This window comes from Citrobacter sp. Igbk 14 (genome assembly GCF_028069825.1).
Lineage (GTDB): Bacteria > Pseudomonadota > Gammaproteobacteria > Enterobacterales > Enterobacteriaceae > Citrobacter.
In genome coordinates, this window is the sequence record NZ_JANEWM010000030.1 from 1 (window position 1) to 54387 (window position 54387).

A 54387-nucleotide genomic window follows, 5' to 3' on the forward strand; every position below is an offset into this window, starting at 1 on the left:
GAATGATTGAGCAGATATTTTTTATTACCAAGGGATAAAACTAACTTTATGAAATCTGCGAACATGATCTTTAAAATTAATCATAACCTACTATTTTAAAAAGAAAAATAACCAATCCTCGATTATAAAAACACGATATCCACTCCAAAACGCATACCAGAAAAAATATAACATCCGCATTTAAAACAGCGTTATTACCGGATTTATCTTCTTCTCTGGCATGGAGTGAAAAAATGTTCGGCATTATTATCTCTGTCATCGTTTTATTAACGATGGGTTACCTGATCCTCAAAAACTACAAACCACAGGTAGTACTGGCTGCAGCCGGGATCTTCCTGATGATCTGCGGCGTCTGGTTGGGGTACGGCGCACTGGTCGCCAGCGGCAAAAGCAGCGGTTATCTGCTGGTCGATATTTATAATGAAATTCTGCGCATGCTTTCCAACCGGGCGGCAGGTCTTGGGCTGTCCATCATGGCAGTAGGCGGTTATGCCCGCTATATGGATAGAATGGGAGCCAGCCGGGCAATGGTCAGCCTGTTGAGCCGCCCACTCAAGCACATCCGTTCACCCTATATTGTGCTTGCCGCGACGTATGTCATTGGTCAAATCATGGCACAATTCATCACCAGTGCTTCCGGATTGGGCATGCTGCTGATGGTTACACTCTTCCCAACGCTGGTCAGCCTGGGCGTGAGCCGTTTATCCGCGGTTGCGGTCATTGCCACCTCGATGTCGATTGAATGGGGCATTCTGGAAACCAATTCAATTTTTGCCGCACAGGTTGCGGGGATGAAGATAGCCACTTATTTCTTCCACTACCAACTTCCTGTCGCGTCCTGCGTCATCATCGCCGTCGCCATCGCACACTTTTTCGTTCAACGCCGGTTTGATCAAAAAACACAACCAGACAGCACAGGCTTCAATGAACAAAAAACACTGGAAAATGTGCCGCCACTCTATTACGCCATTTTACCAGTGATGCCGCTGCTCCTGATGTTGGGCTCGCTGTTGCTGGCGCATATGGGGTTAATGCAGACAGAATTGAATCTGGTTGTGGTGATGCTAATGAGCTTGACGCTGACCATGTTTGTGGAGTTTCTTCATAAACACAATCTGCGTGAGACTATGGATGATGTGCAGGCGTTTTTTGACGGCATGGGAACGCAGTTTGCCAACGTCGTCACACTGGTGGTGGCCGGTGAGATTTTTGCCAAGGGCTTAACCACTATTGGCACCGTCGATGCGGTGATTAAAGGTGCGGAACACTCCGGGCTTGGCGGTATCGGTGTGATGATCATTATGGCCGTGGTCATCGCCGCCTGCGCAATTGTAATGGGATCCGGAAATGCACCGTTTATGTCATTCGCCAGTCTGATCCCGGACATTGCTGCGGGGCTGCATATTCCTGCGGTCGTAATGATTATGCCGATGCACTTCGCCACCACGCTGGCTCGTGCGGTTTCACCGATTACTGCAGTGATTGTCGTGACATCCGGTATTGCTGGCGTGTCGCCTTTTGAGGTCGTAAAACGGACAGCCATCCCAATGGCGATAGGATTTGTGGTCAATATGATTGCCACTATCGCGCTGTTTTATTGATATCAGACGCAGAATGCAAAACAGGCCCGCAAGGGCCTGTTTGATTATTTCACTACGCGTAGCGCCGGACGCCCACCGCGAGGAGGCGGTGGAGTGTCATCCGGGTCGTTGTCGTCGGCATTGTCTGGCTTATCGCCATCAATGACGGACATGACCGTTTCATTCTCAAAACCCGACGCGTCGTTATCGTCATCGTTCAAGCTGGCGACATCTTCGTCGTAAGCGGCTTCCGGTTCGAACATCGTACCCGCGCCATTTTCGCGCGCATAAATAGCCAGAACAGCAGCCAGCGGCACAGAAACCTGACGCGGCACACCACCAAAGCGCGCGTTGAAACGCACTTCATCGTTAGCCAGTTCCAGGTTCCCAACTGCACGCGGTGCAATATTCAAAACAATTTGCCCATCACGTGCATATTCCATCGGAACCTGCACGTCCTGGAGCGTCACATCCACCACCAGGTGCGGCGTGAGCTGGTTGTCTAGCAACCACTCATAGAACGCGCGCAGCAGATACGGACGGCGTGGCGTTAGCTGTGGCAAATCCATACAGGTTAACCCCGGCCCAGACGCATTTCACGTTCAGGCTCAGTCAGAGAAGCCAGGAAAGAGTCACGTTCAAAGACGCGAGTCATATACCCTTTCAGTTCTTTCGAACCTGCACCGTTGAATTCAATACCCAGCTGCGGTAAACGCCACAGCAGCGGTGCCAGGTAGCAATCTACCAGGCTGAACTCATCGCTCAGGAAATAGGGTTTTTGACCAAAGACAGGGGCAATTGCCAGCAGCTCTTCACGCAGACGCTTACGTGCAACATCGGCTTCAGATGCGGAACCGTTCACGATGACATTCATCAGCGTGTACCAGTCTTTTTCAATACGCTGCATGTACAGGCGGCTCTCACCACGCGCAACCGGGTAAACCGGCATCAGCGGAGGATGCGGGAAACGCTCATCCAGGTATTCCATAATGATGCGAGATTCCCACAGGGTCAGCTCACGATCCACCAGTGTCGGGACGCTCTGATTCGGGTTGAGGTCGATCAGATCCTGCGGTGGATTGTCCTTTTCCACGTGCTCAATCTCGAAACTAACACCTTTTTCAGCCAGCACGATGCGGACCTGATGGCTATAGATGTCAGTAGGACCAGAAAACAGCGTCATTACCGAACGTTTGTTGGCAGCGACAGCCATGAAAACCTCCAGGTATATTCAGAATTTTTACTGCTACCAGCCACTTTGTGGCCAGCCAGAAGTGATGTCACCCAGATTCGGGAAAGTCATTACTGTTCAAAATACAAACAAAAAATGAACAATACCGGATATTTGGGCAGAAAATTGGATGATAGTTTACCAGATTTTGTGACCTTTGTGGTGAGTCGATTCTGGAAATGGGGAAAAAGAGGTGGCAATCAGCGTATTACCGTGATTTTGGGCGGATGAAAATCATAAAAAAACCCGCCGAGGCGGGTTTTTTCGCAAATTGTAATCTGCCGAAGCAGAAAGCAATTAACGTTTGGAGAACTGCGGACGACGACGTGCTTTACGCAGACCGACTTTCTTACGTTCAACCTGACGAGCATCACGAGTAACGAAGCCAGCTTTACGCAGTTCGCCACGCAGGGATTCGTCGTACTCCATCAGAGCGCGGGTGATACCGTGACGGATCGCACCAGCCTGACCAGAGATACCACCACCTTTAACAGTGATGTACAGATCCAGTTTCTCAACCATGTCGACCAGTTCCAGCGGCTGACGAACTACCATGCGGGCAGTTTCACGACCGAAGTACTGTTCCAGAGAACGTTGGTTGATTACGATTTTACCACTGCCCGGTTTGATGAAAACGCGAGCTGCGGAACTTTTGCGGCGACCAGTGCCGTAGTATTGATTTTCAGCCATTGCCTATAATCCCGATTAGATGTCAAGAACTTGCGGTTGCTGTGCCGCGTGGTTGTGCTCGTTGCCAGCGTAAACTTTCAGTTTACGGAACATAGCACGACCCAGCGGGCCTTTTGGCAGCATGCCTTTAACCGCGATTTCAAGCACACGCTCAGGACGGCGAGCAATCATCTCTTCAAAGGTCGCTTGTTTGATACCACCGATGTGGCCGGTGTGGTGATAGTACACTTTGTCAGTACGCTTGTTGCCGGTTACAGCAACTTTGTCAGCGTTCAGAACGATGATGTAATCACCAGTATCTACGTGCGGAGTGTATTCCGCTTTGTGCTTACCGCGCAGGCGCAGAGCCAGTTCGGAAGCCAGACGGCCCAGAGTTTTACCGGTCGCGTCAACAACATACCAGTCGCGTTTTACGGTTTCTGGTTTAGCTGTAAAAGTTTTCATTAAAAGCTTACCCAAATAAATAAGTTACACGTTGGTGAACACCCAAACGTTTTGTCAGTTGAGGTTCACACGACATTGTCCAGCAAACCTACCCCTTCGAATAGCCTATGCCGGCGCATAGAAAGTTTTGGGAAAAAAACTCTCTCGTAACGTGGGGTCGCAAGATTATAGAGAAGTCAGGGTCAAAGATCGACCCCTTTATGTGATTTGCGGCAGGTTTAACCGGCTAAATGTTCCCGCTTCAGATACTCCTCGCTTTGCATCTCCTGCAAACGCGATAAACAACGCTGGAATTCAAACTTCAGGCGCTCGCCCTGGTAGATTTCATATAAAGGCGCTGCGGCGCTGACCACCAGCTTAACGTGGCGTTCGTAGAATTCATCAACCAGCGCGATAAAGCGCCGTGCTTCACTTTCCATCAGCGTCGTCATTACCGGTACATCAGACAGCAGCACCGTGTGAAACAGGCGCGATAACGCGATGTAATCGTGCTGGCTGCGGGCATCGACGCACAGCGTAGTGAATGATACCGCCAGCGTTTGGTTCTCAACGGCCAGCGTCTGCATCGGGCGATGGTTAATCTCCAGCGTCGGCGCATGATCGCCTTTCGCTCCCGCTAAGGCCAGCCAGAGCTTATCCATCTGCCGCTGCGTTTCATCATTAAGCGGGGACAGCCATAAGTGTGCCTGGGTTAACGTACGCAACCGGTAGTCAACGCCGGCATCCACGTTCATGATATCGCAATACTGTTTAATGGCTTCGATAGCGGGAAGGAAGCGCGCACGTTGCAAACCGTTACGATACAGTTCATCAGGCGGAATATTGGACGTTGCCACCAGCGTAATGCCGCGAGCAAATAGCGCCTTCATTAAGCCACCGAGCAGCATGGCGTCAGTAATATCCGATACGAAAAATTCATCAAAGCACAGCACATCGGTTTCGGCTTTGAAGCGGTCAGCAATCACTTCCAACGGGTCGCTCTGGCCTTGCAGAGCCGTCAGTTCTTCATGCACGCGCAGCATGAAGCGGTGAAAGTGCAAACGCTGTTTACGTGCGCCAGGCAGGCTATGGTAGAACAAATCCATCAGCCAGGTTTTTCCGCGCCCTACGCCCCCCCACATATACAGACCACGCACCGGCGTGTTTTCCTTCGGCTCACGTTTACCCAGCAATTTACCAAAGCGGGCCATCAGTCCACTCTCCTGCGCCGCTGGAGGTGCAATCGTCGTGAGCTCCTGGTAAATCGTTTCCAGTCGATTCACCGCTTCTTTTTGTACATTGTCGGGTTGATGACTGCCGTCGTTAAGGGCCTGCAGGTATCGCGATGTCGGGGAAAGGCTTTGCATGATGTTATTGTTATTCCTTGAGAATCGATGTGCCGTCGCTCACGGTTGACGAAAAAAAGGCCGTTCTACATTACGTGATATAAACACGGGATTCCACTTCTACGGGATTAGCGGTTATAGTGGCATAATCAGGCGCAGGCATGGAGCCTAAAGCCAACACCCTACGGAAACAAAAGACAACGGGAGATGTTCATGACCTGGGAATATGCGCTAATTGGGTTAGTCGTCGGTATCATTATTGGTGCTGTAGCCATGCGTTTTGGTAATCGTAAATTACGCCAACAGCAGGCATTACAGTACGAACTGGAAAAGAACAAAGCTGAACTGGAAGAGTACCGCGAAGAGCTGGTGAGTCATTTTGCCCGCAGCGCTGAGCTACTGGATAACATGGCTGACGATTATCGTCAGATCTATCAGCATATGGCGAAAAGCTCCAGCAGCCTGCTGCCGGGCATGTCAGCGGAAAACAACCCATTCCGCAATCGTCTGGCTGAGTCTGAAGCGGGTAACGATCAGGCACCGGTTCAGATGCCGCGTGACTATTCCGAAGGGGCTTCCGGCCTGCTGCGTAGTGGCGCAAAGCGCGACTAACTGCACATCGTTAAGAAATTTATGGGGCGCAGCAATTGCGCCCTCCGCTTCTCTTCCCGTCCCAGCTATTATTTAGTCGTTAGCCTCATTGTGACCAAACCGAAAATTCAATAACATCAAACTGTTTTGAATCATCTTCCGTTTACTCAAGGTACAAGAGCAGGATCCATGAAAAAACAAACCCAGCTGTTGAGTGCATTAGCGTTAAGTGTCGGGTTAACTCTCTCGGCGCCATTCCAGGCCATTGCGTCGATTCCCGGCCAGGTACCCGGTCAGGCAGCGCTCCCCAGCCTCGCCCCCATGCTGGAAAAAGTGTTACCTGCCGTGGTTAGCGTGAGAGTTGAGGGCACCGCCGTTCAAGGGCAAAAAGTCCCGGAAGAATTCAAAAAGTTTTTTGGCGATGAGCTGCCCGATCAGCCCTCGCAGCCATTCGAAGGACTGGGTTCAGGCGTCATCATTGACGCTGCCAAGGGCTATGTTCTGACCAACAACCACGTTATTAATCAGGCGCAGAAAATTAGCGTTCAGCTGAACGATGGGCGCGAGTTCGATGCCAAACTCATCGGTAGCGACGATCAGAGCGATATTGCCCTGCTGCAAATACAGCATCCCAGCAACCTGACACAAATCGCTATCGCCGACTCCGATAAACTGCGCGTGGGTGACTTTGCTGTCGCCGTCGGCAACCCGTTTGGGCTGGGACAAACGGCAACCTCAGGGATCGTCTCCGCATTGGGTCGTAGTGGTCTGAACCTGGAAGGTCTGGAAAACTTTATTCAGACCGATGCGTCAATTAACCGCGGCAACTCCGGCGGTGCGTTGCTCAACCTGAATGGTGAGCTGATTGGTATAAATACCGCCATTCTCGCGCCTGGCGGCGGCAGCATTGGGATAGGTTTTGCTATCCCCAGTAACATGGCGCGTACGCTGGCGCAGCAATTAATGCAGTTTGGCGAAATCAAACGGGGTCTGTTAGGTATTAAAGGTACTGAAATGACCGCTGATATCGCTAAAGCATTCAAACTGGATGTACAACGTGGCGCGTTTGTCAGCGAAGTTCTGCCTAACTCTGGTTCCGCTAAAGCGGGCGTAAAATCCGGTGACGTGATTACCAGTCTAAATGGCAAACCGCTCAGTAGTTTCGCCGAACTGCGTTCGCGTATTGCGACAACCGAACCGGGGACCAAAGTCAAACTGGGCCTGCTGCGTAACGGTAAACCACTGGAAGTTGAAGTGACGCTGGATACCAGTACATCATCTTCCGCCAGTGCGGAAATGATTGCACCGGCATTACAAGGGGCCACGCTCAGCGACGGGCAGCTAAAAGACGGTGCCAAAGGCATTAGAATTGATAACGTTGAGAAAAGTAGCCCAGCCGCACAGGCCGGCCTGCATAAAGATGACGTCATCATCGCCGTTAACCGCGATCGGGTGAACTCGATTGCCGAAATGCGCAAAGTGCTGGAAACGAAACCGTCAATCATTGCTCTGCAGGTCGTTCGTGGTAACGAGAGTATTTACCTGCTTTTGCGTTAACCAGGACAACCGGACATCAGCCCCCCGTGTGATGTCCGGTAAACTCGTGATATGCTGCTGCCGTTCCCTTTTTTAATGACGCCGCCATCATGTTTGTGAAGCTTTTACGTTCGGTCGCGATTGGTTTAATCGTCGGCGCCATTCTGCTGGCCGCGATGCCCTCTCTGCGAAAAATTAATACGCTTACCGCACCACAGTTCGACAGCACAGATGAAACTCCTGCCAGTTATAACCCGGCAGTTCGCCGTGCTGCGCCTGCCGTGGTCAACGTGTACAACCGCAGTATGAACAGCACGACGCATAACCAGCTTGAGATCCGCACGCTCGGTTCAGGCGTTATCATGGATCAGCGCGGCTATATCATCACCAACAAGCATGTCATTAATGACGCCGACCAAATTATCGTCGCGTTGCAGGATGGACGTGTCTTTGAAGCGCTGCTTGTTGGCTCTGATACCTTAACCGACCTTGCAGTGTTGAAAATCAACGCAGCAGGCGGGCTGCCGACGATCCCGATTAATAACAAACGTGTACCGCATATTGGTGATGTCGTGCTTGCCATCGGTAACCCGTACAACCTTGGGCAAACCATCACTCAGGGGATCATCAGCGCCACGGGGCGTATTGGCCTGAACCCAACGGGCCGGCAAAACTTCCTGCAAACAGATGCCTCCATTAACCACGGTAACTCCGGCGGTGCGCTGGTTAACTCGCTGGGCGAGTTAATGGGGATTAACACACTGTCGTTTGATAAGAGCAATGATGGTGAAACGCCGGAAGGGATTGGCTTTGCAATTCCGTTTCAACTGGCGACGAAAATCATGGATAAGCTGATTCGCGACGGGCGCGTTATTCGTGGCTACATCGGCATCAGCGGGCGTGAAATTGCACCGCTGCACGCACAAGGTAGCGGCATGGATCAAATTCAGGGGATTGTCGTAAACGAAGTGGCTCCGGATGGTCCGGCAGCCCAGGCCGGAATTCAGGTCAACGATCTCATCATTTCGGTAAATAATAAACCGGCAGTATCAGCGCTGGAGACCATGGATCAGGTCGCGGAGATTCGCCCCGGCTCGGTTATCTCAGTGGTTGTGATGCGTGATGATAAGCAATTGACGCTGCAGGTAACGATTCAGGAATACCCTGCCACCAATTAACGCTACGTCTACCTCTCACTTGCCATAAAAAAACCGGAGCACAATATATGCTCCGGTTTCTATTAGGCGATATCATAGGGAGTTAGCATGTAATGCCTGATGGCGCTACGCTTATCAGGCCTACAAATACACGCTGGCCTCTCCTGGCGTTACTTAACGAACTCTTCGCCCAGAGTGATATCTTTCTTCAGCGTGTCCAGCATGCCTTCCAGCGAGCTTTGTTCGAACGCGCTCAGTTTACCGATGGACTGACGTTCTTCTACGCCATTTTTGCCCAGCAGCAGCGGCTGAGAGAAGAAGCGAGCGTACTGACCATCGCCTTCAACGTAAGCGCATTCCACGACACCCTTTTCGCCGCTCAGCGCACGAACCAGTGACAGACCGAAACGTGCTGCAGCCTGACCCATAGACAGGGTTGCAGACCCGCCACCGGCTTTTGCTTCCACTACTTCAGTACCCGCGTTCTGGATACGTTTGGTCAGATCAGCCGCTTCTTGTTCAGTGAAGCTTACGCCAGGGATTTGTGACAGCAGCGGCAGAATGGTCACGCCAGAGTGGCCGCCAATAACCGGGACTTCAACATCGCCAGGCTGCTTGCCTTTCAGTTCCGCCACAAAGGTGTTGGAGCGGATGATGTCCAGCGTCGTTACGCCAAACAGTTTGTTCTTATCGTATACGCCTGCTTTTTTCAGCACTTCAGCAGCAATAGCAACGGTCGTGTTCACTGGGTTAGTGATGATACCGATACACGCTTTCGGACAGGTTGTAGCAACCTGCTGCACCAGATTCTTCACGATGCCAGCATTCACGTTAAACAGGTCAGAACGGTCCATACCTGGTTTACGCGCAACACCCGCAGAAATCAGCACCACGTCAGCACCTTCCAGTGCAGGGGTCGCATCTTCACCGCTGAAGCCTTTGATTTTCACAGCAGTAGGGATATGGCTCAAATCAACGGCCACACCAGGAGTTACTGGAGCGATGTCGTACAGGGAGAGTTCTGAACCTGAAGGCAGTTGGGTTTTTAACAGTAATGCTAGCGCCTGACCGATACCACCAGCAGCGCCGAGGACTGCAACTTTCATCCTAAACTCCTTATTATATTGATAAGCAAAATGTCTATTGCTCCGCGGCGGCGACCTTAATTCACAAATCCAATGAATTCAATAACCACGCTTCAAGAATGCGTAGTCACGCAAATTTGGCTTTTATGCATTTAACTTACGTAAAATAAAACCTAAGTTACGTAATTCAAAACCACTCGCACAGTAGAGCAACTTTCCAACAGGTGCTGACAATATACCCTACAGCCCTCTCAAAACAACATCAATTTGATAACATTTAATTTACTTTTAATCTTATTTGCGAGCCGTGACACAGGCATGTTTCTTGATAACGAAATTTGATAAAATCCCGCTCTTTCATAACATTATTTCAGCCTTGAACGAGGCAGACCGTTTGCATAAAAATTCATCTGTATGCACAATAATGTTGTTTCTACCGCCATATTACGGGTGACTTATGCGAAGCTCGGCTAAACAAGAAGAATTAGTTAAGGCGTTTAAAGCGCTACTTAAAGAAGAAAAATTCAGCTCTCAGGGCGAAATCGTCCTCGCGTTGCAGGATCAGGGCTTTGATAATATCAACCAGTCCAAGGTTTCACGCATGCTGACCAAGTTTGGTGCCGTGCGTACCCGCAATGCGAAAATGGAAATGGTGTACTGCCTGCCTGCAGAGCTGGGCGTCCCGACAACATCAAGCCCGTTGAAAAATCTGGTGCTGGATATCGACTACAACGATGCCGTTGTCGTTATTCATACCAGCCCAGGGGCTGCGCAGCTGATTGCTCGCCTGCTGGATTCACTGGGTAAAGCAGAAGGTATTCTTGGCACGATTGCGGGTGACGATACCATCTTCACCACACCGGCCAAAGGTTTTACGGTAAAAGACCTGTACGAAGCCATTCTGGAACTGTTTGAACAAGAACTGTAATTCCCTTCCCCGTCACGCCCTGTGGCGGGGGAAAAATCTCTCTTTTCTGTTCCCCTCCTCAGTTTTCCACTACCGAACATTTAACAAATAGTGCGTTTCACCGCCAAAACACATTCACGCGATGAATGATACTCATCAAAAACGCACAATTTGCAAAATATTGTATCAGTATGAATTTATTAATTTTATTTTCAAGAAGAAGCTCTAATCTGTATTTTTAATTCTATATAGTTATAAAAAATACTTTTCTTAACACCCAATTACCATGGAAACAATTAGCGTGGTATTAATTTATCGCGTGATTAGTGTATACTTGATTTTGTGATGAGGGTCACGAAACAAAGACCCCGAATAAAAGAATTCGACGAGGTAAATATCATGAAAATCAAAACCACTGTTGCAACTTTAAGTCTTCTCTCAGTTCTCTCTTTCGGTGCAAGCGCCGCTGTTAATCAGGTGAACTCGCAAGAAGCACAGAATCTGCAATCCATGGGTACTATCTCTGTGTCTCAGATCGGTAGCTCACCAATGGATATGCGTCAGGCAATCGCCGCTAAAGCAGAAAAAGCGGGCGCCAGCAGCTATCGTGTCACTGAACTCCGTGAAGGTGCTCACTGGCATGCAACCGCAGAATTGTACAAATAAACCCTCGTCGTCTAGTCCGACGACTTGCCCCCGCCTGCCGGGGGCTTTTTTATGCCTGTTTTGAGTGGCGAACGTTAAAGCGTAACTGCCCTTCGAGCTCTTCTTCTGCTTCATCGAACAGTAAAATCAGCGCGCCATATCGCCTGCGTAACTTATCCGGTAAATGGACAAATTCGATTTCCAGAGGTAACGGCAAGACTTCCCCAACCACAACCTCCCACAAAGAATCTAAATCAACCACCTTTTCCCGGGCCAGGCCAAATGTACGTGCAAACTCACGGTAGAAATCACTCTGATTTTCAATTTCGTCAAAATCAAACGTATAGATATTCATCTATAGCCACCATCCCGACGCCAGTTACTCTACAGACCACCGATATGCAGGGTCTTCCTCAACCTGTTTCCCGTGTATCCCGCCAGCAAAATTTTATGTTCCTGCGGTCCAGGCATCGTTTATCACCCCAGCTAAATGCTCGTCTTAAGTATAGCGCTGCCTCAGTGTGCGCAATACGCCAGGAATGAATTGTTCACTGTTTAGATAAAGAGAGGTACATCACATTTTTGTGCAAGACTATGACTGCGTTTCAGAAACAGTATGAAACACGTTGGCCATAACGTTCTGAAAAATAATAGGTCCGATATCGATATGATATTTTCAATATGAAAATCATATTAATAACCGCACTTATCATATTGGATTTGTAATTGAAGCCTCCACAAAATGCCTGCAACTGAATAGTCTCTGGAGTCGATATGTCCATGTCTGTTGTCAACGATACCCCGTATGAAGCGGCTGAAATTCTGCGTGCAGCAAAACCCAATTTTCATCCACGTATCGCTCTGATACTTGGGTCAGGTCTGGGGGCGCTTGCCGATCGCATGGAAAATAAAACCACGCTTTCATATCAACAATTACCTGGGTTTCCGGTCAGCACCGTAATCGGCCATGCCGGGGAAGTGGTGATGGGGACGCTTTATGGCATCGACCTCATCTGCATGAAGGGACGTGGGCATTTTTATGAAGGGCTGGGAATGGGCATCATGACCCATGCCGTGCGTACCTTTAAACTGTTGGGCTGCGAATTTTTATTCTGTACCAACGCCGCGGGTTCACTGAACGTAGATATTCCTGCAGGTAGTCTGGTTGCCCTCAACGATCACATCAACACCATGCCATCTACCCCACTTGTCGGGCCGAACGATGAACGCTTTGGTCCTCGCTTCTTTAGCCTCGCTAACGCATACGATCGCGAGCTGCGCCAGCAGCTTCACGGTGCCGCAGAGCAGTTGGGTATCACGCTTCATGAAGGGGTTTTCGTCTCTTATCCTGGCCCTAATTTTGAGACGGCTGCGGAGATTCGCATGATGCAACGTATGGGCGGCGATGTGGTCGGTATGTCGGTGGTACCGGAAGTGATAGCTGCACGCCATTGTGGCCTGAAAGTACTGGCCGTTTCAGCCATCACGAATATGGCTGAAGGCCTCAGTGATGTTGAGCTTTCCCATGAACAAACGCTGAAATGCGCAGCCATGGTGACCGAAGATTTTATTCGTTTGATCAGCCAGTTCCTCAAACAGTACGCCTGATCGTGGTTCCGTAGACGGACAGGTCGCCCTGCTCCGTCTGGAGAAAAGTTATGCCAGACAATCAGTTTTCTCGCGCAAATCTCAATGCCGTTTCGTACCTGAGCTATTACTTTGTTGGCGCACTGGTGTCGACACTGGGGATTGTGCTTGGGCCACTGTGTGCCGCTTTTCATAAAGACCCCAGCTTTATCGGGCAGGTCTTTACCTTGATGAACATCGGCATGTTTGTGCCTATTATGCTTGGCGGCATTCTGATGAAAAAATGGGGGCTGAAAAAACCATTAGTTATTGCTGCAACGCTCACCGTGATTATCAGCGCCGTGCTTTTTATCCAACCAACCTTAACACTGTTTAGCGTTGCAGTGGCCGGCATTGGTGCCTGCGGGGGCGTGTTTATGACCATCGGCAGTTATCTGGTGGTCCGTATTAATCCCGATGAAAAGAGCCGCTCTTCCAGCCTGATTTTTACCGATTTCTTTTTCAGCTTTGCCGGAGCAACCCTTTCTTTACTGTTAGCCTGGATGTTTAAACTGGGTGCCAGTTGGATTGCGATGTATGGGATTATGGGCGGTCTGGGCGCGCTGATGTTGGCACTTACCCTGCGTTGTCGCTTCCCATCGACAGAGGTTGCGCAGCCGCAGCGACACGAGAAAACGGAAGAGTCAGAACCCTGGGGGATCTCCGTCTATTTAATCTGTTTTACTCTCTTTGCTTTCCTGCTGGCTGAACCCATTTTTACCATGTGGACACCGGGCTACCTGCAATCGCGTTTTACACTTCAGGCGCAGGATGCCGCGCTGTTCACTACTGTGTATTGGGTGACGAAAGCCATTGGCCTGTTCCTGAATCAGTTCACCGTGAAGTGGATGAAGCTGCGCACTTTCCTGCTGATCTGCGCAAGCATTGGTCTGGTCTCCATTGCGCTGATTGCCAACAGCAACAATACCACGCTGATTCTGGTAGCGTGCGGCGTGTTTGGTTTCTTTAACTCCGGTTTATTCTCCGGCCTGATGAGCTATGGCTCACTGCAGGTGAGCCGCAGTTCACCAACCTTGATCTCCGCCTTGTTGACGTGCGGCACAGTGGGCACGCTACTGTTTGCCAGCGTATCGTCCATGGTAAACAGCCACCTTGGTCTGCAGGGGGCGGTGAATACGTCAACTGTCGCCTATTGTGTGTTACTGCTGACGCTGGTTATCGCTGTTGCCTGCAGCCAGGCCGAGCGTCTCGCCCGCTCGACATCCGCTGCGGTTTGACAAGCTTTGGGGAGGACGGCATGATGCCGTTTCTCTCCCTCTCTTACGCGTAACCAGCATGATTGATCTCCAGGCCAATAGCCGAATTCGTCTTCGAACATTGCGTTATTTTCAGGTTCTCGCTGACGAGCTGCACTTTGGCCGGGCCGCGGCCCGGTTAAACATCTCTCAACCACCGTTGAGTATGCAGATTAAAGAACTGGAAGAGATCCTTGAAACGACACTATTTGAACGTACCAGCCGTAAAGTGGTTCTCACGCGAGCCGGGCAGGTATTGAAAACGGAAGTCGATCGTATCCTGAGTACCACCGATCAATCCCTCAATTATGTGCGACAGATTGGCCGTAGCGAACATCAACATTTCAACATTGGGATAGTCGGTAGCGCACTGTGGGGGACGCTGCTTACGCGTCTAAAGGGCTTTAAAAAGCAACAGCCGTACGTAAACTGGAGCTTGCAGGAGCTTTCCCAACATCAGCAAATTGAAGCCTTGCATGCCCGGACGATTGATATCGCGATTAGCCGGAACGTACTGCCCCAATCCGAGACGAATATTCGTAGCCAATTGATTTCCCGCGAAGCGGTTGCTCTCGCCGTACCTGAACACGATCCTCTCTGCCAACACCAAAGCGTCTCACTGGCGATGCTCGCTGAACGCCCCATCATTTCGCTTTCATTTAATCAAAGCAATTTCGCCCGTCAGGTACATGACCGCTGTGTTGAGGTAGGATTTTATCCTCTGATTACCCACCAGGTTAACGAACCGCAAACCGCGCTGGCGCTGGTTAGCGCAGGAATGGGCCTCTCTTTGCTGCCAGAAACCTGCGGATTGATCCACTGGCCAGGCGTTCGTTTCTTACCGTTGAATGACCCTATTCCAGCCGATCTTTATGCCTACTGGTACGACGAACCGCTTTCCACATTAATGAACGCGTTTATCATGACATTACAGGGGCGGTAAAACTGAAACCGGAAGAAATATCCTCTTCCGGTTAGATGATTTATGAATTGCTGGTCAGTGCATGCTGGTATTTGTGCAACATTCCCGTGAGTCGTTTCACTGGTTCCGTCACCTGAGGCGGGGCTTCCCAGAGCGTTAATTTTTCCTGGTAGATATCAAGTTCCTCCAGCAACTGACTAAAGTAGCGTCGGCGTTTGTCATCATTGACTGCAGAAATAACATGATCGGCAGTACGGCGAAGCTGGCGATGAAACGTCGATAAATCGTCGTTTACCGGTACAGGCGCATCACGTAAACGCTGGTGAGCAATAATCATCGTCAGTGCCAGGCGGAACTTTGCCAGATCGCCGGGGAATTTGTTCATCAGTAAAAACAGCTGCTGATACAACGCCGGAAGGTGATTTTCTTTACGACGCACAACATTGGTGGTCATTGCGGAGACCGCTGCCGACACAAACTGGTTAAGCAACACACGACCTGTTCTGTCACGCGAGTTATCCCGCACCAGCAGAATAACGATAAACGCCAATACGCAGCCGACAATCTGCCCCAGTGCACTGTCGAGGAACTGGCTAAAGTGGAACGTCATCGGGTTATCCAGCACGATGATGTTAATGGTGCTCGCCAGCGCCCCCATTGAGCCCAGACGCCGCTTTTGCACCTCGATACCCAGAAAGAATCCCAGCACCGCCAGACTCAGACACAGCAATAACATGCTTTGCTGGGTATTGGGGATAATTACCAAAAAATAGAGCGCCCCCAACGGTAATGCTGCCAGCGTGCCATAGATAAAGTCGATGGCTACCATGCGGGGGTTAGGCAAACGCATGGCCAACGAGGTGACGACCGCTATCATTACCATCGCACCACTACCTGATGTCCAGCCGGTCCACAACCAGAATAAGGTTCCCAGCACACAGGACAGCGTAGTACGCCAGAAGTTGACCATTGCATGGTGACGTTCAGCGGATTCCACTTTCACCACCGGCTCGCCCTGCAGGATCTCTTCTTCTATTGCACTGATTTTGGTATTGCTGACCACGCCGCGTTTCAACAGCAGGTAGCGCGTCGCCGCGCCGGCCCAGCTGTATATCGTCACTGGCGTATCACGCTCACCGGTCCAGACAATCACACGGCGCATCCGCTTCAGTTGTTTATGTACGTCCTGCACCGTTTCAACCGGTGTATCAAACAACTCGCGGAAAGTATCTGTAATCAGTTCTGGTCGCGTATTCTGGATAAGATAGGTTTCGCAGGACTGAGTAATAAGCGTCAGTGACAGTGTGTTCAACGCTTTGAGCCTACGATTGGCGCGCACCCAGCGTGAGGATTCCATGTTCAGGTTGCTGCGCATACCTTCCAGCGCCGCCGTACGACGAACTAAAGTGCCCCAGGCCTTGTCCACCTCTTCGCTATCACCATGCTTTATACACAGCTGCATAAGCTGATATTGCGCCACCAGAAGGCTGTCCAACTCGACATCTATCTCCTGTTTCACTGAACGGGGCGAAAAGAGTAGGTCGGCGATGATAGCGCAGACAATCCCCATCACAATCTCGCTGCAGCGTTCGAGCGCAAATTGTGGCGTCAGCAGAGGCTCCGCCTGAATGGTAATGACGATAATCAGCGCCGTGTAACCCGAAAGCCCCCAGGCATAGGAGTTTTCGATCTTTACCAGTGAAGAGATCCAGGTACAAAAACCGGCCCAGATACAGCACACCAGGATCATCAATAGCGGCGCACGGATCATACTGATGATAATGATCAGCGCGGCAATACAGCCAATAAATGTCCCAACAATACGCAGCATACCGCGGTAGCGGATAGCGCCTGAATAAGGTTCTCCACCGGCGGCAAAGGCTGGGCCTGCCGCCACAATGGCTGCGGTCAGGACTGCCCAACGAGGAGTCTCAAGCTGGAAATGAAAGCCAACAAATAACGCCAGTACAATGGCACATGCCAGCTTTACCGCAAAGCGGATATGCTGATTGGCAATGGAGAAAATGCCCATCACAATTAACCAAACTCGCGCAGACGGTGCGCCATTTTACGGAAGAACGACTCCTGACTGGCATCGCGATCCTGCTTACCGGTAATAACGACGGTGGCCGTAGTACCGGCCGGCCACATCATTCCCTGTTGCTCATCAAGACGAATACGCACCGGCACACGCTGCGCCAGACGTACCCATTCAAGATTGGAATCGATGGTTGCCATACCTTTCGCATCCCGTGTGCTGCTGGCATTTGTCACGCCTGCCGCCACGCTATCGACGGTGCCTTTCAACACATTATTACTACCAAGCGGGGTGATCTCAGCGCGATACCCAGGGCGTACGCCTTCCAGCTTGGTCTCTTCCATATAGGCCAGTACATAGAATGAATGCTGCTTTACCAGTGCTACCGCTGTCGATCCGCGGGTAATAAATTCACCGGTATAGACGTTCAGGTTAGTCACCCAGCCATCTGCCGGCGCTCGAATAACGGTTCGTTCGAGATCTAGTGTTGCCAGATCGCGAGTCGCCTGAGCTTTCGCCAACTGGTGTAATACGGTTTGCAGTACGTTGTTTGATTGGTCAATCTCTTCACGAGACATTGCCTGCACGCCCAGTCGGTTACGACGACCGGCTTCCTGGCGTTTTTCCTGTGCCAGAACCTGATAATAAGCGACGTCCGCTTCCGCCTGTTCGAGGGCTTTTTTATAACGTGGCTGATCGATAGTGAACAGGACCTGATCCTTTTTCACCAGTTGGTTATCATGGACGTTAACATTGGTGATAAGACCCGCGACATCCGGTGCAATGGCGACGACATCAGCACTAAAACGTGCATCACGCGTCCACGGTGACTCGGTGTAATAGACCCATGCGCGGAAAATAGCGATAAAGGCCAGAATGACCAGTACGAGAGTTATAGCCGTACGGGAGAGTTTTTTTGTTAGTGTTTTCACTTCAACCTCAAACGAACAGGCGCGATATTAAATAGAACAGGCAGCAATACAGCGCGGTGTTAAACAGAGCCGGATGCCAGACAAAATCATAGATGCCAGTCGGAACTAACACCCGGCGCACCAGCCAGAAAATCGCCAGTGACAAAAGCAATTCGAAAAAAATCGGTGGGAAGGACAGACCAAACACCACGATAACGGGAAACAGACTCATGTTGACCTTGGTAGCTTAAGAGAGTGCAGGTGATAGATTTTCTAGCGTATGTCACCGCAGAGAAGGGCAAGGATGAGCCAGGCGAGAGCGACATAGCTGTTATTTGAATAATAATATATTAGCGTAACTGTTATGCTGTTATCTATATTATGTGATCTAAATCACTTTTAAGCCAGAGTGAACAATGGAACGATTAAAACGAATGTCGGTGTTCGCCAAAGTTGTCGAACTGGGCTCTTTCACCGCCGCCGCAAGACAGTTGCAAATGAGCGTTTCATCGATAAGCCAGACGGTATCCAAACTGGAAGATGAGTTGCAGGTTAAGCTGCTAAACCGCAGCACACGCAGCATTGGGCTTACCGAGGCGGGTAAAATTTATTATCAGGGTTGCCGTCGCATGCTGCACGAAGCGCAGGATGTTCACGAGCAACTGTATGCTTTTAACAACACGCCCATCGGCACGCTACGCATTGGTTGTTCTTCAACCATGGCACAAAATGTCCTCGCCGGATTGACCGCAAAAATGCTCAAAGAGTATCCTGGACTGACGGTAAATCTGGTGACGGGAATACCAGCACCCGACCTGATTGCCGACGGTCTGGACGTGGTTATCCGCGTGGGCGCCCTGCAGGACTCCAGCCTTTTTTCGCGTCGTCTGGGAGCTATGCCGATGGTGGTCTGCGCGGCAAAAAGTTATCTCGCCCAGTTTGGTGTTCCGGAGAAACCCGCCGATCTCAGCAATCATTCGTGGTTGGAATACAGTGTTCGCCCGGATAATGAGTTCGAATTAATTGCCCCGGAGGGGATTTCTACCCGTCTGATCCCAGAGGGACGTTTTGTGACCAACGATCCGATGACGCTGGTGCGCTGGCTGGCGGCAGGCGCGGGCATTGCTTATGTACCGCTGATGTGGGTGATCAACGAGATCAACCGCGGCGAAGTGGAGATCCTGCTCCCCCGCTACCAGTCAGATCCACGTCCGGTGTATGCGTTGTATACCGAAAAGGATAAGCTGCCGCTCAAGGTGCAGGTGGTGATTAACTATCTGACCGATTATTTTGTCGATGTGGCGCAACTGTTTCAGGGAATGTACGGTCGGGGAAAAGAGAAGTAAAAAAGTCCAGGCCGGATAAGGCGTTGACGCCGCATCCGGCAAGATGCCCGATAGCACGGGTGCTTATCGGGCTTACATCATGATGTTACGCGGTGCCACCTACGGTCAGGTTATCCACCTTCAGCGTCGGCTGGCCCACGCCAACCGGCAGACTCTGTCCTTCTTTACCGCAAACACCCACTCCGTTATCCAGTTTCAGGTCGTTGCCCACCATCGAAATCTGCTGCATCGCTTCAATACCGGAGCCAATCAGCGTCGCGCCTTTCACCGGTTTGGTCACTTTACCGTTTTCAATCAGATACGCTTCGGAGGTAGAGAACACGAATTTCCCGGAAGTGATATCCACCTGGCCGCCGCCAAAGTTAGGCGCATAAATACCGTATTCGACAGACTCGATGATCTCCTGCGGCGTGGATTTCCCCGGCAGCATATAGGTGTTGGTCATACGCGGCATCGGCAGGTGCGCATAAGATTCACGGCGACCGTTACCCGTTGGCGCCACGCCCATCAGGCGCGCATTCAGTTTGTCCTGCATATAGCCTTTCAGAATACCGTTTTCAATCAGCACGTTGTACTGACCCGGCGTTCCTTCGTCATCAATGGCTACTGAACCACGACGATCTGCCATCGTGCCATCATCAACGACGGTGCACAATTCTGACGCCACCAGCTCACCCATATGACCGCTGAATACCGAAGTGCCACGGCGATTAAAGTCACCTTCCAGACCATGACCGACCGCTTCATGCAGCAGAACGCCAGGCCAGCCAGCGCCGAGTACCACCGGCAACGTGCCCGCTGGCGCGGCTACCGCAGAGAGATTGACCAGCGCCATACGTACGGCTTCTTTCGCCCATGCGTCAGCACGAACTTCGCCATCAAGGGAGGCGAGGAAGTAGTCATAACCGAAGCGACCGCCGCCACCGCTGGCACCACGCTCGCGTTTGCCGTCTTCTTCTACCTGCACGCTGACGGACAGTCGTACCAGAGGACGAACATCTGCCGCCAGTGTTCCATCCGTCGCTGCAACCAGAATCAGCTCATACACACCGGTCAGGCTCGCCGTCACTTCCTGCACACGCTTGTCGGCGGCACGCGCAACGCTGTCCACACGACGCAGAATATCCAGTTTCTCTTCCCGGCTCATGCTCTGTAATGGATCAACCGAGGTGTAGAGTGCCTGATGCTCTACCGCACCCAGCGTTTTTACTTTGCCATCACCGCTGTCACGCACGATAGTACGCGCGGCATGAGCACTTTGCTCCAGCGCCAGCAGGCTTATTTGGTCCGCGTAGGCAAACCCTGTTTTTTCGCCGCTGATGGCACGCACGCCAACGCCCTGATCAATATTGTAAGAACCATCTTTAATGATGCGGTCTTCTAAAACCCAGGATTCGTGGTAGCTCGACTGAAAATACAGATCGCCGTAATCAAGACGGCGTTCGGCCAGTTGGCCCAGGATGGCGAACAGATCCTGATGTTTCAGGCCATTCGCCGCTAGCAATTGTTCACTTACCAGGTTCAGACTCATCGTTTTGCTACTCATTAGTTACTGTTGTAGGCCTGATAAGACGCGCCAGCGTCGCCATCAGGCGCTTCAATGCCCGGATGGCGGCGTAAACGCCTTATCCGGCCTACGGACTGCGGTAGAAGTTCTCTGTTGAGATTGGGGCAATTACTCGTCCCCGTCAAATCATTGCTGGCTTTCTTTGCGCGGCTGGCGCAGAACTTCGTTAATCTGTGGCTTATCGACCGGACCGGTAATGCGATAGCGCAGAATTGAAACTTTGCTCCACAGCGGCCCCAGAACTTTACTGGCGGCAAATACCGCCGCGCCGACAATCGGGTTGACGGCAAACGCCGCGGCCACCCCGACGGTGGCAGAAATTTCTGGTGCGACAACGGCTTCCATATCCAGTTCGCGACGCACCAGATTCACCGAACCTTTCATGGCGATATCAGCTTCCAGACCATCCACCAGCGTATCATCAGTGTGCATCACACCATCTTTGATCCACGCCGTACTGCGGATAGAGTCAAAATAAAAACCTTCACTGAACGTATCGCTAAAATCAAAACGCAGTTTACGCAAGAGCGCATCAAAGCTCAGCAGACGTAACAGTTGTCCCGCATGTCCGGTGCTAAGTTCAGTCAATTCACCTTTGCCTAAACGGGTGCGCAAAATACCATTCAGTGAAGCTTCATCTGGGTCCCAGGGCGGATTACGCCAGTGCAGATCGTACTCGACGTTAAAGGAAGAGTTACGAATCGGGGTAGATACGCCAAAGAAACCCGCGGCTGCATCAATCTTGTTGCCATTCAGCTTTCCTTTCAGTGATGTACGCTCCTTGCCCGGCACATTGACCCATTCGCCATCGGCGGTCAGTCGGGCAAACCCGGTATCCAGTAGACCGTTGCTCAACGTTAATGTGTCACCTTTTATCGCGACATCGGCATCAATGCGCCCATATTTTTGCCCCCACATCCAGCACTCTTCGCAACGTATCTGCGCATCCGGCCAGCCACGGAAGCTGATGTTATTGATGGCAGAGAACGGCGAGGCTGGCGTTGTATTGGGCGATGACGTTGCAGCGCTCGGGTTGAAATACAGGTACTTGATATTGGCAAGCCACGGAGCATTATTGCGCATAGCCAATGTGGCGTTAATTTCACGCCCCTGCGCCCGTACGCTGGTACCATTAAGCCCAGGTTCAGACACTATGCTCAGGTTATTCCACTGCTGGCCGCCCAATGATAAAGAAGGCGTGCGCACCGCAATACGCTGCGGGAAGTTCGCATTACTTCCGACGTTATCCGCCGCGCCTTTCTGGAACAATGCCAGCCATTGCGCACCGTCCATGGGCGGAAGATTAAGTTCAATACCCTGCTGGTCAGGAAGCGCTGGCACGGTACGGCTTTCCGAAGTCCAGATAGCGCGATCAAGCGTCAGTTTCTGATTCAGCAACCAGCGGCTGTTAAAGTGGTTCCTGCTTCCGGCGTTACCGGTCAGATCGAAGCTGCGCAGGTTGCCCTCAGCCTTAACATTAACCGGCAGCGACTCGCCGGCTACCTTGTTTAACGGAGCAGGTAAGTGACTACTTACATTTTTCAGGTCACCTTTCAGCTCAATGTTGTAGGTCGCTCCGGCATGATATGGCAGGTCAATGCCAACCTTACCGTTCCACGCCATACTGCCGCTTAAGGCATCATTCACCTGTGCGGGGAGTATCCCCATACGAGTTGGCTGCCAGTCGCCATTCAGATTCACAGCAACCTGGTAAGCTTTTGCACCCTCGGTAGTGGAAAAGTCGACATTCAGAGGCTGATTAAACCAGTTCGCCGTCATCGGCTCACTCTTGAGATCGCCGTTGATAAAGCTGAATTTACCGTTCAAATTCTTCAGCGTGCTGTCGAGCGGCTTGATAAACAGACTGTTATTTCGCAGATTCACATCGCCTTTGGCCGTAACCAGAGAACCATCTAACGGGATATCAAGATGTAAGCGAGCACTCACATCGCCGTCAATTTGCAGCTGTTCCAGTGTGGCACCAAGCGACTCTTTCAGCGGTGTTTCGTCGAAATAAGGCCCAACCGCTTTGCCCGGCCCGTTGATGTCGGCATCAATCAGCAGTTTTTCTTTTGCGTAGTCAGGGATATTTGCCGTCAGATTTGTGGCTTTTACCCCCCCCAGATTGACGCTATCCGTCTTCATCCACAGACCATCGTTAATGAAGTTCAGTTCAATATTGAGGTCAGTCAGTGCGGGCCAGTCCGGCTGGAAGGCAAATTTTGCATGACGCAGCGGCACCAGCACCTGGAACTGACCTTCGTTATGCAGATACGGGAACAGATGTGGGTTACCACCATAAACCAGCGTGGCGTTATCCGCCTCACCGCCCTGAATTGCCCCACTGAGGTAATCAACCAGCTCTTTCCCCATCAGGTTTTCCGGGAAATAGCGCCAGGCCTGGGAGCCATCGTGAGTACTAATCCCCGCCAGAATCCCCAGCCACGGCTCATCACCTGCTGGTTGCAGATAACGAAAACCGCCACGCGCATGTACCGCTTTCGCTTTAACGTCAATATTGCGCCCGTCTAGCTGAAAGCCATTTTCATTCTTCAGCCAACTGAGCGTTGCCACACCATCTTCTATCTCCAGCGGGGCACGAAAGACGGTTTCATACGGCATTTTTGCCTGCTTCATGGAGGCCGTTAATGCGCCATTTTCCACGCTGCCAGACAACGTACCGGAGAAATGCTCTGCTCCCGGCAACAGCTTCCACTGTTTCCACGCCAGATCGGTCCACGAGGACTGGAAACGGGTTTTTTCGGTCGCCTGTAACGGGATATCCAACGCCAGCACATTGATCTTGCCGCTCGGTTGCGTGGCCCGCCAGATATCTCCCAATGCCGGAGATAGCTTAGCGGCCATCGGGCGTAGCCCCTCTAACCCGGCTAACTCCAGGTTACTGGCGCGAATACGTAATTCGTCGCTGCGCTTGTTATTAGCGCCCCCCACTTCCTGCTCGGGGAACCAGGCCAGCGTTAATGCCCCGCTCGGCCAAGGTTTGTCATCCATCGTGATGCGCGTATCCGGGATAGCGAACAACCAACCGGAGTGCTCACGGCTGATATGCGCAGTCAGGTTATCGACGGACAACGTGTGGATGTTGCTCTCTCCCTTCCAGCTTGCGCCGCCCTTTTTCAACCAGACATCGCCGCCAGAGATTTCGCCTTTGTTGAGCGTCATCCAGCCTTCCAGGCTAAAGCGCGCGGTTTGCAGCGCAACATTGTCCTGCATCCATTTCCCCAACCACGGCTTAACGTCGATGTCGTCAGCCTGCAGCCAGACTCGACCATTATTCAGCAGGCCGTCATCATCACGCAGATCCATACGCACCTGCATAACACCGTGCTGGCCGGTCAGGCTGGAGAGGCTGACCTGGCCTTCAGCACGATGCCGGTTTTTACCGTTCAACCAGGTTAACTGAGGGATCGCCAGTTCTGCTCGCTGGCCTGACAGGGTCAAAAAACTGACCTGACTGTCGCGAAGATCAAAATGATCAAACTGGCGCAGGAACAGATCGCTGATATGGCTGGTTTCAATTCCATCGCCGCTATCGCCACGTTGGATCGGTGTATTGGTGCGCAACTGCAGTTGCCAGAAGGTGAGATCGCGAAACTGCCAGCGCATGTGCAGCAAACTTTGCCAGACATCCAGCGCCAGCGTGACACGCTTTACCGAGAATTCGCCACCGTCTTTCAGTTGGGCATGAATATCGCGCGCTTCGAGCGTAGGGCCAAAATTTTGCCAGTTAGCAGAAAGCTGGCTGGCGGAAACGGGCATACCGGTGGCAGATTCGATCTTATCCAGAATGGTCGGACGCCAGCTATCGAGATGCGGTAGAGCAAGGCGCAGCCCGCTGACCAGCAGCGCTGCGATGACAACGAATGCGGCTCCAGTGAGCAGTAGAATCCCCGGCAATCGCCTCACGCGCCTCTCCTTGTCTGCCAAAAAATGTGACTCACACCCCTTGAGTGAATATTGCCGGATGGCGGCGCTTGTGCCTTATCCGGCTTACATGCGCGGGTGCCACTACACGATTTACATCATTACCACGTCAAACTGCTCCTGGTTATAGAGCGGTTCAACTTGTACTTTGACCTGTTTGCCGACAAAGATTTCCACTTCCGCCAGCGCATGCGACTCTTCCCCTTTCAGGGTTTCAGCCACTGCCGGAGATGCGTACACCAGGAAACGATCGGAGTCGTAAGCATGGTGCACGCGGACGATTTCACGCATGATTTCATAGCATACGGTTTCGACCGTTTTCACCGTGCCACGTCCGTGGCAGGTTGGGCACTCGTTACACAGCACATGCTCCACGCTCTCACGCGTGCGCTTACGTGTCATCTCTACCAGGCCCAACTGTGAAAAACCGTTAATGCTGGTTTTTACGCGATCCTTGCTCAGCGCCTGTTCCAGAGAATGCAGCACCCGGCGGCGGTGATCTTCATTATTCATGTCGATAAAATCGATAATGATTATGCCGCCCAGATTACGCAGACGCAGCTGACGTGCGATGGCCTGCGTTGCTTCAATATTAGTATTAAAGATAGTGTCATCGAGATTACGATGCCCAACAAATGCACCCGTGTTGATATCTACGGTGGTCATGGCTTCAGTTTGATCGATAATCAAATAACCACCGGATTTCAGCTCAACCTTGCGCTCCAGCGCACGTTGGATTTCATTCTCAACGTCGAAGAGATCGAAAATCGGTTGGCGTCCACTATAGTGTTCCAGCTTGCTGGTCATCTCCGGGATATATTCCGCAGTAAATTCCAACAATGCTTCATAAGTCAGACGGGAATCGACGCGAATTCGGTCTAACTGAGCATCGGCAAAATCACGCAGAACGCGCTGTGCCAGCGCCAATTCACCATACATCTGGTAGCGCGTTTGAGGGCGCTTCTTACGCTCCATGACCTTCGTCCAGACGCGCTTAAGGTAAGCGGCATCAGAGGCCAGATCTTCTTCACATACGCCTTCAGCCGCCGTGCGAATGATGAATCCGCCCTGCTCATCGCAGTAATCCGCCACCACCTTTTTCAGGCGTTCGCGTTCGGTTTCGCTCTCGATTCGCTGAGAAACCCCCACGTGCGAGGCGCCAGGCATAAAGACAAGATAACGGGAAGGAAGCGTGATATCTGTCGTCAGACGTGCGCCCTTCGTGCCCAGAGGATCTTTCACCACCTGTACCATCAGGTCTTGCCCCTGACGCACCAGTTCGGAGATATCGCGCACAGTGAACTGTTTTTGTTCTTCACCCGCTACGCATTCGGTATGCGGCATGATGTCTGATGCGTGGAGAAATGCGGCTTTATCCAGCCCAATATCTACAAAAGCCGCCTGCATACCCGGAAGTACACGACTTACACGACCTTTGTAGATATTGCCTACGATTCCGCGTCGCGCCTCACGTTCAATATGAATTTCCTGCAGAATACCGCCATCAATGTACGCCACCCGCGTTTCCGATGGCGTTACGTTTACCAACAATTCAGCCGTCATGTTTATCCCTTTTCTCACGCAGTGCGTTAAAATTGCTCAGCAACTCATACGTTTCTACCAGCGGTAAGCCGACTACGGCGTGATAGCTGCCATTTATCTTCCTGACAAAACAGCCACCCAACCCTTGAATACCGTATGCACCTGCTTTATCCATAGGCTCACCGCTGGCAACATAACCGGCGATGTCCTCATCTGTTAGTGCTCTGAATGTCACTTCCGTCACCACCAGACAGTCCAGGCTGTGCTGGCGATCGGCTAATGCGACAGCCGTCATGACCTGATGCGTTTTGCCTGACAGTTTGTGCAGCATCGCTGCTGCATGGTCGGCATCATGTGGTTTTTCCAGCACTTCGCCATTAAGGATAACAATGGTATCCGCCCCCAGCACAGGTAAATCGCGCTCAGCCAGTGCTACGCCCGCTTGCGCTTTTTCACGCGCCAGGCGAACAACATACTGCTGGGCGCTTTCCTGCGGGTGCCGCTGCTCCTCAATTCCAGGAACCAATCGTTCGAATGTTACGCCAAGCTGAGCCAACAGTTCCTGACGACGTGGGGAACCTGAAGCAAGATACAGAGTATTCATATCAACCTTATTGCACCGCAAACTGCTGGCGAACTTTACGCATTAGTAAGAATAGCCATGGCCAAAGCACACCATTTACTACACTACTCCAGAACACTTCAGGTCTGAAAGAGACGTTGATCACTAAAAACTCGGCCCAGAAAACAATAATATCCACGACCAGTGATAACAACATGACCACCAGCGCCTGCTGCCAGAGCGCGAGGTTACGGAAGAGCTGGAATTTCAGTGCGACCAGATAAGCAATGATACTCATCGACAATGCCCGCACACCAAGCGTAGAGCCACTAATGAGATCCAGTATGGCACCCACGACAAATCCTGTTCCCACATTTACGCGATGCGGCAGCGCCAGGATCCAGTACAGCAGAATGAGCAGCACCCAGTTTGGCCGGAAAACGAGGATCTCGTCCGGCCAGGGCATGACTTGCAGCAGAAATGCAATTAGGAACGAGAGCCAAATGACCCAACGTCCCTGGTGACGGATACTTGCCACTTACTGCCCTCCCGGCTTACGCGGAGCAGGTTGTGACGGCGTGGTTGTTGCAGGAACCGGCGTTACGCCTGTCGCCGGAGCAGGAACTGGCGCAGGCGGCCCCATGGCATCCGGTGCTGGCAGGACTTGCGGCATCATTTGCATCAGACGTTCATTAGCAACACGATGCACTTCTTCTGGCGTCATCGGGTTAGCGCCATTGCGATCGGCTCCCCATAGCAGCAGAAGATAACGCAAACGCTGTAAACCCGCCGTCGGACGCGCCTGAATCACGGTGTATGCGCGCTGGGTATCCAACTTCACAGAGGAAACGACACCGACTGGATAGCCTTCAGGGAAACGCCCACCCAGACCGGAGGTAACCAGCACATCGCCAACGCGAATGTCAGTATTAGCCGGCAGGTGTTCGAGCTGAAGATCGTCCGTGCAGCCGTTACCGGCAGCAATCACACGGATATCGTTACGCAATACCTGGATTGGCAGTGCATGCGTCGCGTCACAAATCAGCAGTACGCGGCTGGTCAGTTTTGCCACCGCAACGACCTGGCCCACGACACCTTTATCGCTGATGACCGGCTGACCTTCATAAACGCCGTTAACACTCCCTTTGTCGATCACAACCTGATCGCTGTAAGGATCGTTAACCGTTGAGATGACCTGCGTCACCATTTTTTGTTCGTCCTGGCGCAGCGGCGATCCCAGCAGCTCACGCAAACGCGCGTTCTCCTGTTTATATTGCCCCAGCATCAGCAGTTCACTGTTTTTCAGCAGCAGTTCCTGACGCAACGCCCGGTTTTCAAGTTCGAGTTGGTCACGAGAAGCCAGCGTTTGCGACACGCCGTCGAGTAATTCACGGGGACCATTAGAGATAAAGTAGAAAGGACTGACGGCGGTATCCATGTACGTTCGGATTTGGCTAAACGTACCCAAGCGGCTGTCGGCAATAATAACGCCGAGCGCCACCAGCACCGCCAGAATAAGGCGAATCTGTAGCGACGGGCCACGGCTAAAAATTGGCTTCATAGTCTATGCGTATTCTCGCATCAGAGCGGAAGAGCAACCCATGGCTACCCTTCCTGCATCCGATTACTCTTCGCTGAACAAGTCGCCGCCGTGCATATCGATCATTTCCAGTGCTTTACCGCCACCGCGAGCCACACAGGTCAGCGGATCTTCGGCAACAACAACTGGAATACCGGTCTCTTCCATTAACAGACGGTCAAGGTTACGCAGCAGCGCACCGCCGCCGGTCAGGACCATACCGCGTTCTGAGATGTCAGATGCCAGTTCTGGCGGACACTGTTCCAGTGCAACCATCACCGCGCTTACGATACCGGTCAGGGGTTCCTGCAGCGCTTCCAGGATCTCGTTAGAGTTCAGGGTAAAGCCACGTGGAACACCTTCTGCCAGGTTACGACCGCGAACTTCGATCTCGCGTACTTCGTCGCCAGGATAAGCAGAACCGATTTCGTGCTTAATACGTTCCGCGGTAGCTTCACCGATCAGAGAGCCGTAGTTACGGCGAACATAATTAATGATGGCTTCGTCGAAGCGGTCACCACCAATACGCACAGAGGAGGAGTAAACTACGCCGTTCAGAGAGATAACGGCGACTTCAGTGGTACCACCACCGATATCGACAACCATTGAGCCGGTTGCTTCAGAAACTGGCAGGCCCGCACCGATCGCTGCCGCCATCGGCTCTTCGATCAGGAACACTTCGCGTGCACCTGCACCCTGAGCGGATTCACGGATGGCACGGCGTTCAACCTGAGTTGCTCCAACCGGTACACACACCAGTACGCGCGGGCTTGGGCGCATGAAGCTGTTGCTGTGCACTTGTTTGATAAAGTGCTGGAGCATTTTTTCAGTCACGAAGAAGTCAGCGATAACGCCATCTTTCATTGGGCGAATTGCAGCGATATTGCCCGGCGTACGACCCAGCATCTGCTTCGCATCATGACCTACTGCAGCCACGCTTTTCGGCGAACCGGCACGATCCTGACGAATGGCCACAACGGAAGGCTCATTCAATACGATGCCTTGTCCTTTTACATAAATAAGGGTATTCGCGGTACCCAGGTCAATGGACAGGTCATTGGAAAACATGCCACGAAATTTTTTCAACATACTAAGGGATAATCCTGAAAGCTGGGGCGGAAAACAAAATCCGCTTACTTTACCAACCACACGCAGCAGCGACAAGGCGCAAAAATCATCTGCTACGGTGAAAATTAGTGCAGTTCGTTTCCTTTGTTACAAAACCGGCCTGAGTCCATCAGGGCTGAAAAACTCAGCAGCAGTCCTCGCTTTTGTTTGCAACCTGTCAAAGGTCATTCACCTGCATGTTTGCTGTTACAACCTGGCGAGCAGACAAGCACACCCCCAGAAGGCACAGCGCGCGTTATTCTACGTGAAAACAAATTAAACGGCAGGTTAAACCGAGTATCTTTGCGAATATTTTTTCACGTTTGTGTCAAGTGGCTGTGATGCGGCAAAAAAATCACCCTGCCCACCCGCGACTCCACGTTCTGTCAGGGTATGCCACTCGCTGCGCGAACGAACTCCCGTGGCATAAACCTGTGTTGGCGTTCCGGTACACGTCTCTACCAGGCTCTGAACCAGCAACTGATTTTCCGTTCGCTTATCGATGTTTCTCACCAGACTGGGATGAAGCTTCAACAATTCGACATTTAGCTCTTTGATCCAGCTGGTACTCACCAACGTTAAACCGGCCTGCGTAACGGCGATACGTACGCCAAGCGCATCCATTAATCGGATAACCGGTTGTAACCGGCTGATGTGTTGACAAACATCCGCCTCAGCAAGTTCAATAATTATGCGTTTACGTAGCGATTTTTCGCACTGCATCAGCGTATCTCGCAGCCAACGCTGAAAACGTGGACGAATAAGCGATTCAACCGTCGTCTGCATCGCCAGATTTTCCTGCGGCCAGTAACCCAAAAGCAGGATGAGACGGCTTAACTGCAGACGGTCATACTCTTCCGCCAGACCAAATTGCAGCACCATCGGCATATATTCCGCCGAGATGACCTCTTCGCTGCCATCGAAAATACGGCACATAAGTTCGCGATGGTGCACCCGCCCTTCACGCGTTACGGCAGGTTTTTGATAAATTCGCGGCCCGCCCCGACTGAGCATCTGCTCAATCAGCGTTCGCCAGCGCACATTGCCCCGGCCTTTTTCCGGCAGAGAGTCGTCATACACCGACCAACTGTTCCCGCCTTGTAATACTGAATTCCGGGTGGCTGCTTCGGCATGATCCATAACTTGTTCAGTCGATTGACCGCTGCGACAGACACAAATGCCAATATGAACCATATCGGCACGATCGATCATTTTGTTAGCAGGAAGTGCATCCACCGCTTTCAAGAGTTGCCCGGCAATGCTTTCCGCTTCTTTTAACGTGCGGTGTGGCAGCAGGATGGCAAAATCGCTTCGGTGGTAACGCGCTAACAGTGCGCCCGGGTAGCGCATCATAAAGGTAGACAACAAATTGATAAGCGTTGAAATTTGTTCTTCCGCCTGGGTAATACCCCAGCTCTCGCGTAGCAGCGTAAAGTCCGGCAGACGAACCATCATCACCACACCATGCGAGCCGACTTTTTCCTGATCTTCCAGCAGCGTCGCCAGTTGGTTATCAAAGAACAAGCGGTTGCTCAGCCCCGTTTTTGTATCCTGGGCAACATAGGAGCGAATTAGCGTATCCAGCCTGCTGCGTTGCTCACGAGCATTTTGAATTTCGGTCAGTAGCATGTCGAGCGCACTACTGGTACGCGCTGGCCACTCATAGACCGTTCCCCGAACGTTTGGCCCGCGTTCACCGTTGAGGATCCGCGTTGAACGAATCTCCAGTAGTTCTTGCCCGGAAAGCTGACGTTGAAGCCAACGCACCGACAAAAACAGCATCAGGATGATAAAGCCTATCGATAGCGTGAGCGGTGCCGTGGTCATCAACGAATGGAAATAGTTGCCCATCGGATCCTGGTAAACCATGCGCAGCGACATCCCCGGATGCTTGATCAATGGCACGGTGAGATCGCGATAAAGGTTATTTGTCCCCGCCGGTCGGTAGCTGCTGGTTCGGGAATGGCTATAAACAACGCTGTCACCCTGAAGCAATTCAATACGGACGATATCAACCGAAATCATCAATTCATCAATTTGCGGCGTTAAGGACACGACATCCCGGGTGACCAGATGGGTATCGATCGCCGTCGCGACGGCATGGACGCGGGTGGTGAACTTATATTGAATAGCGTTATAGAAACTCAGCGAGCAACCTATCAGCGTCACGAAAATCGTTAACCCGGTAAGCAGCGTGACAAAGGCTGAAAATTTCGTCGTTAATCGCATCCTTGTGTTAACTCCGACAGTGATGAATCAGGTGTGAAAGTGAAAAAGCGACACGAAAATGCAAAACTGAACGCGAAATCCGTCAATTTACACAAACAATGTGGGCATACTACCAAATCAGGTATATCTGGCAATTTATTGCGCAGAATCGGCATCATGTTTTAATTAGCGAGTATAGTCTTCACAGATAATTTTCCAATCCACTATATGAATTGAGGACAGGTTATGCAGGCTTTGATCTTAGAACAGCAGGACGGAAAAACCCTCGCATCCGTTCAACCCCTCGACGAAAATCAGCTACCTGAAGGCGATGTGACGGTGGATGTTCACTGGTCGAGCCTGAACTATAAAGATGCCCTCGCCATCACCGGCAAGGGTAAAATTATCCGCAATTTTCCGATGATTCCTGGTATCGATTTCGCCGGTACCGTACGCGCAAGTGAAGATCCTCGTTTTCATGCAGGCCAGGAAGTCTTACTGACCGGATGGGGCGTGGGTGAGAATCATTGGGGTGGGCTGGCCGAACGCGCGCGTGTTAAAGGCGATTGGCTGGTTGCGCTGCCAAAAGGACTGGACGGTCGCAAAGCCATGGTCATTGGCACCGCCGGTTTTACCGCGATGCTGTGCGTCATGGCGCTTGAAGATGCCGGTATCCGCCCGGAAGACGGCGAAATCGTCGTCACCGGTGCCAGCGGTGGTGTAGGCAGTACTGCCGTTGCGCTGCTGCACAAACTGGGTTACCAGGTTGCGGCAGTATCAGGCCGCGAAAGCACTCACGACTACCTGAAAAGCCTGGGAGCCAACCGCATTCTGGGCCGTGATGAGTTTGCTGAATCTCGTCCGCTGGAAAAGCAACTGTGGGCGGGTGCCATTGATACCGTTGGCGACAAAGTGCTGGCAAAAGTACTGGCGCAGATGAACTATGGTGGTTGTGTTGCCGCCTGTGGTCTGGCTGGCGGTTTTGCGCTGCCCACCACGGTGATGCCGTTTATTCTGCGCAACGTGCGCTTACAGGGCGTCGACTCCGTGATGACGCCTCCGGCTCGTCGTGCACAGGCCTGGCAACGTCTGGTTAACGACCTGCCAGAGTCGTTCTATACCCAGGCAGCGACAGAAATCACGCTTGCCGATGCACCGAAGTTCGCCGATGCCATCATCAATAACCAGGTGCAAGGCCGTACGCTGGTGAAGGTGAAATAAAACAATTCGCAGATACAAATTTACATTTAATTAACTAAATTTATCTGCACATTGACGGACTCCCTGCCATAGTAACTACGCGCCAGTATGAGCCTTTGCGCGTATGTCGGGAGTCCGTTATGAAGAAAATACGTCCATTCACTGAAGCCGATGTAACAGCCGAGTCGGCTTTTTTTATGCAGCGCCGCCAGGTGTTGAAAGCGCTGGGTATCAGCGCCGCCGCGTTGTCTTTGCCCTTTTCTGCCGAGGCCGATCTTCTGAGCTGGTTTAAAGGCAATGACCGTCCGCCCGCGCCTGCCGGTAAACCCCTTGAATTCAGCAAGCCGGCAGTCTGGCAAAATACGCTTCCTTTAACACCAGAAGATAAGGTTTCTGGCTATAACAACTTCTACGAGTTCGGCCTCGACAAAGCCGATCCTGCAGCCAATGCCGGCAGTCTGAAAACCGATCCCTGGACGCTGAAAATCAGCGGTGAAGTCGCTAAACCGTTGACGCTCGATCATGATGACTTAACCACCCGCTTCCCACTGGAAGAACGTATATATCGAATGCGCTGCGTGGAAGCCTGGTCAATGGTGGTGCCGTGGATTGGTTTTCCTTTACATAAACTGCTAGCGCTGGTTGAACCCACCAGCAATGCAAAATATGTCGCGTTCGAAACACGCTACGCCCCTGAAGAGATGCCGGGGCAGAAAGATCGCTTTATTGGCGGTGGGTTAAAATATCCTTATGTTGAAGGGCTACGTCTGGATGAGGCCATGCATCCGCTCACGCTGCTTACCGTGGGCGTGTATGGCAAGGCACTTCCGCCACAAAATGGTGCCCCTATTCGCTTAACGGTGCCATGGAAATACGGGTTTAAAGGCATTAAGTCGATCGTCAGTATTAAACTGACGCGTGAACGCCCGCCAACCACCTGGAATATGGCTGCGTCCGATGAATACGGTTTTTATGCCAATGTGAATCCTCATGTCGATCATCCCCGCTGGTCACAAGCGACTGAACGCTTCATCGGCGCGGGCGGCATACTGGATGTACAGCGCCAGCCCACACTGCTGTTTAATGGCTATGCAAAGGACGTTGCTGCTCTGTACCGAGGTCTCGATCTGCGGGAGAATTTTTAAGTGCGCCTGACTGCAAAACAGATTACCTGGCTGAAAGTTTGCCTGCATCTTGCCGGACTTTTACCGTTTCTCTGGCTATTTTGGGCGGTAAATCATGGGGGACTGAGCGCCGATCCGGTCAAAGACATTCAGCACTTTACCGGTCGGACAGCTCTGAAATTCTTACTGGCTACCTTGCTGGTCGCGCCGTTGGCGCGCTACGCTAAACAGCCATTATTGATACGCACTCGCCGCCTGTTAGGGCTATGGTGTTTCGCCTGGGCGACGCTGCATTTAACCAGCTACGCACTCCTCGAGTTGGGTATTAATAATCTGGCGCTGTTAGGACGGGAATTAATCACGCGACCTTATTTGATGCTGGGCATTGTCAGCTGGGTCATATTATTCTCCCTCGCCTTAACCTCTACACAGGCAGCCCAGCGAAAACTGGGTAAATATTGGCAGTATCTGCACAACTTCGTCTATCTTGTGGCGATCCTGGCACCCATACATTATTTGTGGTCGGTAAAAATTATCTCCCCGCAACCGATTATTTATGCCGCACTTGCAGCGGCGCTGTTAGCCAGCCGCTACAAGAAGTTTCGCCAGTGGTGGCGGTAGTTTCACGTTATGTGCAGTACGTTGCAAAACACGGACGAACCCATGTTCTTTACATGCCAGCGGTTGATTATCTTCCCTGATAAGACCAGTATTTAGCTGCCAATTGCTACGAAATAGTTATAATGTGCGCCTTTGCTCTCCCCGGTAGCGTTTTTACAGCGCAGAAAGGGTGACAATCGCATATTGAAGGTATATTTTGTCTTTTACCCGAAAATGGCAGAAGATAGCCGCACAATGACTAACAAGTCTGGCAATCTCATATAATGGCCGCAGCACGCAGTGCAACGCCAGAGATGCGTGGCATCTTGTCACTCACTGTTATAAAAATGCTATACAGACGGCGGTAAAACGCCTGTCACAATCTCACTAAACAAAGAGTACGGAACCCACTCATGGATATTCGTAAGATTAAAAAACTGATCGAGCTGGTTGAAGAATCAGGCATCTCCGAACTGGAAATTTCTGAAGGCGAAGAGTCTGTACGCATCAGCCGTGCAGCGCCAGCTGCAAGTTTTCCAATGATGCAACAGGCTTATGCTGCACCAGTGATGCAGCAGCCAGCTCTGTCTAACGCTGTTGCACAGACTGCCACTCCAAGTATGGAAGCGCCGGCAGCAGCGGAAATCAGTGGTCACATCGTACGCTCCCCAATGGTTGGTACGTTCTACCGCACCCCGAGCCCAGACGCGAAAGCGTTCATCGAAATCGGCCAGAAAGTCAATGCGGGCGATACCCTGTGCATCGTTGAAGCCATGAAAATGATGAACCAGATCGAAGCCGACAAATCCGGCGTAGTGAAAGCGATTCTGGTAGAAAGTGGTCAACCGGTAGAATTTGACGAGCCGCTGGTCGTCATCGAATAACGAGGCGAACATGTTGGATAAAATTGTCATCGCTAACCGCGGCGAGATTGCCTTGCGTATTCTTCGTGCCTGTAAAGAACTGGGCATCAAGACTGTCGCTGTGCACTCAAGCGCGGATCGCGATTTAAAACACGTATTGCTGGCGGATGAGACGGTCTGTATTGGCCCGGCTCCGTCCGTTAAAAGCTATCTGAACATCCCGGCAATCATTAGTGCTGCTGAAATCACCGGCGCAGTGGCAATCCACCCGGGCTATGGCTTCCTCTCTGAGAACGCCAACTTCGCTGAACAGGTCGAACGTTCTGGTTTTATCTTCATCGGCCCGAAAGCTGACACCATCCGTCTGATGGGTGACAAAGTGTCCGCGATTACTGCGATGAAGAAAGCTGGCGTACCGACCGTTCCAGGTTCTGACGGCCCGTTGGGCGACGACATGGACGCTAACCGCGCTCATGCCAAACGCATCGGCTATCCGGTAATCATCAAAGCCTCCGGCGGCGGCGGCGGACGCGGTATGCGCGTCGTGCGCAGTGATGCCGAATTGGCGCAATCCATCTCCATGACCAAAGCGGAAGCGAAAGCAGCTTTCAACAACGACATGGTCTACATGGAGAAATACCTGGAAAACCCACGCCACATCGAAATTCAGGTGCTGGCTGACGGTCAGGGTAACGCGATTTATCTGGCTGAACGTGACTGCTCCATGCAGCGCCGTCACCAGAAAGTCGTCGAAGAAGCACCTGCGCCGGGTATCACCCCGGAACTGCGTCGCTACATCGGCGAGCGTTGTGCCAAAGCGTGTGTTGATATCGGCTATCGCGGGGCAGGTACTTTCGAGTTCCTGTTCGAAAACGGTGAGTTCTACTTCATTGAAATGAACACCCGTATTCAGGTTGAACACCCGGTCACTGAGATGATCACTGGCGTTGACCTGATCAAAGAACAGTTGCGTATTGCTGCTGGCCAACCGCTATCCATCAAGCAGGACGAGGTTGTGGTTAAAGGCCATGCGGTAGAATGCCGTATCAACGCCGAAGACCCGAACACCTTCCTGCCAAGCCCGGGCAAAATCACGCGTTTCCACGCGCCGGGTGGCTTTGGTGTACGCTGGGAATCTCATATTTACGCAGGCTACACTGTACCTCCGTACTATGACTCAATGATCGGTAAGCTGATTTGCTACGGTGAAAACCGCGACGTGGCAATTGCCCGTATGAAAAACGCATTGCAGGAACTGATCATCGACGGTATCAAAACCAACGTTGATCTGCAGATCCGCATCATGAATGACGAGCACTTCCAGCACGGTGGAACCAACATCCACTACCTGGAGAAAAAACTCGGACTTCAGGAAAAGTAAGCACGCGTTAACCGAAAAGGCCGGAAATTCCGGCCTTTTGTTTTTCTCCCCTCCCGTACGTGCCATAAGGTACAATCCTCGCTTTCTTTATCCACAAGGGACAAAAAATGGACGCTCGTTTTGTTCAGGCCCATAAAGAGGCGCGCTGGGCGCTGTGGCTGACCCTTTTATATCTTGCTACATGGTTAGTGGCCGCTTACTTACCAGATTCAACGCTGGGTTTTACCGGCTTACCGCACTGGTTCGAAATGGCCTGCCTGCTTACGCCGCTGGTTTTCATAGTACTGTGCTGGGCGATGGTGAAGTTTATCTATCGCGACATTCCGCTGGAGGATGACGATGCAGCTTGAAGTGATTTTGCCGCTGGTTGCCTATCTTCTGGTGGTGTTCGGTCTCTCTGTTTACGCCATGAGAAAACGTACGACCGGCACTTTCCTGAATGAATATTTCCTCGGCAGCCGCTCGATGGGCGGGGTCGTATTGGCCATGACGCTAACCGCAACCTACATTAGCGCAAGCTCCTTTATTGGTGGTCCCGGTGCGGCATATAAATACGGGCTGGGCTGGGTGTTGCTGGCGATGATCCAGCTACCTGCCGTTTGGCTTTCGCTGGGTATTCTCGGTAAGAAATTCGCTATTCTGGCGCGACGCTATAATGCCGTAACCCTCAACGATATGCTGTTTGCCCGCTATCAAAGCCGGTTACTGGTCTGGCTGGCGAGCCTTAGCCTGCTGGTCGCCTTCGTTGGCGCGATGACGGTACAGTTCATCGGCGGCGCACGTTTGCTGGAAACTGCCGCGGGCATTCCGTACGAAACTGGCCTGCTGATCTTTGGCGTCAGTATTGCGCTCTACACGGCGTTTGGCGGATTCCGCGCCAGCGTACTAAATGACACGATGCAGGGCATGGTGATGCTGATTGGCACGATAGTCCTGCTGGTAGGCGTCGTCCATGCTGCCGGTGGCCTTAGCCATGCGGTTGAAACCCTGCAAACCATCGATCCTAAACTGGTATCACCACAAGGCGCAGATGACATTTTGTCACCCACATTTATGACATCGTTCTGGGTGCTGGTGTGCTTTGGCGTGATTGGACTGCCACATACGGCGGTACGCTGCATCTCCTATAAAGACAGTAAAGCGGTACACCGTGGGATTATTATCGGCACTATCGTGGTGGCAATCCTGATGTTTGGCATGCATCTGGCGGGTGCGTTGGGACGTGCGGTGATCCCTGACCTGACGGTACCCGATCTGGTGATCCCGACACTGATGGTAAAAGTGTTACCACCGTTTGCCGCCGGGATCTTCCTGGCCGCGCCGATGGCTGCGATCATGTCAACGATCAATGCCCAATTGCTGCAAAGTTCCGCTACGATCATTAAAGATCTTTATCTGAACATTCGCCCGGAACAGCTGAAAAATGAAACGCGTCTGAAGCGCATGTCCGCTGTGATTACCTTGCTGCTGGGTGCATTACTGCTGCTGGCCGCCTGGAAACCACCAGAGATGATTATCTGGCTCAACCTGCTGGCGTTTGGCGGGTTAGAAGCGGTCTTCCTGTGGCCACTGGTGCTGGGCCTGTACTGGGAGCGGGCGAACGCCGCAGGCGCATTGAGCGCCATGATTGTCGGCGGCGTGTTGTATGCCGTACTCGCTACTTTTAACGTTCAGTACCTGGGCTTCCATCCGATTGTGCCCTCGTTGCTGATAAGTTTGCTGGCTTTCCTGGTCGGAAACCGTTTCGGTTCTACCGCCCCGCAAGCCGCCATATTGACTACTGATAAATAAAGAGTTTTGCCATGCCATGGATCCAACTGAAACTGAACACAACGGGTGCTAACGCAGAAGAGTTAAGCGATGCACTGATGGAAGCAGGCGCTGTTTCCATCACTTTCCAGGATACGCATGATACGCCTGTGTTCGAGCCCCTGCCGGGCGAAACTCGCCTGTGGGGCGATACCGATGTAATTGGTCTGTTCGATGCCGAAACCGACATGAAAGAAGTCGTTGCTATTCTGGAACAGCACCCGCTGCTGGGCGAAGGCTTCGTGCATAAAATCGAACAGCTTGAAGATAAAGACTGGGAACGCGAATGGATGGACAATTTCCACCCTATGCGCTTTGGTGAACGTCTGTGGATTTGCCCGAGCTGGCGCGATGTTCCGGATGAGAACGCCGTCAATGTGATGCTGGACCCTGGTCTGGCGTTTGGCACAGGCACTCATCCAACGACCTCTCTGTGCCTGCAGTGGCTCGATGGTCTCGACCTCAACGGTAAAACAGTGATCGACTTTGGCTGCGGCTCCGGCATCCTGGCAATTGCAGCACTGAAACTCGGAGCAGCAAAAGCGATTGGCGTCGATATCGATCCGCAGGCCATTCAGGCAAGCCGCGATAACGCCCAGCGTAATGGCGTATCTGACCGCCTGGAGTTATACCTGCCGAAAGACCAGCCAGAAGAGATGAAGGCCGACGTCGTGGTCGCCAACATCCTGGCAGGCCCATTGCGTGAACTGGCGCCGTTAATCAGCGTCCTGCCCGTTGAAGGCGGTTTGCTGGGGCTTTCCGGGATACTGGCCAGCCAGGCTGACAGTGTCTGCGAAGCCTATGCCGATCTCTTTACGCTCGATCCCGTCATCGAAAAAGAAGAGTGGTGTCGTATTACTGGCAAGAAAAAATAGTCCTTTCCCGTGGCCTCTCTGTAGGCCACGTTTTCCCTTTTTTTGTACCTCCCCCGCCACCGTCGCAATGCTAAAATACCCCACTTAACTCATTGAAGTTAAAGTATTAAATAACATTAATTATTCATTGGACGAATTGTATGAAAGCAATATTTGGTAAGGCGGTGCTGCTGGCGCTAAGCATCATACCCGTAACGGTTTTTGCATCTCACTGGGGTTACGAGGGAGAAGGTTCTCCAGAACACTGGGGCGCGCTCAGTGAAGAGTACAAAACTTGCCAGACCGGGAGGAATCAATCCCCGATCAACATCGACACCGCGCTTACAGCGCACCTCTCACCGCTTAGCGTTCACTATACCGATGGGCCGGTCACGCTCATCAACAATGGTCATACCATCCAGGCGGGTCTAAAGGCCTCGACCGATGATACTGTGGCCATTGATGGCACACCATTTACTCTCCAGCAGTTCCATTTTCACGCGCCGAGTGAAAACACCATTCATGGCAAACATTACGCTATGGAGGCACACCTGGTGCACAAAGATGCAAAAGGCGATATTGCTGTCGTCGCGGTAATGTTTGATGTCGGCACTGAAAACGCAGAATTAAATAAGCTGTGGACCGTGATGCCCGAAAAAGCTGAGCAGAATATCAACGTCACCACGCAGATGGATCTCAACGCGCTTCTGCCCGTCGATAAGACTTACTGGCGCTTCAGCGGTTCTCTGACGACACCGCCCTGCACCGAAGGTGTAACCTGGATTATCCTGAAGCACCCGATGACGCTTTCCGAAACACAGCTAAAAAAATTCACTCGGGCCATGCATCACGACAACAACCGCCCCGCACAACCGCTCAATGGCCGCGTGATTGTCGAGTAATCCGCAAAAAACCCTACGATCATGTTCTGAAATGAGAGCATAGTCACACTATGTCACAATAATCTGCTGATTAATTCAGCAGATTATCTTGCCAGACCGCCTGACCTCGAAGAAAAAATGAGAAGTTACGCAAAATTATATGCGTATATAAAATCGACACATTTTTATAATGCAATGATTTATATGATTAATTATTTTCACCCGCTCAGATTTACGGCAATTCATTGATCCACCTCAGTGGATTGGTCAAAGTTTGGCCTTTCATCTCATGCAAAAAATGCGTAATATACGCCGCCTTGCAGTCACAGTATGGTCATTTCTTAACTCATGCGCATCGGACAATACCAGCTCAGAAATCGCCTGATCGCAGCACCTATGGCTGGCATCACTGACAGACCATTCAGGACGCTGTGCTATGAGATGGGAGCAGGATTGACGGTATCCGAGATGATGTCTTCTAACCCGCAGGTTTGGGAAAGCGACAAATCTCGTTTACGTATGGTGCACGTTGATGAGCCAGGAATTCGCACGGTGCAAATTGCCGGTAGCGACCCTGTTGAGATGGCTGATGCCGCACGTATTAACGTGGAAAGCGGCGCCCAGATTATTGATATCAATATGGGGTGTCCGGCTAAAAAAGTGAATCGCAAGCTCGCAGGTTCAGCCCTCTTGCAGTACCCGGATTTAGTGGAATCGATACTAACCGAGGTCGTCAATGCAGTGGACGTTCCTGTCACACTCAAGATTCGCACCGGCTGGGCTCCGGAACACCGTAACTGCGTAGAGATTGCCCAACTGGCTGAAGACTGTGGCATTCAGGCTCTGACCATTCATGGACGCACCCGCGCCTGTTTGTTCAATGGAGATGCTGAATACGACAGTATTCGGGCAGTTAAGCAGAAAGTTTCCATTCCGATTATCGCGAATGGCGACATTACTGACCCGCATAAAGCCAGAGCTGTACTCGACTATACGGGGGCGGATGCCCTGATGATAGGACGTGCAGCTCAGGGAAGACCCTGGATCTTTCGGGAAATCCAGCATTATCTGGACACTGGGGAGCTGCTGCCCCCGCTGCCTCTGGCAGAGGTGAAGCGCTTGCTTTGTGCGCATGTTCGGGAATTGCACGACTTTTATGGTCAGGCAAAAGGGTACCGAATTGCGCGTAAACACGTATCCTGGTATCTCCAGGAACACGCTCCAGATGACCAGTTTCGGCGCACATTCAACGCCATTGAAGATTCCAGCGAACAGCTGGCGGCGTTGGAGGCATACTTCGAAAATTTTGCGTAAACAGAAATAAAGAGCTGACAGAACTATGTTCGAACAACGCGTAAATTCTGACGTACTGACCGTTTCTACCGTTAACTCTCAGGATCAGGTAACTCAAAAACCCCTGCGTGACTCGGTTAAACAGGCACTGAAGAACTATTTTGCTCAATTGAATGGTCAGGATGTTAACGATCTCTATGAGCTGGTACTGGCTGAAGTAGAACAGCCCCTGTTGGACATGGTGATGCAATACACCCGCGGTAACCAGACCCGTGCTGCCCTGATGATGGGCATCAACCGTGGTACGCTGCGTAAAAAACTGAAAAAATACGGCATGAACTGATACTAATCAGCGAAATGTTTGTTTTAAAAGGCGCTACTCGGCATGGGGAAGCGCCTTTTTTATTCGCGTCACACGGAGGCTTTGGTGATGAAAGCAAGATGTGAACCTGTCTACTTTGGTGATGAATCAAAAAAGATAATCCAAGGTGATGCGCTAACTGAACTGAAAAAGCTGCCGTCTGAAAGCATCGATCTGATCTTTGCCGACCCGCCTTATAACATCGGGAAAGATTTTGACGGGTTGGTAGAATCCTGGGACGAAGAGAGCTTTCTGGCCTGGCTGTTCGAGTGCATTGATGAATGCCATCGAATATTAAAGCCACAAGGCACCATGTACATCATGAACAGTACGGAGAACATGCCGTACATCGATCTCAAATGCCGACAGCTTTTTACCATCAAAAGCCGTATTGTGTGGGCCTATGATAGCTCAGGAGTACAGGCCAAAAAGTACTTTGGCTCCATGTATGAACCGATCCTGATGATGGTCAAAGACCCAAAAAGTTATACATTTAACCGTGATGATATTTTGGTTGAAGCGAAAACGGGGGCGAAACGCGCGCTGATCGATTACAGAAAGAACCCACCTCAACCCTACAATCATAAAAAAGTACCGGGTAATGTCTGGGAATTTCCACGCGTCCGCTACCTGATGGATGAATACGAAAACCATCCAACCCAAAAGCCTAAAGCTCTGCTGGAACGCATCATTTTGGCCTCCTCGAATCCAAACGACTGGGTGTTAGATCCGTTCGCGGGTAGCTTCACTACCGGGGCAACCGCAGTGGGTTTGGGGCGTCAGTTTGTCGGTATTGAAATCAATGATGAATACGTAAAAATGGGACTGCGGAGACTGCGTATTAGCTCCCATTTTTCAGAGAATGAGCTTGCAAAGGTGAAAAAACGCAAGACGAAAAACCTGTCTAAAAAGAGTCGATTACCGGAAAAGAGCGGTGGAATTTCAGCAAAGTAAAAGCATTGTAAGTCTGCTTCTCAGCTTTTAGATTTCGTGTATATTCCCTGCACGCTTGGGCATGAATACACAGGATTTGGTAATGATTCGCAAGTATTGGTGGCTGGTTGTTTTTGCTGTCTTTGTTTTTCTTTTTGATGCACTACTCATTCAGTGGATAGAGTTAATGACAACAGAGCACGACAAGTGCCGGAATATGAACTCAGTGAATCCCCTCAAGCTGGTCAATTGCGTCGACCTCGAATAGTGCGCCCGCTGCTTACCGTTCTGTAACTGCCGTCAGTCCATGGCGGCAGAAACTAGCCAGCCTGATCCTCACCCTGAATCAATTGCAGCATGCAACCATCAGGGCTTAACATTTTTAATACATTATCGACTAATACAGGTGCTTGTTGGTAGAGATCATAACTCGCTGGATTCATTAACCAGTTTTTTATTATTCCGCTAAAACTGCCATGCAAAATAATGATGATAACGTCTAGATCAAGGCTGGTAGCGATCAGATTGTTAACCGCACACTGCTGTAAAGACTCACGAATACTTTGGTGACTCAGCCCTATTTTATCGCGAATTGTCTGCTCTGATATCATATCGTTATGAAATTCACACTTATGATATAAAATTTGCATTAATGCCTGCTGACGAGGATTCTCAGCAATATATTGCAAACCTACAACTAATTTCTCACGCAACCGCTGCAAAGGATTATCTCCCCAACGACCAATGAGTTTTTCCTGAATAAGGTTGCGGAGAGGAGGTTGTTGTAACCATAGCTCATTAAACAGCTGGGTCTTGTTTTCAAAATGCCAGTAAAGCGCCCCCCGCGTCACGTTGGCGGCGTCCGCAATGTCGTTTAGCGTTGTATTGCCTACGCCGCGCACGGCAAACTGCGCTATCGCTGTTTCAATCAGGAGCTGGCGCGTTTTGAGGGCATCAGCTTTCGTTTTTCTGGCCATAGTTCCGAATGCCTGAGGCAGAGTAGAGAATGATTAACTTTCTTATTTAATATTTACTATACGGAATAAATGTATCACCTGGAGATTGTTTAAACGAGATCTAAACTATTTCATTGTGCTGATTACACACAAATAATCAAAACGAATAAACAACACCAATACATTCACCAATCACATAATCATTTCAATATGTATTTATACGCATCATAGTATTGCTATTAACGACATAATAAGTCGGTAGCTGATTACTCTTTTTTTGTTTTTACGTGCCGTGCATCGCCCCCATAAATAAGTATTGCTTACATCGCAAGCTAATAATTTGTAGGATAGCCAACTATTATTTTTTGTGCACGTTATCTCCCTCGCCTCACCCGGTAAATAACGAGCTTTCGGTTTTTTAAGGAATAGTAATGACGAAAAATGCCAGGTTCTCACTCCTGCCCTCATTCATCATCATCTCCGCTGCATTACTCGCCGGTTGTAACGATCAGGGGGATACACAAGCTCATCCTGCCGAGCCACAGGTTACTGTCCATGTCGTTGAGTCGGCCCCTTTAGCCGTGACAACTGAACTGCCGGGACGAACGACCTCATTCCGTATTGCGGAAGTCCGCCCTCAGGTCAGTGGGATTGTACTTAAGCGGAATTTCACCGAAGGGAGTGATGTTGAAGCAGGTCAATCGCTCTATCAGATCGATCCCGCAACCTATCAGGCTGACTATGACAGCGCCAAAGGTGAGCTGGCGAAGAGTGAAGCGGCTGCTGCCATTGCGCATTTAACCGTGAAACGCTACATCCCGCTGGTCGGCACTAAGTACATCAGCCAACAAGAGTACGATCAGGCCATTGCTGATGCGCGTCAGGCAGATGCTTCTGTTACTGCAGCAAAAGCAGCCGTTGAAAGCGCTCGCATTAATCTTGCCTACACCAAAGTCACATCGCCAATTAGCGGGCGTATCGGTAAATCCAACGTCACTGAAGGGGCGCTGGTCACCAATGGTCAGGCAACAGAGTTAGCTACCGTTCAGCAACTTGATCCTATTTATGTCGATGTCACGCAGTCCAGCAACGACTTTATGCGCCTCAAGCAATCCATTGAACAAGGTAGCCTGCATAAAGACAGCACCAGCAGCGCAGTTGAACTGGTGATGGAAAATGGCCAGGCCTACCCGCTGAAAGGCTCTTTGCAATTTTCTGACGTTACGGTTGATGAAAGCACCGGATCCATCACCCTCAGAGCCGTGTTCCCTAACCCGCAGCACACCCTGTTACCGGGCATGTTTGTTCGCGCGCGTATCGATGAAGGTGTACAGCCCAATGCCATTCTCGTTCCACAACAAGGTGTAACGCGTACTCCGCGTGGTGATGCCACAGTGATGGTCGTTAACGACAAGAGCCAGGTTGAGTCTCGTGCCGTTGTCGCTGCGCAAGCCATTGGCGACAAATGGCTGATTAGCGACGGTTTAAAACCCGGCGATAAAGTCATCGTGAGCGGCTTACAGAAAGCACGTCCTGGCGTGCAGGTTAAAGCCACTACCGATGCCCCGGCAGCAGCTGCGGCGCAATAAGGTAAGCGGACATGGCAAACTTTTTTATTAGGCGACCTATCTTTGCCTGGGTGCTGGCCATCATTCTAATGATGGCGGGTGCTTTGGCGATCATGCAACTGCCCGTGGCACAGTACCCTACCATCGCGCCCCCTGCCGTAGCGATTTCCGCAACCTACCCAGGTGCGGATGCACAGACGGTTCAGGACACAGTAACGCAGGTTATCGAACAGAACATGAACGGTATCGATAACCTGATGTATATGTCCTCCACCAGCGATTCAGCCGGGAGCGTGACCATCACACTGACGTTCCAGTCTGGGACCGACCCCGATATCGCGCAGGTCCAGGTGCAAAATAAGTTGCAGCTCGCCACACCGCTTCTGCCGCAGGAAGTCCAGCAGCAAGGTATCAGTGTTGAGAAATCGAGTAGCAGCTTTTTGATGGTTGCGGGTTTTGTTTCTGACAATCCGCAAACTACACAGGATGACATCTCCGATTACGTTGCCTCTAACGTTAAAGACACCATCAGTCGTCTGAACGGCGTTGGCGACGTGCAGCTGTTTGGTGCTCAGTACGCCATGCGCATCTGGCTGGATGCAAACTTGCTGAACAAGTACAAACTCACACCAGTCGATGTCATTAATCAGTTAAAAGTACAGAACGATCAGATAGCCGCAGGTCAGTTAGGTGGTACGCCGGCATTGCCTAATCAGCAGCTTAATGCCTCGATCATTGCGCAAACACGCCTGAAAGATCCAGAAGAGTTCGGCAAAGTCACCTTACGTGTGAACAGTGATGGCTCTGTTGTTCATCTGAAAGATGTCGCGCGTATTGAGCTGGGCGGTGAAAACTATAATGTTGTTGCTCGCATTAACGGTAAGCCTGCATCCGGTCTCGGTATTAAACTGGCCACCGGCGCAAACGCACTGGATACCGCTAACGCCATCAAAGCAAAACTGGCAGAACTGCAACCCTTCTTCCCGCAGGGAATGAAGGTCGTCTATCCGTACGACACGACGCCGTTTGTTACGATCTCTATTCACGAAGTGGTAAAAACGCTTTTTGAAGCGATCGTGCTGGTCTTCCTGGTCATGTATTTGTTCCTGCAAAACATCCGGGCAACGCTCATTCCGACCATCGCGGTCCCCGTCGTATTATTGGGAACATTTGCCGTCCTTGCCGCGTTTGGCTACTCGATAAATACCCTAACAATGTTCGGGATGGTGCTCGCCATCGGCTTGTTGGTTGATGACGCGATAGTCGTGGTGGAAAACGTAGAACGTGTGATGATGGAAGATAATCTACCGCCGAAAGAGGCGACAGAAAAATCCATGTCACAAATTCAGGGAGCCCTGGTCGGTATCGCCATGGTGCTGTCTGCGGTATTCATCCCAATGGCCTTCTTTGGCGGTTCCACTGGGGCAATTTACCGACAGTTCTCAATCACTATTGTTTCTGCAATGGCGCTTTCCGTGCTGGTCGCATTGATTCTGACGCCGGCACTGTGTGCAACATTACTGAAGCCAGTCTCTGCCGATCATCACGAGAAAAAAAGCGGCTTCTTTGGATGGTTTAACGCCAAATTTGACCACAGCGTCAACCATTACACCAATAGCGTCAGCGGAATCATTCGCAAAACGGGGCGTTACCTGGTGGTGTATCTGGTCATTGTGATTGGGATGGCTGTGCTCTTCATGCGCCTTCCAACTTCTTTCTTACCAGAGGAAGATCAGGGCGTATTCCTGACAATGATTCAGCTCCCGGCAGGTGCAACTCAAGAGCGCACTCAGAAAGTGCTGGATCAAGTCACTCACTACTATCTGAACAATGAAAAAGCCAACGTCGAGAGCGTCTTTACGGTTAACGGCTTTAGCTTCAGCGGTCAGGGGCAAAACTCAGGGATGGCGTTCGTCAGCCTCAAACCCTGGGAAGAACGTAGCGGTAGCGAAAATAACGTTGAATCCGTTATTGCCCGCGCAACCCGGGCATTTAGTCAGATTCGCGATGGTTTAGTGTTCCCCTTCAACATGCCAGCCATTGTTGAACTGGGTACGGCAACCGGTTTTGACTTTGAACTGATTGACCAGGGCGGGCTGGGACATGCCGCACTAACCCAAGCACGTAACCAGCTGCTGGGCATGGTGGCAAAACACCCTGACCTGCTGGTGCGCGTACGCCCTAACGGTCTTGAGGATACCGCGCAATTCAAGCTGGATGTCGATCAGGAAAAAGCACAAGCACTGGGTGTTTCATTATCTGATATCAACGAAACCATCTCTGCCGCATTGGGTGGCTATTACGTCAATGACTTCATTGACCGTGGCCGCGTGAAAAAAGTGTATGTCCAGGCAGATGCTAAATTCCGTATGTTGCCGGAGGACATCAATAATCTGTATGTCCGCAGCGCCAATGGCGAAATGGTGCCATTTTCTACATTCAGTTCAGCACATTGGATTTACGGCTCGCCACGACTGGAACGCTACAATGGTATGCCATCAATGGAGTTGCTGGGAGAAGCTGCACCAGGCAGGAGTACCGGTGAGGCAATGGCCTTGATGGAAAGCCTTGCGGAAAAACTACCAAATGGTATCGGTCATGACTGGACGGGAATGTCCTATCAGGAACGACTGTCAGGTAACCAGGCTCCGGCGCTGTATGCCATCTCGCTGATCGTCGTCTTCCTTTGCCTTGCGGCATTGTATGAGAGCTGGTCGATTCCATTCTCTGTCATGCTTGTTGTACCGCTCGGTGTTGTTGGAGCATTGCTGGCAGCGTCACTTCGCGGGATGAATAACGACGTGTACTTCCAGGTAGGCCTGCTAACGACTATTGGACTTTCTGCCAAAAACGCCATCCTGATCGTCGAATTTGCCAAGGACCTGATGGACAAAGAAGGTAAAGGGTTGATCGAAGCCACTCTTGAGGCTTCCCGCATGCGTCTTCGCCCTATCCTGATGACATCCCTGGCATTTATTCTCGGGGTTATGCCTCTGGTTATCAGCCATGGTGCAGGTAGCGGTGCGCAGAATGCTGTTGGTACCGGTGTTATGGGGGGGATGCTCACGGCAACATTGTTAGCGATCTTCTTCGTTCCCGTCTTCTTCGTTGTCGTTAAACGGCGTTTTAGCCGGCACCACGAATAATTTGTAAAATAAAGGCGTCCATGGACGCCTTTTTACATGATGATGAGTTCTTTATTTATTAATAAGATAGACATTTAATTCCGCTGAAACATTGCAGAAAGAACTTTCAGGCCCGCCCATTTTATCCATTATTTTTACAATCCACATGAATTGAGATTATTCCTCATGTCAGTCTTTTTTTAAGCAGTGGTAAAATAGCGGTCGAGTTCGCAGATGGCTGAGCGTTTACCTTTGCTCAATTAGCGAAACGCTTATTTTTGAGGTAACACCATGAAAAGATTAATACCCGTTGCACTGCTTACCGCATTACTGGCTGGCTGTGCACACGATTCCCCTTGCGTGCCTGTCTATGACGATCAAGGGCGTCTGGTTCATACCAATACCTGTATGAAAGGCACCACGCAGGATAACTGGGAAACTGCAGGAGCGATAGCCGGTGGTGCTGCCGCTGTTGCCGGCTTGACGCTTGGGATAGTTGCCTTGACGAAATAAATAATCATAAAAGCGCGGCTGTTGCCGCGCTTTTAGCAATAATGATTAAATTTTTATATAAGACAAAACGTTGGTTCGAGGCATCATTCATAAAATAAAATTATTATAGATTCTCTTCACATATCCATGACCTCAAATTAGCATTTTCTCTATTCTTCGTTATAACGCACATCCCTTTCATTATTCTCACGCTACAGATATTAACGTCCGAAATTGTTATCTTGCGTCCTGTCTGAAAATTAAATATTTTGCGCTGAAATGTGGCTTACGTTTCAATTTTGCACCACTTCAGGGCGCTGCATTTATTTTTTCCTGTCTACACTCTGCATATTGCGTCGAATAATCGTGCGCAAAAACCTGGCACTACCTTTGCTTAGAAGAGTATGGCCAAAGCCACAGACAGGTAAAAGACGTTTGTAGAACGTTTCCATAACAATAATTCCTCCACACAGGATGCTCTATGAAAAAGATGATAATAGCCAGCCTGGCTGCGGCCGGCGTGCTGCTTGCGGTTGCAAATCAGGCACATGCCGGCGCAACTCTCGATGCCGTAAAGAAAAAAGGTTTTGTGCAATGTGGTATCAGTGATGGCCTGCCTGGTTTTTCTTACGCCGATGCAAGTGGTAAGTTCTCTGGTATTGATGTCGATGTATGTCGCGGAGTTGCCGCTGCCGTATTTGGTGATGACAGCAAAGTAAAATATACCCCACTCACCGCCAAAGAACGCTTCACCGCGTTACAGTCTGGTGAGGTCGACATGCTTTCCCGTAATACCACATGGACTTCCTCTCGCGATGCGGGGATGGGCATGTCTTTCACCGGTGTAACCTATTACGACGGCATTGGTTTTCTCACCCATAATAAAGCGGGTCTGAAGAGCGCTAAAGAACTGGATGGCGCTACGGTTTGTATTCAGGCAGGAACAGATACTGAATTGAATGTGGCCGACTACTTTAAAGCCAACAACATGAAGTATACCCCTGTCACCTTTGACCGTTCTGATGAGTCCGCTAAAGCGCTGGAATCAGGGCGCTGCGATACGCTTGCCTCCGACCAGTCTCAGTTGTACGCCCTGCGGATCAAACTGAGCAACCCCGCAGAATGGATTGTACTGCCAGAAGTTATTTCTAAAGAACCACTGGGGCCAGTCGTGCGTCGTGGTGACGACGAGTGGTTCTCGATTGTTCGCTGGACGTTGTTCGCTATGCTGAACGCTGAAGAGATGGGCGTTAACTCGAAAAATGTTGACGAAAAAGCGGCAAATCCTGCAACACCGGATATGGCGCACCTGTTAGGTAAAGAGGGGGACTATGGCAAGGATCTGAAACTTGATAACAAATGGGCTTACAACATTATCAAGCAGGTAGGTAACTACTCGGAGATCTTTGAACGTAACGTTGGATCGGAAAGCCCGCTGAAGATCAAGCGTGGGCAGAACAACCTCTGGAATAACGGTGGCATTCAGTATGCACCACCCGTGCGCTAATGCGCAGTGATGCAACGAGCGCCGCAACTGCGGCGCTCAGCCCAGAGTCATAGTTACCGAGGTTTTCTTATGTCCCATCGCCGCTCAAACGTAAAAGGATCGTTATCCTTTTCTAACCCTGCGGTCCGCGCCTGGTTATTTCAAATACTCGCTGTTATTGCAGTCGTTAGCATTGTGGTCTATCTCATTCATAACACCATTAATAACCTGAGCAGTCGCGGTATTACCTCGGGATTTTCTTTTCTCGAACGCAGTGCCGGATTTGGTATCGTCCAGCATCTGATTGATTACGAGCAAGGCGATACATATGGCCGCGTTTTTATCGTCGGTCTGCTTAATACACTGTTAGTCTCCGCATTGTGCATTGTTTTCGCTTCATTTCTCGGCTTTTTTCTCGGACTAGCACGGCTGTCGGATAACTGGTTGCTACGAAAGCTCTCTACAATTTATATCGAAACGTTCCGCAATATCCCGCCATTGCTGCAGATCTTCTTTTGGTATTTTGCCGTATTACGGAATTTGCCCGGACCACGGCAGGCTGTTAGTGCCTTGGATCTGGTCTTTCTGAGCAATCGTGGGCTCTACATTCCGGCGCCACAGATGGGAGAAGGTCTGATTACTTTCAGTGCCGCAATAGTGATTGCCGTCATCATCACCATTGGGTTATTTCGCTTCAACAAAATGCACCAGATCAAAACAGGCCAGTTACGCCGAACATGGTCAATAGCCCTGGCGCTAATAGCGTTTCTACCGATGATTTCACATTGGATTTTCGGCGCGGCGTTGCATTGGGATATCCCTGAACTGCGTGGGTTTAACTTCCGTGGCGGTATGGTGCTTATTCCAGAATTGGCTGCCCTGACACTGGCACTTTCTGTATACACCTCTGCATTTATTGCTGAAATTATCCGGGCGGGGATTCAGGCAGTTCCTTATGGACAGCATGAAGCGGCACGTTCTCTGGGCCTACCAAACCGGGTAACCCTGCGACAGGTCATCATCCCACAGGCGTTGCGTGTCATTATTCCCCCACTGACGAGTCAGTATCTGAATATCGTCAAGAACTCCTCTCTTGCAGCCGCCATTGGCTACCCGGATATGGTGTCATTGTTTGCCGGTACTGTGCTCAATCAAACAGGGCAGGCCATCGAAACTATCGCCATCACCATGTCGGTTTACTTGATCATCAGTCTGAGTATTTCTCTGTTGATGAATATTTATAACCGCCGCATCGCACTGATTGAGCGCTAAGGAGCCATGATGACAAAAGCACTGCTGTCTCGCCCCGCACGCCCGAGCAGTAACCAGGCAAGTCGCATTCTATTTTGGGTACGTAAAAACCTGTTCTCTAGTTGGTCAAACAGCCTGCTCACATTGCTATGCGTGTGGCTTATTTGGTCGTTCCTTCCCCCACTGTTGAACTGGGCATTCCTGCAGGCCAACTGGGTCGGTTCTACCCGGGCCGACTGTACCAAAGCAGGGGCTTGTTGGGTGTTCATCCATGAACGCTTCGGGCAATTCATGTATGGACTGTATCCACACGATCAACGCTGGCGCGTCAATCTGGCCCTGATTATTGGTCTGCTTTCCATCATCCCGATGTTCTTGAAAACCATCCCCCATCGTGGCCGCTACATCGCCATCTGGGCGGTGGTGTATCCCCTTACCGTCTGGTGGTTGATGTACGGTGGTTTTCTCGGGATTGAGCGAGTAGAAACCCGGCAGTGGGGGGGATTAACACTGACTCTGATTATCGCCTCCGTGGGTATCGCGGGCGCACTTCCATGGGGAATTTTACTGGCATTAGGCCGCCGTTCTCATATGCCGATCGTGCGTGTTTTATCGGTCATTTTCATTGAGTTCTGGCGTGGTGTACCGCTTATAACCGTCCTGTTTATGTCCTCAGTCATGCTCCCGCTATTTATGTCGGAGGGTACAACTATCGACAAACTTATTCGGGCACTGGTTGGCGTCATTCTTTTCCAGTCAGCCTATGTTGCTGAAGTGGTACGCGGGGGATTACAGGCCTTACCAAAAGGGCAGTATGAAGCGGCTGAATCACTGGCACTCGGGTACTGGAAAACGCAGGGGTTGGTGATCCTTCCACAGGCACTGAAACTGGTCATTCCCGGTTTGGTCAATACCATCATTGCGCTATTCAAGGATACCAGTCTGGTCATCATCATCGGCCTGTTCGATCTCTTTAGCAGCGTCCAGCAAGCAACTGTCGATCCGGCCTGGCTGGGGATGTCGACAGAAGGATATGTTTTCGCTGCACTGATTTACTGGGTTTTCTGTTTCAGCATGTCGCGCTATAGCCAGCATCTGGAAAAACGTTTTAACACCGGGCGTACACCGCACTGAGGAATTTATGAGCCAAATAGTAATGCCGTCCACTGACGCGATGATTACGCTGGAAAACGTCAACAAATGGTATGGGCAGTTTCATGTCCTAAAAAATATCAACCTGCAGGTCAAACAGGGAGAGCGTATCGTATTGTGCGGACCTTCTGGTTCCGGAAAATCGACGACTATCCGCTGTATTAACCATCTGGAAGAACATCAGCAAGGGCGTATTGTCGTGGATGGAATCGAGCTCAACGAGGATATCCGCAATATCGAACGTGTCAGACAGGAAGTTGGCATGGTCTTCCAGCACTTTAATCTCTTCCCTCATTTAACGGTTCTGCAAAACTGCACACTGGCCCCTATTTGGGTGCAAAAGATGCCGAAGAAAGAAGCTGAAGTGCTGGCAATGCACTACCTTGAACGAGTACGCATTGCTGAACATGCGCATAAGTATCCCGGGCAAATTTCCGGTGGTCAGCAACAGCGTGTCGCCATTGCGCGTTCGCTGTGCATGAAACCCAAAATCATGCTGTTTGACGAGCCTACGTCAGCGTTAGACCCCGAAATGGTAAAGGAAGTGCTGGATACGATGATTGGCCTGGCGCAATCGGGAATGACAATGCTGTGTGTAACACATGAAATGGGGTTTGCCCGCACGGTAGCGGATCGGGTGATCTTTATGGATCTTGGTGAGATTGTTGAACAAGCGCCTCCAGATGAATTTTTTGCCCACCCTAAATCCGAACGAACTCGTGCCTTTTTGTCGCAGGTTATACATTAACGCCACGATTGCCTGCACATATCAGGCCGGCAGCAATGCCAACCTCGTAGGCTGGATAAAGCATTAACGCACATCCGGCCTTTTTCCTGATACGTTAAAACGCAAAAAGGCCCAGTCTTTCGACTGGGCCTTTCGCTTTTATTTGATGTCTGGCAGTTCCCTACTCTCGCATGGGGAGACCCCACACTACCATCGGCGCTACGGCGTTTCACTTCTGAGTTCGGCATGGGGTCAGGTGGGACCACCGCGCTACAGCCGCCAGACAAATTCTTTTCTACGTGCCGAACTTTAACCTAAAAACTGGTGCTGATACCCAGAGTCGAACTGGGGACCTCACCCTTACCAAGGGTGCGCTCTACCAACTGAGCCATATCAGCACACTAAATTTGATGCCTGGCAGTTCCCTACTCTCGCATGGGGAGACCCCACACTACCATCGGCGCTACGGCGTTTCACTTCTGAGTTCGGCATGGGGTCAGGTGGGACCACCGCGCTACAGCCGCCAGGCAA

The 54387-nt window shown here is 51.1% G+C and carries 49 protein-coding genes, 1 tRNA gene and 2 rRNA genes; 30 read left to right on the plus strand and 22 right to left on the minus strand.

The features are described from left to right. Positions 1-233: 233 nt before the first annotated feature. Entirely contained in the window at positions 234-1601 is a 1368-nt protein-coding gene (gene dcuC / locus NNN64_RS13140) for an anaerobic C4-dicarboxylate transporter DcuC (protein ID WP_271441662.1), read from the plus strand. 44 nt (positions 1602-1645) lie between these two features. Here the strand turns inward: dcuC and sspB are convergent, their stop codons facing one another. From sspB to zapE, 5 genes are all read right to left on the minus strand, one after another. Continuing rightward, positions 1646-2149 (minus strand): ClpXP protease specificity-enhancing factor, encoded by a 504-nt coding sequence (sspB, locus tag NNN64_RS13145; protein ID WP_271441663.1) that lies wholly within the window; start codon positions 2147-2149, stop codon positions 1646-1648. Positions 2150-2154: 5 nt separating this feature from the next. Further along, positions 2155-2793, minus strand: coding sequence for a stringent starvation protein SspA (gene sspA, locus NNN64_RS13150; RefSeq protein ID WP_048213444.1), 639 nt, complete (start codon positions 2791-2793; stop codon positions 2155-2157). 315 nt (positions 2794-3108) lie between these two features. Further along, complete coding sequence (gene rpsI / locus NNN64_RS13155) at positions 3109-3501, minus strand: 30S ribosomal protein S9 (RefSeq protein WP_003025138.1); 393 nt, start codon at positions 3499-3501, stop codon at positions 3109-3111. 15 nt (positions 3502-3516) lie between these two features. Then, the gene (gene rplM / locus NNN64_RS13160; protein WP_003025141.1) at positions 3517-3945 is read right to left on the minus strand and encodes a 50S ribosomal protein L13; all 429 of its coding nucleotides are present in this window, start codon (positions 3943-3945) and stop codon (positions 3517-3519) included. 218 nt (positions 3946-4163) lie between these two features. After that, a complete protein-coding gene (zapE, locus tag NNN64_RS13165) occupies positions 4164-5291 on the minus strand; it encodes a cell division protein ZapE (RefSeq protein ID WP_271441664.1) in 1128 nt (375 codons plus the stop codon). A gap of 192 nt (positions 5292-5483) precedes the next feature. Between zapE and zapG the strand changes: the two genes are divergently transcribed. The 3 genes from zapG (at position 5484) to degS (ending at position 8575) form a co-directional block, all read left to right on the plus strand. Next, positions 5484-5882, plus strand: coding sequence for a Z-ring associated protein ZapG (gene zapG / locus NNN64_RS13170; RefSeq protein WP_005121352.1), 399 nt, complete (start codon positions 5484-5486; stop codon positions 5880-5882). Positions 5883-6050: 168 nt separating this feature from the next. Next, complete coding sequence (gene degQ / locus NNN64_RS13175; protein ID WP_202037619.1) at positions 6051-7418, plus strand: serine endoprotease DegQ; 1368 nt, start codon at positions 6051-6053, stop codon at positions 7416-7418. Between the two features lie 89 nt (positions 7419-7507). Then, on the plus strand, positions 7508-8575 hold the full coding sequence (gene degS, locus NNN64_RS13180; RefSeq protein WP_005121354.1) for an outer membrane-stress sensor serine endopeptidase DegS: 1068 nt from the start codon (positions 7508-7510) through the stop codon (positions 8573-8575). A 149-nt stretch (positions 8576-8724) separates the two neighbouring features. Here degS and mdh read toward each other — a convergent pair whose 3' ends face one another. Further along, positions 8725-9660, minus strand: a complete 936-nt coding sequence (gene mdh / locus NNN64_RS13185) for a malate dehydrogenase (RefSeq protein WP_040234161.1) — start codon at positions 9658-9660, stop codon at positions 8725-8727. Between the two features lie 436 nt (positions 9661-10096). Between mdh and argR the strand changes: the two genes are divergently transcribed. Continuing rightward, the gene (argR, locus tag NNN64_RS13190; RefSeq protein ID WP_003025162.1) at positions 10097-10567 is read left to right on the plus strand and encodes a transcriptional regulator ArgR; all 471 of its coding nucleotides are present in this window, start codon (positions 10097-10099) and stop codon (positions 10565-10567) included. 378 nt (positions 10568-10945) lie between these two features. Next, positions 10946-11212, plus strand: a complete 267-nt coding sequence (gene yhcN / locus NNN64_RS13195) for a peroxide/acid stress response protein YhcN (protein WP_005121357.1) — start codon at positions 10946-10948, stop codon at positions 11210-11212. A gap of 49 nt (positions 11213-11261) precedes the next feature. Here the strand turns inward: yhcN and NNN64_RS13200 are convergent, their stop codons facing one another. Continuing rightward, on the minus strand, positions 11262-11546 hold the full coding sequence (locus tag NNN64_RS13200) for a barstar family protein (RefSeq protein WP_271441665.1): 285 nt from the start codon (positions 11544-11546) through the stop codon (positions 11262-11264). Between the two features lie 419 nt (positions 11547-11965). On the opposite strand from NNN64_RS13200, the gene xapA reads away from it, so the two are divergent. From xapA to NNN64_RS13215, 3 genes are read left to right on the plus strand one after another with little or no spacing between them, the layout of a single operon-like run. After that, the gene (gene xapA, locus NNN64_RS13205) at positions 11966-12799 is read left to right on the plus strand and encodes a xanthosine phosphorylase (RefSeq protein ID WP_137382453.1); all 834 of its coding nucleotides are present in this window, start codon (positions 11966-11968) and stop codon (positions 12797-12799) included. 50 nt (positions 12800-12849) lie between these two features. Next, a complete protein-coding gene (gene tsgA, locus NNN64_RS13210; RefSeq protein WP_271441666.1) occupies positions 12850-14055 on the plus strand; it encodes an MFS transporter TsgA in 1206 nt (401 codons plus the stop codon). 58 nt (positions 14056-14113) lie between these two features. After that, complete coding sequence (locus tag NNN64_RS13215) at positions 14114-15016, plus strand: LysR family transcriptional regulator (protein ID WP_271441667.1); 903 nt, start codon at positions 14114-14116, stop codon at positions 15014-15016. A gap of 40 nt (positions 15017-15056) precedes the next feature. Here NNN64_RS13215 and aaeB read toward each other — a convergent pair whose 3' ends face one another. The 3 genes from aaeB to aaeX are packed head-to-tail and all read right to left on the minus strand — an operon-like array spanning position 15057 to position 18176. Further along, positions 15057-17027 (minus strand): p-hydroxybenzoic acid efflux pump subunit AaeB, encoded by a 1971-nt coding sequence (aaeB, locus tag NNN64_RS13220; protein WP_271441668.1) that lies wholly within the window; start codon positions 17025-17027, stop codon positions 15057-15059. A 5-nt stretch (positions 17028-17032) separates the two neighbouring features. Continuing rightward, entirely contained in the window at positions 17033-17965 is a 933-nt protein-coding gene (aaeA, locus tag NNN64_RS13225; protein WP_271441669.1) for a p-hydroxybenzoic acid efflux pump subunit AaeA, read from the minus strand. A gap of 7 nt (positions 17966-17972) precedes the next feature. Continuing rightward, positions 17973-18176 carry a p-hydroxybenzoic acid efflux pump operon protein AaeX gene (gene aaeX, locus NNN64_RS13230; protein ID WP_000051841.1) on the minus strand — a complete coding sequence of 68 codons (204 nt, stop codon included), beginning with the start codon at positions 18174-18176 and terminating at the stop codon, positions 17973-17975. 184 nt (positions 18177-18360) lie between these two features. Here aaeX and aaeR point away from each other — a divergent pair, with 184 nt between their 5' ends. Continuing rightward, the gene (gene aaeR / locus NNN64_RS13235; RefSeq protein WP_038634351.1) at positions 18361-19290 is read left to right on the plus strand and encodes an HTH-type transcriptional activator AaeR; all 930 of its coding nucleotides are present in this window, start codon (positions 18361-18363) and stop codon (positions 19288-19290) included. A gap of 85 nt (positions 19291-19375) precedes the next feature. Here aaeR and tldD read toward each other — a convergent pair whose 3' ends face one another. The 8 genes from tldD to csrD all read right to left on the minus strand — a co-directional run bounded on the left by tldD (position 19376) and on the right by csrD (position 31821). After that, complete coding sequence (gene tldD / locus NNN64_RS13240) at positions 19376-20821, minus strand: metalloprotease TldD (RefSeq protein ID WP_271441670.1); 1446 nt, start codon at positions 20819-20821, stop codon at positions 19376-19378. A gap of 162 nt (positions 20822-20983) precedes the next feature. Continuing rightward, entirely contained in the window at positions 20984-24784 is a 3801-nt protein-coding gene (gene yhdP, locus NNN64_RS13245; protein WP_271441671.1) for an AsmA2 domain-containing protein YhdP, read from the minus strand. A gap of 111 nt (positions 24785-24895) precedes the next feature. Beyond that, positions 24896-26365: a ribonuclease G gene (rng, locus tag NNN64_RS13250; RefSeq protein ID WP_003828822.1), complete on the minus strand. Its 1470-nt coding sequence runs from the start codon at positions 26363-26365 to the stop codon at positions 24896-24898. Then, on the minus strand, positions 26355-26948 hold the full coding sequence (locus NNN64_RS13255; protein ID WP_137382459.1) for a Maf family protein: 594 nt from the start codon (positions 26946-26948) through the stop codon (positions 26355-26357). The genes rng and NNN64_RS13255 overlap by 11 nt, the downstream gene beginning before the upstream one ends. 7 nt (positions 26949-26955) lie before the next feature. Next, entirely contained in the window at positions 26956-27444 is a 489-nt protein-coding gene (gene mreD / locus NNN64_RS13260) for a rod shape-determining protein MreD (protein WP_137382460.1), read from the minus strand. Further along, positions 27445-28467, minus strand: coding sequence for a rod shape-determining protein MreC (gene mreC, locus NNN64_RS13265; protein ID WP_040234170.1), 1023 nt, complete (start codon positions 28465-28467; stop codon positions 27445-27447). It lies immediately after the preceding gene. 63 nt (positions 28468-28530) lie between these two features. After that, a complete protein-coding gene (mreB, locus tag NNN64_RS13270; protein WP_000913396.1) occupies positions 28531-29574 on the minus strand; it encodes a rod shape-determining protein MreB in 1044 nt (347 codons plus the stop codon). Between the two features lie 306 nt (positions 29575-29880). Next, positions 29881-31821, minus strand: coding sequence for an RNase E specificity factor CsrD (gene csrD / locus NNN64_RS13275; RefSeq protein ID WP_271441672.1), 1941 nt, complete (start codon positions 31819-31821; stop codon positions 29881-29883). A 225-nt stretch (positions 31822-32046) separates the two neighbouring features. Between csrD and acuI the strand changes: the two genes are divergently transcribed. From acuI to NNN64_RS13340, 13 genes are all read left to right on the plus strand, one after another. Continuing rightward, complete coding sequence (gene acuI / locus NNN64_RS13280) at positions 32047-33021, plus strand: acrylyl-CoA reductase (NADPH) (RefSeq protein ID WP_271441673.1); 975 nt, start codon at positions 32047-32049, stop codon at positions 33019-33021. Between the two features lie 119 nt (positions 33022-33140). Further along, entirely contained in the window at positions 33141-34145 is a 1005-nt protein-coding gene (msrP, locus tag NNN64_RS13285) for a protein-methionine-sulfoxide reductase catalytic subunit MsrP (protein ID WP_271441674.1), read from the plus strand. Further along, on the plus strand, positions 34146-34745 hold the full coding sequence (msrQ, locus tag NNN64_RS13290; RefSeq protein ID WP_271441675.1) for a protein-methionine-sulfoxide reductase heme-binding subunit MsrQ: 600 nt from the start codon (positions 34146-34148) through the stop codon (positions 34743-34745). A 392-nt stretch (positions 34746-35137) separates the two neighbouring features. Beyond that, positions 35138-35608, plus strand: coding sequence for an acetyl-CoA carboxylase biotin carboxyl carrier protein (gene accB / locus NNN64_RS13295; RefSeq protein WP_005121378.1), 471 nt, complete (start codon positions 35138-35140; stop codon positions 35606-35608). 10 nt (positions 35609-35618) lie between these two features. Continuing rightward, complete coding sequence (gene accC, locus NNN64_RS13300; protein ID WP_003828838.1) at positions 35619-36968, plus strand: acetyl-CoA carboxylase biotin carboxylase subunit; 1350 nt, start codon at positions 35619-35621, stop codon at positions 36966-36968. 107 nt (positions 36969-37075) lie between these two features. Further along, positions 37076-37318, plus strand: a complete 243-nt coding sequence (locus tag NNN64_RS13305) for a YhdT family protein (protein WP_016154721.1) — start codon at positions 37076-37078, stop codon at positions 37316-37318. After that, positions 37308-38759: a sodium/pantothenate symporter gene (gene panF / locus NNN64_RS13310; protein ID WP_271441676.1), complete on the plus strand. Its 1452-nt coding sequence runs from the start codon at positions 37308-37310 to the stop codon at positions 38757-38759. Before NNN64_RS13305 ends, panF begins: the two co-directional genes overlap by 11 nt. A gap of 11 nt (positions 38760-38770) precedes the next feature. Next, complete coding sequence (gene prmA, locus NNN64_RS13315) at positions 38771-39652, plus strand: 50S ribosomal protein L11 methyltransferase (RefSeq protein ID WP_271441677.1); 882 nt, start codon at positions 38771-38773, stop codon at positions 39650-39652. A 140-nt stretch (positions 39653-39792) separates the two neighbouring features. After that, complete coding sequence (locus NNN64_RS13320) at positions 39793-40533, plus strand: carbonic anhydrase (protein WP_271441678.1); 741 nt, start codon at positions 39793-39795, stop codon at positions 40531-40533. 327 nt (positions 40534-40860) lie between these two features. Further along, positions 40861-41826 carry a tRNA dihydrouridine synthase DusB gene (gene dusB / locus NNN64_RS13325; RefSeq protein WP_271441679.1) on the plus strand — a complete coding sequence of 322 codons (966 nt, stop codon included), beginning with the start codon at positions 40861-40863 and terminating at the stop codon, positions 41824-41826. 25 nt (positions 41827-41851) lie between these two features. Continuing rightward, a complete protein-coding gene (gene fis, locus NNN64_RS13330) occupies positions 41852-42148 on the plus strand; it encodes a DNA-binding transcriptional regulator Fis (RefSeq protein WP_000462905.1) in 297 nt (98 codons plus the stop codon). Between the two features lie 87 nt (positions 42149-42235). Continuing rightward, entirely contained in the window at positions 42236-43120 is an 885-nt protein-coding gene (yhdJ, locus tag NNN64_RS13335) for an adenine-specific DNA-methyltransferase (protein WP_271441685.1), read from the plus strand. A gap of 82 nt (positions 43121-43202) precedes the next feature. After that, positions 43203-43367, plus strand: coding sequence for a DUF2556 family protein (locus NNN64_RS13340; protein ID WP_003025279.1), 165 nt, complete (start codon positions 43203-43205; stop codon positions 43365-43367). Positions 43368-43419: 52 nt separating this feature from the next. Here NNN64_RS13340 and envR read toward each other — a convergent pair whose 3' ends face one another. Then, a complete protein-coding gene (gene envR, locus NNN64_RS13345; protein ID WP_271441680.1) occupies positions 43420-44076 on the minus strand; it encodes an acrEF/envCD operon transcriptional regulator in 657 nt (218 codons plus the stop codon). Between the two features lie 410 nt (positions 44077-44486). Between envR and NNN64_RS13350 the strand changes: the two genes are divergently transcribed. The 7 genes from NNN64_RS13350 to NNN64_RS13380 all read left to right on the plus strand — a co-directional run bounded on the left by NNN64_RS13350 (position 44487) and on the right by NNN64_RS13380 (position 53877). Further along, positions 44487-45644, plus strand: a complete 1158-nt coding sequence (locus NNN64_RS13350; RefSeq protein ID WP_271441681.1) for an efflux RND transporter periplasmic adaptor subunit — start codon at positions 44487-44489, stop codon at positions 45642-45644. Between the two features lie 11 nt (positions 45645-45655). Next, positions 45656-48769 (plus strand): efflux RND transporter permease subunit, encoded by a 3114-nt coding sequence (locus NNN64_RS13355; protein ID WP_271441682.1) that lies wholly within the window; start codon positions 45656-45658, stop codon positions 48767-48769. Positions 48770-49039: 270 nt separating this feature from the next. Further along, positions 49040-49261, plus strand: a complete 222-nt coding sequence (locus NNN64_RS13360) for a membrane protein (protein ID WP_048213468.1) — start codon at positions 49040-49042, stop codon at positions 49259-49261. A 460-nt stretch (positions 49262-49721) separates the two neighbouring features. Further along, entirely contained in the window at positions 49722-50747 is a 1026-nt protein-coding gene (locus tag NNN64_RS13365; RefSeq protein ID WP_202037597.1) for an amino acid ABC transporter substrate-binding protein, read from the plus strand. 69 nt (positions 50748-50816) lie between these two features. Next, positions 50817-51998: an amino acid ABC transporter permease gene (locus NNN64_RS13370; protein WP_271441683.1), complete on the plus strand. Its 1182-nt coding sequence runs from the start codon at positions 50817-50819 to the stop codon at positions 51996-51998. 9 nt (positions 51999-52007) lie between these two features. Continuing rightward, positions 52008-53111 (plus strand): amino acid ABC transporter permease, encoded by a 1104-nt coding sequence (locus tag NNN64_RS13375; RefSeq protein ID WP_271441684.1) that lies wholly within the window; start codon positions 52008-52010, stop codon positions 53109-53111. A 7-nt stretch (positions 53112-53118) separates the two neighbouring features. Beyond that, entirely contained in the window at positions 53119-53877 is a 759-nt protein-coding gene (locus NNN64_RS13380) for an amino acid ABC transporter ATP-binding protein (RefSeq protein ID WP_048213472.1), read from the plus strand. Positions 53878-54024: 147 nt separating this feature from the next. Here NNN64_RS13380 and rrf (NNN64_RS13385) read toward each other — a convergent pair. The 3 genes from rrf (NNN64_RS13385) to rrf (NNN64_RS13395) all read right to left on the minus strand — a co-directional run bounded on the left by rrf (NNN64_RS13385) (position 54025) and on the right by rrf (NNN64_RS13395) (position 54384). Beyond that, a 5S ribosomal RNA gene (rrf, locus tag NNN64_RS13385) occupies positions 54025-54140 on the minus strand. Between the two features lie 38 nt (positions 54141-54178). Beyond that, positions 54179-54254 (minus strand) — tRNA-Thr (locus tag NNN64_RS13390). Between the two features lie 14 nt (positions 54255-54268). Continuing rightward, positions 54269-54384: ribosomal RNA gene (rrf, locus tag NNN64_RS13395) — 5S ribosomal RNA — on the minus strand. Positions 54385-54387: the final 3 nt, after the last annotated feature.

Bases quoted from the DNA above. Each gene is read 5' to 3' on its own strand.
- dcuC (WP_271441662.1), top strand. From the start codon at position 234: ATGTTCGGCATTATTATCTCTGTCATCGTTTTATTAACGATGGGTTAC.
- sspB (WP_271441663.1), bottom strand. From the start codon at position 2,149: ATGGATTTGCCACAGCTAACGCCACGCCGTCCGTATCTGCTGCGCGCG.
- sspA (WP_048213444.1), bottom strand. From the start codon at position 2,793: ATGGCTGTCGCTGCCAACAAACGTTCGGTAATGACGCTGTTTTCTGGT.
- rpsI (WP_003025138.1), bottom strand. From the start codon at position 3,501: ATGGCTGAAAATCAATACTACGGCACTGGTCGCCGCAAAAGTTCCGCA.
- rplM (WP_003025141.1), bottom strand. From the start codon at position 3,945: ATGAAAACTTTTACAGCTAAACCAGAAACCGTAAAACGCGACTGGTAT.
- zapE (WP_271441664.1), bottom strand. From the start codon at position 5,291: ATGCAAAGCCTTTCCCCGACATCGCGATACCTGCAGGCCCTTAACGAC.
- zapG (WP_005121352.1), top strand. From the start codon at position 5,484: ATGACCTGGGAATATGCGCTAATTGGGTTAGTCGTCGGTATCATTATT.
- degQ (WP_202037619.1), top strand. From the start codon at position 6,051: ATGAAAAAACAAACCCAGCTGTTGAGTGCATTAGCGTTAAGTGTCGGG.
- degS (WP_005121354.1), top strand. From the start codon at position 7,508: ATGTTTGTGAAGCTTTTACGTTCGGTCGCGATTGGTTTAATCGTCGGC.
- mdh (WP_040234161.1), bottom strand. From the start codon at position 9,660: ATGAAAGTTGCAGTCCTCGGCGCTGCTGGTGGTATCGGTCAGGCGCTA.
- argR (WP_003025162.1), top strand. From the start codon at position 10,097: ATGCGAAGCTCGGCTAAACAAGAAGAATTAGTTAAGGCGTTTAAAGCG.
- yhcN (WP_005121357.1), top strand. From the start codon at position 10,946: ATGAAAATCAAAACCACTGTTGCAACTTTAAGTCTTCTCTCAGTTCTC.
- NNN64_RS13200 (WP_271441665.1), bottom strand. From the start codon at position 11,546: ATGAATATCTATACGTTTGATTTTGACGAAATTGAAAATCAGAGTGAT.
- xapA (WP_137382453.1), top strand. From the start codon at position 11,966: ATGTCCATGTCTGTTGTCAACGATACCCCGTATGAAGCGGCTGAAATT.
- tsgA (WP_271441666.1), top strand. From the start codon at position 12,850: ATGCCAGACAATCAGTTTTCTCGCGCAAATCTCAATGCCGTTTCGTAC.
- NNN64_RS13215 (WP_271441667.1), top strand. From the start codon at position 14,114: ATGATTGATCTCCAGGCCAATAGCCGAATTCGTCTTCGAACATTGCGT.
- aaeB (WP_271441668.1), bottom strand. From the start codon at position 17,027: ATGGGCATTTTCTCCATTGCCAATCAGCATATCCGCTTTGCGGTAAAG.
- aaeX (WP_000051841.1), bottom strand. From the start codon at position 18,176: ATGAGTCTGTTTCCCGTTATCGTGGTGTTTGGTCTGTCCTTCCCACCG.
- aaeR (WP_038634351.1), top strand. From the start codon at position 18,361: ATGGAACGATTAAAACGAATGTCGGTGTTCGCCAAAGTTGTCGAACTG.
- tldD (WP_271441670.1), bottom strand. From the start codon at position 20,821: ATGAGTCTGAACCTGGTAAGTGAACAATTGCTAGCGGCGAATGGCCTG.
- rng (WP_003828822.1), bottom strand. From the start codon at position 26,365: ATGACGGCTGAATTGTTGGTAAACGTAACGCCATCGGAAACGCGGGTG.
- NNN64_RS13255 (WP_137382459.1), bottom strand. From the start codon at position 26,948: ATGAATACTCTGTATCTTGCTTCAGGTTCCCCACGTCGTCAGGAACTG.
- mreC (WP_040234170.1), bottom strand. From the start codon at position 28,467: ATGAAGCCAATTTTTAGCCGTGGCCCGTCGCTACAGATTCGCCTTATT.
- mreB (WP_000913396.1), bottom strand. From the start codon at position 29,574: ATGTTGAAAAAATTTCGTGGCATGTTTTCCAATGACCTGTCCATTGAC.
- csrD (WP_271441672.1), bottom strand. From the start codon at position 31,821: ATGCGATTAACGACGAAATTTTCAGCCTTTGTCACGCTGCTTACCGGG.
- acuI (WP_271441673.1), top strand. From the start codon at position 32,047: ATGCAGGCTTTGATCTTAGAACAGCAGGACGGAAAAACCCTCGCATCC.
- msrP (WP_271441674.1), top strand. From the start codon at position 33,141: ATGAAGAAAATACGTCCATTCACTGAAGCCGATGTAACAGCCGAGTCG.
- accB (WP_005121378.1), top strand. From the start codon at position 35,138: ATGGATATTCGTAAGATTAAAAAACTGATCGAGCTGGTTGAAGAATCA.
- accC (WP_003828838.1), top strand. From the start codon at position 35,619: ATGTTGGATAAAATTGTCATCGCTAACCGCGGCGAGATTGCCTTGCGT.
- NNN64_RS13305 (WP_016154721.1), top strand. From the start codon at position 37,076: ATGGACGCTCGTTTTGTTCAGGCCCATAAAGAGGCGCGCTGGGCGCTG.
- panF (WP_271441676.1), top strand. From the start codon at position 37,308: ATGCAGCTTGAAGTGATTTTGCCGCTGGTTGCCTATCTTCTGGTGGTG.
- prmA (WP_271441677.1), top strand. From the start codon at position 38,771: ATGCCATGGATCCAACTGAAACTGAACACAACGGGTGCTAACGCAGAA.
- NNN64_RS13320 (WP_271441678.1), top strand. From the start codon at position 39,793: ATGAAAGCAATATTTGGTAAGGCGGTGCTGCTGGCGCTAAGCATCATA.
- dusB (WP_271441679.1), top strand. From the start codon at position 40,861: ATGCGCATCGGACAATACCAGCTCAGAAATCGCCTGATCGCAGCACCT.
- fis (WP_000462905.1), top strand. From the start codon at position 41,852: ATGTTCGAACAACGCGTAAATTCTGACGTACTGACCGTTTCTACCGTT.
- yhdJ (WP_271441685.1), top strand. From the start codon at position 42,236: ATGAAAGCAAGATGTGAACCTGTCTACTTTGGTGATGAATCAAAAAAG.
- NNN64_RS13340 (WP_003025279.1), top strand. From the start codon at position 43,203: ATGATTCGCAAGTATTGGTGGCTGGTTGTTTTTGCTGTCTTTGTTTTT.
- envR (WP_271441680.1), bottom strand. From the start codon at position 44,076: ATGGCCAGAAAAACGAAAGCTGATGCCCTCAAAACGCGCCAGCTCCTG.
- NNN64_RS13350 (WP_271441681.1), top strand. From the start codon at position 44,487: ATGACGAAAAATGCCAGGTTCTCACTCCTGCCCTCATTCATCATCATC.
- NNN64_RS13355 (WP_271441682.1), top strand. From the start codon at position 45,656: ATGGCAAACTTTTTTATTAGGCGACCTATCTTTGCCTGGGTGCTGGCC.
- NNN64_RS13360 (WP_048213468.1), top strand. From the start codon at position 49,040: ATGAAAAGATTAATACCCGTTGCACTGCTTACCGCATTACTGGCTGGC.
- NNN64_RS13365 (WP_202037597.1), top strand. From the start codon at position 49,722: ATGAAAAAGATGATAATAGCCAGCCTGGCTGCGGCCGGCGTGCTGCTT.
- NNN64_RS13370 (WP_271441683.1), top strand. From the start codon at position 50,817: ATGTCCCATCGCCGCTCAAACGTAAAAGGATCGTTATCCTTTTCTAAC.
- NNN64_RS13375 (WP_271441684.1), top strand. From the start codon at position 52,008: ATGACAAAAGCACTGCTGTCTCGCCCCGCACGCCCGAGCAGTAACCAG.
- NNN64_RS13380 (WP_048213472.1), top strand. From the start codon at position 53,119: ATGAGCCAAATAGTAATGCCGTCCACTGACGCGATGATTACGCTGGAA.